The following is a 56,692-nucleotide window of genomic DNA, read 5'->3' as shown; positions in this document are numbered from 1 at the left end:
AGGCTTCGCCGCATCGGCTACGTGTTCCAGGACTACGCCCTTTTTCCCCACCTCACCGTGCGGCAAAACGTCGCCTTTGGCCTCTCACCCCTGACCGGCCGGCTCACGCCCCAGGCCGCCGAGCACGTCCAGAAAACCCTGGCCCTTTTCGGCATCGAGGGGCTGGCCGACCTGCGTCCGGCCCGGATTTCCGGCGGCCAGCGCCAGCGCGTGGCCCTGGCCAGGGCGCTGGTCTGCGAGCCAGGCGCCCTGCTCCTGGACGAACCCTTCTCGGCCCTGGACATTCCCCTGCGCCAGAAGGTGCGGGCCGAGCTGGCCGGCATCCTTTCGCGCCTGGACATTCCGCTGATCATGGTCACCCACGATCCGGCCGATGTGGCCTTTTTCGGCGGCGAGGTGGTGCGCTACGGCGAAGGCCGGGTCATCGACATGCACTCGGCCGAGGACATGCGGCGTTCCATGGTCAAGGTGGCCTAGGGCGGCGAGCCGCCCTGTTGACGCCCTGCCCGCCCGAGCGTAGCCTGGGCCAAAATTGCCCGGCGAAAACGGCCTGTTGCCCCAAGCCGCCGGAAACGGACCGCCATGACCCTGACCGCCGCCAATCTTGACGCCTCCCTGGCTGTTATCACCGAGGCCAGCTACCGAGAAGACGCCTCCCTGATAAGCGCCCTGGAAGGGGCCGGCTACGTCCAGCTCGACCTTGACGGCGACGGCAACGGCACGTCAAAGGCCGGCAGCGCCGCCTTCGACGCCTGGACCACGGTAGCCAACAATCAGACCGTGGCCGTCATCGCCTTTCGCGGCACCGACGACATCGATTATTCCACCGACGGCCTGACGGCTTATCTCGGCAGCGCCGACGCCGCCTACTGGTTCGACACCGTGGGCTACTACGACCAGCTTTCGGCCAAGACGGCCGCTTTTGACGCCGCCGTGGACAGCCTCGGCATCGGCCAGGTCTACGTGACCGGCCACAGCCTCGGCGGCGCGGCCGCCCAGGCCTACATGGCCGCGCATCCCGACGACGCCGACACGCGCTACGCCGCCGTGGTCTTCGGCTCCATGGGCCTGTCCGGCGATGACGCCGGCTATGCCGCCGATGCGCGCATCGTCAATTTCGTCGCGCCGTCGGACTATTCCACGCAGCTCGGCACACAAACCGCCGGCCTGACCGTGAGCTTCAGCGACGCCGCAGGCAGCCTCGACTCGGGCCTTGACCTGTCCACACTGCTGGCCGATCCGGCTTCCTACTTAAGCGTCCACGGCACGGGCCTGTACCTGACCGCCGCCGCCGACTATGACGCGGCCAAAGCCGGCATCCCTTCCACCGAGACGACCACGTTCTTCACCTCCACGGTGACGCTTGGCGGCCTGACCCTGACCGTTTCGCCGCTCGGCTAGCTTCTCCCCCGCCGACCCGGCGCGCCCCCCCTTAAACCTTTCCTATTTGGGGGGTCCGGGGGTCTCAGGCCCCCCGGCCGCCGGAGGCATCTTCTCATCCTTACCCCTTTCCATCACCCCTAGCTGCGCCCCGCTTCGCGGGGCTTGCGGCCGAGGCCGATGGCGTCGACGGGGCAGCTGTCCAGGCAATCGCCGCAGTTGGTGCAGTTGGTTTCCTCGGGCCGGGTCGCCATTTCGCAGACCGTGGCGCATTTGCCGCAGCCGTTGCAGGCCGAGGTTTTGTAGACCTTGAACAGCGACGCGCCCTTGAGGAGCTCCAGCGCCCCGCCGGTGGGGCAGGCGAAGCGGCACCAGGCTCCGGCCAGGGCCAGGCCCAGGACGAAAAACCCCAGCACCGCGCCGGTGCGCCACAGCCACAACGGCATGGCGTGCTCGAAGGTCAGGGCGGCGGCCTGGAAAAAGGCTCCCACCCGGATGGGCACGTCCACCCGGGGCTGGCCCAGGGCGTAGTAGACGTAGAGGCAGCCGGCCAGGGCCAGGTACTTGCCCGTCGCGGTCCACCGGAACAACCGGGACATGCGGCCAACGACGGCCCGGCCGAAGGGGGCGAGCTGGCCGGCCAGGGACACGGCCAGCCCCCCCGGGCAAGCCCAGCCGCAAAAGGCCCGGCCAAAAAGGAGCAGGCTGGCCGGCAGGGCGAGCCAAAAGCCCCAGTACATGGGCAACAGCCGGCCGTGGCAGGTGATGACCGGGCAGTTCTGGCAGCTCACGTAGGGTACGACGAAGGGACAACGCAGGATGCCATAGAGACTCCACTGCCCAAGGACGGCCGCGCCAAGGACCTGGGTCGCCCTACGCCAGACCTTCAGCCGCGTTTTCGGGGCGGCCTTGGCCGCCAGGCTCTCAGACATCCCGCACTCCGTATTTTTCCACCAGTTCGCGGCCCTTGTCCGACACGGCCGGCACGAAGCCCATGCGCTCGAAATGGGCTTGGCCCTCGGGCGAAACGAGATAGCCGGCATAGGCCTCGGCCAGTTCCCGGTTTTTGGCGCTTTGCATGACGCCCACGGTGAAAGTCATGGGCGGCGGGGGGAAGAGCTTCTCGTCGATGGGCACGATGTCCACCCGCCCGGCGAAGGCCGGCAGGCGGGTAAGCCGCAGTTCCACCACCGAGACATCGCCCCGGCCGGCAATGACGTCGTCCATGGTGCGCTGGACGCAACTGCCCATGACAACGGCGTTTTTCTTGGCCGCTTCCAGAACGCCGGCCTTTTCCAGGATTTTAAACGCCGCCGCGCCGCCAGGCGGCGAGGCCTCCGGGGCCAGTACCACCTTGACGCCGGACCGGGCCAGGTCGGCCACGCTGGCGATGCCGGCCGGATTGCCCTTGGGCGTGACCAGCACGTATTGGGTGAAGCACAAGGGCTTGAACCAGGCCATCTTGCCCTCGGCCCGCAATTTCTTGGCCAGATCGAGAACCCGGCCGGCGAAGACGTCGGTGGTGGCCGATCCCAGAAGCGACTTGCCCAGGGCGGCGGCAAAGGCTCCGGTATAGACGACCGTGGCCCCGCGCGCCGCCTCGAAGGCGGCGTTGGCCGGCATCATGGCCTCGGCCAGCCCGCCGCAGGACCAGACCTGCAACACCTCGCCCGGGCCCGAAGCGGCCGCCGGCCGCGCTCCCAGGAGCGCCGTCCCGGCCGAGGCCGCGGCCAATTGCAAAAACCGCCGGCGCGACGCGCCAGTTTCCTTTTCCATGCATCCCTCCCGGCAAAATACACTGCTGTTGTCGTGAACCCTGCTTCCTACCCGCGCCACCGCGCCAAATCCAATACATGCTTCCGATGGCAGGCCGAAAAATCCATCGGAAGGCCCGATTTTGGCTTGCCAAAGGGTGGTCTTTGCGCGCAAACCCGGGAAGCCCCCTTGACATGGCCCCAGGCCGGCACTAGAGACGCTCAAGACTTTGAGGAGATCATCAGACGATGCCCGCCCGCCTGAGCCCGGTCCGTTCGCGCAAACTGTGCGACCTCGTCATCCAGCAGATCCAGGAAAAGATCTCGCTGGGCATTTTCGCGCCGGGCACCAAGATCCCCACCGAACCGACGCTCATGGCCCAACTCGGGGTCGGACGCTCCACCGTGCGCGAAGCCATCCGCGTGCTGGTCAGCGCCGGCCTGCTGGAAGTGCGCCAGGGCGACGGCACCTATGTCCTCAGCGGCGCGTCCGGCCAGGAACCCCTGGAATACCGCCTGCGCCGGGCCACGGCCGTGGAGATCCGCGAGGTGCGCCGCATCATCGAGGTGGAAACCGCCCGCCTGGCCGCCGGCAACCGCACCGAGGCCGATCTGGAAACCATGCGCGATTGCCTGGCCCGCAAGAAAGCCGCCGTGGCCGCCGGCGACACCCATGGCTACGTGGCCGCCGACGTCGCTTTCCACTCCGCCGTGGCCGCCGCCAGCGGCAACAGCCTGCTGGCCGACCTGTACCGCAGCTTCTGCATGGTATTTCAGGATTTTCTCGACCATCTCATCGCTGATGTCGGCGTCAACCGCTACCAGGACCACATCCACAACGGCCTCCTCGACGCCATCACCCGCCAGGACGGCCCGGAAGCGGCCCGGTTCGCCATGGAAGGCCTCGACCACTTCACCAGCGACATCAAGGCCTTGGGAGAATAGCCAGGAGGCTCTTTTTTTTGCTGTTGACAAACATCAGATGATAAGACAGCAGATCAGCTTGTGCGCGGCGGCAGTCGCCTGTCTGGAGTAGCCCGCCGCAAAACAGCAGATGATATGATGGAGCTGTCGCTTCGCCGTCCCGGGACGGCCCTCCTTGGCCGAGAGCGTGACAACATAAACATCAGATGATATGACTTAGTAGCGCCGGCAGTCGCAACGCCGGCCAAATTGGAGCATCCATGCGCCTTTCCCGTTCCGTCGTCGCCGTGACCCTGTCGGCCTGCATCGGCTACTGCGCCGTGCTGGCCGACGCCTCGCCCAGCCGCCACGAGGCCCGTGAATCCAAGATGTCCCTGTCCGGCCTGGGCCAACTTCTGCCCCAGGTGTCGCCGGCCGCCTCGGCCGTGGTGGCCGCTCGCCAAGGCTTCCGCGAACTGCGCGGCATGGTGCAGTCCTCGGCCCTCATGCACGATTCCCGGCCTTCGGACGAAGCCGCTCGGCAGGCCCATGTGGCCCTGTGGGCCGCCCTGGAAGCCGATCTGCGCCCGGCCCCGACCGACCTGGGCCCCGGCCCTTCGGGCTTACTCCCCGGCCAGGACTGAGCCGGCCGGCCCACGCCGATCCCTTCGAGGCGCCCACGGCCGGTCTGGGACCACACCCAGCCGTAACGGGGCCAGGAAGCGGGACTGCCGCTGTCTGACCATATCTCTCGGCTCCAATGCCGCCCCGCCCACGGGGCGGCGGCCGGCGCGCAAGCCGCGGCGCGCCGGCCCCCTTTGGGGGAAGCGCTTTCGCCCGCCCCTTTCCAAACGCAAAATACTCGTGATTCCTGCATGATGCCGGGCATTTTCCGGCCTCTCCCTTGACACCGGACCATTCGGTTGTTACCCGTTTGGCACTCGAAAGCCACGAGTGCCAAACGGGGACACGCCATGCCTCTTGCCGAACGCGAACGGGAAGTTCTGACCACCATCATCGAAGCCTATGTCGCTTCGGCCGCGCCCGTGGGTTCCCGCATCGTGTCCAAGCGCAGTTCGCTGGGCCTTTCCGCCGCCTCCATCCGCAACATCATGGCCGACCTCACCGAGGCCGGCTACCTGGAGCAGCCCCACACCTCGGCCGGCCGCGTGCCCACGGCCAAGGCCTTTCGGCTCTATCTCGACCAGGTCATGCAGGTGGCCCCCCTGGGCGAAGACCAGATGCGCCGCATCCGCGACAACCTCACCTTGGCCGGCCTGGAGATCGACGACGTGCTGCGCCAGACCTCGCGGCTGCTGTCTGGCCTGTCGCTCCAGGTGTCGGTGGTCATCGCCCCCAATCCGGCCGGCGCGCGCTTCAAGCGCATCGACTTTTCCCTGCTCAACCCCGGCCTGGTCATGGTCATCCTGGTGCTCCAGGGCGGTCTTGTGCGCAAGCGCGTCATCGAGACCACCCCGGACGTCACCGGCGACGATCTGGTCGTGTGCGCCAATTACCTGAACCATCTTTTCACCGACCGAACCCTGGCCGAAGTCCGGGCCAGCATCGTGCGCGAGATGGACGAGGCCCGGCGTTCGCTCAACGCCCTGTGTCTGCGCGCCCTGACCATGGCCCGCTCGGCCTTTGAGCAGGAGCGCGCCCCAGCCAGCGAAGTCATCGTCGACGGCACGCCCAACATGCTGGCCCAGCCCGAATTCACCGACGCCGAACACATGCGCGAGCTTATGCGCGTCCTGGAAGAGCGCACGATTCTGCTCGACCTTCTGGACAAAACCGTAAACGAGCTTAAAACGGTCATCATACTCGGCGATGAGTCGGACCAGGCCGCCCTGGCCGATCTTGGCGTCATCACCGCCCCGTATGGGTCGGGATCGCGCGCCCAGGGCGCCATCGGCCTCATCGGCCCCCTGCGCATGGATTACGCCCGGCTCGTTCCGGTGGTGAACTACACCGCCGGGGCGCTCACCCGGTTGCTCGATCGGCACTATTAGCCTCGACTCGTCCGCGACCGCCCGGGCCTGCCTGGGCTTTTCGTCGCGCCCAAACGTTTGTTGTGGAGGAATCATGGTCCCTGAGGAAAAACTGCCAGACGCCGAAACCGCCCCCGAAACCCCGGCCGAGGAAACCCCGGCCACCCCGGAGGACACCATCGAACGCCTGCGCGCCGAAATTGCCGCCGAAGCCGACAAGCGCCTGCGCGCCCTGGCCGAAACGGAAAATCTCAAGAAGCGGCTCATCAAGGAAAAGGAAGATTTCCAGAAATACGCCACCGAAAGCCTGGTCTCGGAACTGATTCCGGTGCTTGACCATCTCGACCTGGCCCTGGCCCACGGACGCGGCAACGAAGCCTGCAAGGACTTTGTCGTCGGCGTGGACATGACCCGCAAGGCCTTCATCGACATCCTGGCCCGCCACGGCGTCACGGAATTCGGCGCGGTCGGCGAAGCCTTCGATCCCGAGACCCACGAGGCCATCGGCGTGGCCAGCGTGGCCGGTCTGGCCGAAGACGCCGTGGCCCAGGTGGTCCAGCGCGGCTATCTGCTGCGCGGCCGACTGCTGCGCCCGGCCAAGGTCATGGTCAACAAGGCGCAATAAATCGTTTTTTCGCGGCTGCCCCTTTACTCGCCGAAAACGGGGCTTATATAGCTCTCGTTCGAGAAATACCGCGCCGCAAGGCACAAGCACATACAGGCAATGATAAGGAGGAAAGGCTGATATGGGTAAAATCATCGGGATCGACCTCGGGACCACCAACTCCTGCGTTTATGTCATGGAGGGCAAGGACCCGAAGTGCGTCACCAACCCCGAAGGCGGACGCACCACCCCGTCCATCGTGGCCTTTACCAAGGAGCGGCTGGTCGGCGAGATCGCCAAACGCCAGGCCGTGACCAATCCCGAGCGCACCATCTTCGCCATCAAGCGCCTCATGGGTCGCCGTTACGACGCCCCCGAGGTCAAGCATTGGCTGGAGCACTGCCCCTACAAGATCGTCGAGGGCCAGGGCGGCGACGCCTATGTCGAGGTCGAGGGCAAGAAGTACAGCCCGGCCGAGATCTCGGCCATCATCCTCGGCAAGCTCAAAAAGGACGCCGAGGCCTATCTCGGCGAGCCCGTCACCGAAGCCGTCATCACCGTGCCGGCCTACTTCAACGACGCCCAGCGCCAGGCCACCAAAGACGCCGGCCGCATCGCCGGCCTTGAGGTCAAGCGCATCATCAACGAGCCCACGGCCGCGTCCCTGGCCTACGGTTTCGACAAAAAGGCCAACGAGAAGATCGCGGTCTTCGACCTTGGCGGCGGCACGTTTGACATCTCCATCCTCGAAGTCGGCGACAACGTCGTCGAAGTGCGCGCCACCAACGGCGACACCTTCCTGGGTGGCGAGGACTTCGACCATCGCGTCATCAGCTATCTGGTCGACGAGTTCAAGAAAGAGAACGGCATCGACCTGTCCCAGGACCGCATGGCCCTGCAGCGTCTCAAGGAAGCCGGCGAAAAAGCCAAGAAAGAACTGTCCACGGCCATGGAGACCGAGGTCAACCTGCCATTCATCACGGCCGACGCCTCCGGTCCCAAGCACATGATGGTGAAAATCACCCGGGGCAAGCTCGAATCCCTGGTCGATGACCTGGTCAAGCGCACCGTCGAGCCCTGCCGCAAGGCCCTGGCCGACGCCGGCCTCAAGGCCTCGGACATCGATGAAGTCGTGCTGGTCGGCGGCATGACCCGCATGCCCCTGGTCTCCAAGACCGTGCAGGAGTTCTTCGGCAAGGAGCCCAACCGCTCGGTCAACCCCGACGAGGTCGTGGCCATGGGCGCGGCCATCCAGGGCGGCATCCTGGCCGGCGACGTGAAAGACGTGCTGCTCCTCGACGTCACCCCGCTGTCGCTTGGCATCGAGACCCTGGGCGGCGTTTTTACCAAGCTCATCGAGCGCAACACCACCATCCCGACCCGCAAGAGCCAGGTGTTCACCACGGCGGCCGACAACCAGCCCTCGGTGTCCATCCACGTGCTCCAGGGCGAGCGGCCCATGGCAAATGACAACATGACCCTCGGACGCTTCGAGCTCACCGGCCTGCCGCCGGCGGCTCGCGGCATCCCCCAGATCGAGGTCACCTTCGACATCGACGCCAACGGCATCGTCAATGTCTCGGCCAAGGACACCGGCACCGGCAAGGAACAGTCCATCCGCATCACGGCCTCCTCGGGCCTGTCGGAAGCCGACATCCAAAAGCTCATCAAGGACGCCGAGTCCCACGCCGAGGACGACAAGAAGAAGCAGGCGCTCATTGAGATCCGCAACCAGGCCGACACCCTGGTCTACACCACCGAGAAGTCCCTGGCGGAACTCGGCGAGAAGATCGACGGCGTGACCCGGGGCGAGATCGAGGCCAAGCTCAACAACGTCAAGGAAACCCTCAAGGGCGAGGACGCCGACGCCATCAAGCGCGCCACCGACGACCTGTCCCAGGCCTCGCACAAGCTGGCGGAAAAGCTCTACCAGCAAAAGGCCGAAGAGGGCGGACAGCCCGGCGGTCCCCAGGCCGGCGCGGCCGGCGGACAGCCGGGAGCCAAGGCCGGCGGCGACGACGACGTGGTCGACGCCGACTACACCGAAGTGAAATAACGACCGGCCCCGCGCGGGCTTGCCTTCGCCAGCCATTGCGCGTATCGAAAAGCCTGACCCGTCCCCGGACGGGTCGGGCTTTTTTTGTGCCCTCACGCCACGGCGGCCCGGCCGCCAAACCCCGGTTCGCCCAATGAACGTCACGACCACGCATCGCTTCTTCGCCCCGCGCCTGGTGGCCGGGCTTGTCGCCTGTTTCCTCGCCGCATCGCTCGCCGGTTGCGCCGGGAGCTTTTTCGGTTCCTCCCAGCCGGCTCCCGCGCCGACGCCGACGCCGCCACCGGTTCCGGTGGTCCAGCCCGAGCCGACGCCGCCGCCCAAGCCGGCCTTCGCCAATTCCATCGCCATGCTGCTGCCCCTTGGCGGCCCGTTTCGGGAATTTGGCGGTCGGGTGCAAAAGGGCGTCAAGGCCGCCCAGGAGCAGCTGGAAAAAGCCGGCACGCCCCTGGATGTCCACGTCATCGACGCCACCCAGCCGGGCTGGCTCGACGCCGTGCGCAACCTGCCCCCCGAGGTCACCGTGGTCGGCGGCCCCATGCACCGGCTGACGCTCAAGGAACTCGAAACTGCCGGCATGTTGCCGACCCGCGTTTTCGTGGCCTTCATGCCCTCCCTCAATGAAGCCCGGGAAGGCGTGGACGCCTGGCGCTTTTTCCCCAGCGCCGAGGACGAGATCGACGCCCTGCTGCGACTGGCAAACGGCGACTACGGCATCAACCAGTTTGCCGTGTTGCGTCCCGGCGACCGCTACGGCCAGACCATGGGCGACGCCTTTGCCCTGGCCGCTTCCAAGATCGGCGCGCAGCTCACCGCCACTGGCGTCTACAACCCCCAGGACCCGGCCAGCTGGGAAACCGCCGTGGCCGACATGCTGCACACCAGCGGCAGCCGTCCGGGCTTTGGCGCGGTGTTTTTGCCCGACGAATGGGCCAGGGCCGACAAGGTGCTGCCGTCCTTTTTCAAGAACCGCGTCGAGGACCTGCTGATCCTCGGGCCGCAGTTGTGGACCGAAGCCCTGTATCGGGCCGCCGCCACCAAGGCCCAGATCAATATCCAAAACTACCGTCTGGCCGTGTGCCCCGGAGCCTGGTGGCCGGAAAACCAGGGCCAGGCCACCCAGCAGCTCGTGGCCGCCATGCGCGCCCAGGGCGTGGAGCATCCCGACATGTGGGAGGCCGTGGGCTTCGACTTCGCCCGCATGGCCGCGCGCCTGGGCCGCCTGCCCCAGGGCTTGCCGCCCCAGGACGTCAGCGCCCGGCTTGCCCAGGCCGTCACCGGCCTGGACTTCAGCATGGCCCCGCTGTCCTACGGCCCCGACGGCAAGGCCCATGTAGCCATGTATCTCTTTAGACCCTCGGTCACCGGCCCGGTGCTGCTCGATCCCGAAGGCTTCCGCCAGCGCTTAAACGCCATCCGGCAAAAGGCTCTGGAGAATCCGGCCCCGGAAAACGAGCAGTCCTATTCGCCGGTCCAGCCAGCCCCGGCCGCGCCCGGTCAGCCCGGCGTTCCGGCCCAGCCGAGCCAGCCCGTCCCGGCCCAGCCCGCGCCGGCCACGCCGGCCGCGCCGGTTCCGGCCCATCGCCAGGCGATTTCGATTTCCCAACCCCAAGGATAACGACGTCATGCCCATCTCTTCCGAAGACGCGGCCAAGGTGGCCAAGCTGGCGCGGCTGCGCCTGGACGACGACAAACTCGAACGTTTCGCCGGCCAGATGGACGGCATCCTGGCCTACATGGAAACGCTGGGGTCGGTGGACACGGCCGGCGTGGAGCCGCTGTACAGCCCGGTGACCCACGAAACGCCCATGCGGGCCGACGTGGCGGCCAAGGCCTGTTCCCGCGACCAGATCCTGGCCAACGCCCCGGCCACCGACGGCCAGTTCTTCATCGTCCCCAAGATCGTGTAGGCGCGGGGCGACCGCTGTAGCCTCTGCTTTTACCTCGGACAAGGGATAGTCGTGTTTCCAAAATCAAAAATTTTTATCGCAAGCAACGACGCGAGTGATCTCATCCCTGTTGATGAGACTGAATACTCTGCTGAGATTGTTTTGCAAACTATCTTAGCAAGAAATCCAGACCTAATACCGGGTGATCAAATCAATCCCGAAGATCCTCGCCGATGGTTGCTTGTATGTAATGAAGCAGGCATACCTTCAGAAGAAAATGGCTCAAATTACTGGAGGATAGATCATATCTTTATTGACCACGAGGGAATACCAACTTTAATCGAATGCAAGCGCTCATCTGATCCACGTTTACGACGTGAAGTTGTCGCTCAGCTATTGGAATACGCAGCAAACGCAACGGAATATTGGCCAAATGGCACACTAAAAAACCTTTTCAAGCAAGCACACGCAAACAATTCAGAAATTTATTTAAAAAATTTTTTAGAACATCGACCAAAACCAGAGGACGGAACATACGGTATTGAACTTATAAATGACTTCTGGACTACAGTCGACACCAACATTGCGAATTGCAAAATACGTCTTCTATTCGTAGCGGACCGCATTACAAAAGAACTTCGCCGGCTAGTTGAATTCTTGAACACCCAAATGGCCACCATTGAAGTACTTGCAGTCGAAATAAAACAATATACAAACAAAAGCAACAAGCTCAAGACATATGTCTCAAGAATAATTGGACAAACAGAAAATACCCAGCAAAGAAAAACAACGCCAAAGAAAAAATTCGCCTCCATAGACATGCAGCTCGAAACATTCCCCCAAAACGCTATCTTTAAAGACCTCGTAAAAATCTCCAAAGAAAACAAACACACAACACAAACTGGAATTACAAACTTTTCCATAAGAAAGACGATCGGCAACAAAGCCGTAGTCTATGCGATAGCGAAACCAGACGCTCCATCATTGCACATTACAACTGAGTACATGAATGACTATCCAGAGTTAATAACGCAAATTGAAAATCTCCTAGAGAGCAGAGGACTATTTCGCACAGGAAAACGTACAACAATATTACCGATTAACAACAACAAAGACGAAGTATGCGATCATCTTCGCGCAATCATCGACTTAATTAATAGCTACGCAGCGCGTTTTGATTCCCAATAAAGGAAGCATCATGTCCGACATCACCACCCTGTCCCTGACTGCCCTGCGCGACAAACTCGCCCGCAAGGAACTTTCCGCCGTCGAGGCCGCCAGCGCCTGCCTCGCCCGCATTGAGGCCACCGAGCCGAAAATACACGCGCTGCTCCACTGCGACGCCGAGGCGGCTCTCGCCGCCGCCAAAGCCCTGGACGCCGCCGGCCCCAATCCCGACCAACGCCTGTGGGGCGTGCCGGTCCTTGTCAAGGACGCCATCTGCGTCAAGGACGCGCCCACCACCTGCGGCTCCAAGATCCTCGAGAATTTCACGCCCTTCTACGACGCCTCCTGCATCGAGAAAATGCGCGCCGCCGGAGCCGTTATCCTTGGCAAGGCCAACATGGATGAATTCGCCATGGGCTCGTCCACGGAAAATTCCGCCTACAAGGTCACGGCCAACCCCTGGGACCTGGGCAAGGTGCCCGGCGGTTCCAGTGGCGGGTCCGCCGCCGCCGTGGCCGCCGGCCAGTGCTTCGCCGCCCTGGGCACCGACACCGGCGGCTCCATCCGCCAGCCCGCCGCCTTTTGCGGTACCGTCGGCATAAAGCCCACCTACGGCCGCGTTTCCCGCTACGGACTGGTGGCCTACGGCTCCAGCCTCGACCAGATCGGCCCCCTGACCCGCACCGCCGACGACGCCGCCGCCGTGCTCGGTGTCATCGCCGGCCCCGATCCCAAGGACTCCACCTGCGCCCCCCGCGACGTGCCCGACTTCGAGGCTGCCCTGGCCGGCGCGGCCGACCTGGCCGGCCTGACCATCGGCCTTCCCGACGAATACTGGGGCGAAGGCGTGGACGCCGAAGTGCGCGACGCCTGCCGGGCCGCCGTGGACACGGCCAAATCCCTGGGGGCCAACGTCGTGCCCGTGTCGCTGCCCCACACCCCCTACGCCGTGGCCACCTACTACATCGTGGCCATGGCCGAAGCATCCTCCAACCTGGCCCGCTTCGACGGCGTGCGCTACGGCTACCGCGCCCCCGAGGCCCAGTCCCTGGAGGAACTCTACGAACTCTCGCGCTCCAAGGGCTTCGGCCCCGAAGTCCAGCGCCGCATCGTGATTGGCGCCTACGTCCTCTCGGCCGGCTACTACGACGCCTACTACCGCAAGGCCGCCCAGGTCCGACGCCTCATCCGCCAGGATTTCCTTAACGCCTTCGAAAAATGCGACGTCATCTGCGGCCCCACCTCGCCCTTCGCCGCCTTCACCATCGGCCAGATGAGCGATGATCCGCTGCAGATGTATTTAAGCGACATCTTCACGATTTCCCTGAACCTCGCCGGTCTGCCCGGCCTGTCCATGCCCGTGGGCCTGGGCACGACCTCGGCCATGCCCATCGGGATGCAGCTCTTTGGCCGCGCCTTCGACGAAGCCACCATCCTGCGCACGGCCAAGGTCCTCGGCAACGCGCTGCCGCCGCTGCCCCAGCCGGCGGCAGTCTAAGGAAGAAGGGGAGAAGAGTGCCTCCGGCGGCCAAAGGGGCTGAGCCCCTTTGGAAACCCCAACTGGGGGGCCAGGGGCTACAGTGTCGGTAGACGTTGGCATGAAAGATGGGATTCCAAAGGGCGGCAGCCCTTTGGCCGCCGGAGGCTTCTCCCCTGAATACCATGCGCATAGCCGTCGCCGTTTCCGGCGGGTCGGACAGCCTGCTGGCCCTGGGTCTCCTGCGCGCCGCCGGCCACGACGTCACCGCCCTGCACGCCCATTTCCTGCCGCCGGGCGACAAGGCCTTGGCCCTGGCCGAGGCCATCGACGCCCAGTGCCGCGCCCTTGGCGTGCCCTTTGCCGCCGTCGATCTGTCGCAGGAGTTTCGCGCCCGGGTCATCGCCCCCTTTGCCGCCGCCTACGCCGCCGGGCGCACACCCAACCCCTGCGCCGCCTGCAATCGCGACATGAAGTTCGGCCTGCTCCTTGACGCCGCCCTGGCGCGCGGGGCCGAGGCCATCGCCACCGGCCACTTCGCCCGCGTCCAACAGACGCCGACCGGGCCGGCCCTTTTTCGCGGCGCGGACGACAGCCGCGACCAGAGCTATTTTTTAAGCCTCGTGCCGGGGAAATCCCTGGCCCGGGCCGTCTTTCCCCTGGCTGGCAGGCGCAAGGCCGAGCACCCGGCCGCCCTGGCCGAGCTGTTGCTGACCCCGCCGTTGCCCAGCGAATCGCGCGAAATCTGCTTCGTGCCCGGTGACGACTACCGGGCGTTTCTGCAGGGCGAGGGCTTCCCCCTGTCAGGCCCCGGCCCCATCGTCCTGGCCGACAGCACGCGCCTGGGCACGCACCAGGGGCTATGGCGGCACACCATCGGCCAACGCAAGGGCCTGGGCATCGCCTACAGCGAACCGCTTTACGTCATCGACAAGGACCCGGCCGCAAACGCCCTTATTGTCGGCGTCAAGGCCGAGCTGGCCGCGACCCTTTGCCGCACTGGACCGGCCAACTGCCTCGTACAGCCGGAGCACTGGCCCGAAGCCGTCCTGGCCCAGACCTGCTACCGCATGAAGCCCCGGCCGGCCACAGCCCGGCTGACGGCCGAGGGCGGTCTCGACATCACTTTCGCCGACCCCGTCGCCCGCCCGACCCCGGGACAGGTGGCCGTCCTTTACGACGCCGACGGCCGGGTGCTGGCCGGCGGCGAGATCATCGCCGCCCCCGGCCTTGTCATCCCGGAAAACCTTAGCTAAATGGCCTTGACCCCGCATCCCGGGGTCCGGGAACCATTCTCCATGCCGACTACCGACAACCGCCGCCTGTATTGGCTCCCTCTGGCCGCCCTGCTGGTCGCAGCCCTTTGCCTGCGCCTGCCCCATCTGGGCGATCCTTCCCTGTGGTGGGACGAGTTCATCACCCTCGGCACGGCCCTGCTGCCGGTCAGGCGGATGCTCCATACTCTTTCCGTCATCGGGCCGTCGGATTTCGGCGGCGAGTTCTTTCCGCCGCTCTACCACCTGATCACCCGGGCCGTGCTGAACGTCACCCACGACGACGCGGCCTTGCGCGGCATCAGCGTCGTGGCCGGCACAGCCACCGTGGCCGTGATGTACGGCTTTGTCGGCGAACTCTTCACCCGACGGGCTGGCCTTTTCGCCGCCGCGCTGACGACCTTTTGCGTCTACCACATCCACTATTCCCGGGAGCTGCGCCCCTACAGCCTGTTCGCCCTCCTGGGACTTCTGTCGCTGTGGACGCTCTATCGCGCACTTGCCAGGGGAGGCATCGCCAATTACGTCGCTTACGCCGCCGCCACCACGGCCATGTGCTACAGTTCCTCCATGGGCACCACCAACATCGGGGCGCAGGGGCTTTTCACCGCCTATTTTCTCCTGCGCGGCCTCTTTTCCCGCGAACTGACCCCGCGCCAGGCCATCCGCAAAGGGCTGGCCCTGGCCGCCTGCGTGGGCGTGGTCGGGCTGTGCTTTCTGCCCTGGCTGCCGGCCTACCGCAACATTTTCGCCTTGCTGCGCCAGGAAAAATCCCCGGGCATCCCGGAGGGGTTTGTCATCAGCGTGCTGACCGAATTTTTCGCCTATGCCGCGCCCAAGCGGGGCTTGCCCTGGCTGCCTCTGGCGCTCGCCAGCCTTGGCGGGCTGGGCGTCGCCGTCGCCAAACCCCGCCTGCGGCCGGGGTTGGTGTTGCTGGCGCTTTTTTCGCTCATGCCCGTGGCCGCCTTTCTGCTTGCCGGCACCCAGCTCGAAATCAGCTCGCGCTACGTGTTCAACGCCTTTTTCGCCCTGCTCGCCCTGGCCGCGCTTGGCCTGGACGCCGGCCTGAACAGCATCGCCGATTACGTCGGCCTTTCGCCGTCGCGGCGCGCTTTCGCCTTGCCCCTGGCCGGTCTGGGCTGCTGCCTGCTGCTGACCGCTGTGGATCTCTCCACCCTGCCGTCCTATTACCGCCGCGAGACGTCATACAACAAGGAACTGGCCGACTATCTGGCCTGGAACAAGAACAACGTCGAGTACCTCTTCCTGCAAAGCAACCGCAATCCCAAGCTCATCACCAACTGGTACCTGCCAGGCGTCTACAAGACCCTGGCCCAGTATCAGCCCAAGGGCTACAAGCGGGCCTACCACGTCATCCAAAGCGATCTGACCCCGGCCACGAAGCCCTTTCCCATGCACAAGGTCGCCCGGTTCATGGATTCCGCCGTCTACCGCCTGGGGCTTGTGAGCGCCGCCCCGGTGGTCCTTTTCCCGGACGCGGTCGGAAACGCCGTCTATGCCGACAAATTCGACGACTACCGCTTCTACGCCGACTGTGAGGAAGCCGACAACATCGCCCCGGAAAGCCGCTACCACACGCTCACCCACTACGATTACGAGCGCCCTGGCCATGTCCTCTACCGCTTCGTGGCCGCTCCGGACACGGCCTACGCCGCCGGCCGGCTGTCCCTCGACTTCTCGGCCAGCTTCCTTGAGGGCATCCCGTCCGATTCCCGGGTGACCATCGCCATGGCCGTCGGCGACGGCCCCTTGGTCGCCCTGGAGACCCTGACCGGCGAGGCTTTCCTCGGGCCTGACGGCAAGCTCGTTGCCCCCAACTACGAAAAGCGCCGTTTCATCCATCGCGACTATCCCCTGCCCCAGGCCATTGCCGGCGCGACAACCCTGCGTCTTCGCATCGACTACGGCCCGGTGGCCAATCCCGGCGTCATTGAGGTCAACGGCCTGGAACTGACCGCCACCCTCACCGGCCGCCCGACAAACGTCGATCCGGCCCAAAGCGCCTTGGAGCGCGTGGCCGCCAACAACGCCCTGGCCGCCTGGACGCCCGGCCAGACCCGTCTGGACGCTGCGCTTTACGCCTTCCCGACCCGGCCCGACATCCCCCAGGGACCGGCCAATCCGGCCGAAGATCTGCCCGGATTTCTGGCCAAACACCCAGGCCTCGAACCGGTTTTCGCCATCCCCGGCCCGGACGGCAAGCCTGCTTACGTCCTCTACGACCCGGCCCTGGCCCAGCCCTTCACGCCCCTGGCCGCGGATCGACCGGCCCGGCTCCTGGAAAACGACGCCACGCCCACGGAATTCGCCTCCCTCAAGCTCACGGGCGCGCTCAACCGGCCAAAGCTCGCCGTGGCCGGGCGCGGCCTGGACATCGGCGTCCTGGCTCCGTCGCCATCGACGCTCCTCTTGACGCGCTCGGGCGTCGGCGTGCTGCGCTTCGAGCCGAGCTTTGCCCGGGAAGCCGAAGCCCTGGCCGCCTTTCCCCTGGCCTACAACATCCGCAAAAACGACGACGAGGACTGCCTGGCCTGCCGCGACGCCGCGCCCTGTTCGCTGACCGTGCCGCTGAGCTCGGCCTATCCCGTCAAGGAACTGCGCATCCTGTCCTATCCGCGCATCTTCGCCGACAAGGCCGGCAAAAACCGCCTGACCGTGTCGTTTTCCGAGGACGGCACGAAATTTACAACCCTCGACGCCCTGGCCAACAACCGTTCCGGCCACTGGGAAGGGCTCATGGTGCGCCGGGTGTCCGTGCTGCGCTTCGCCAAACCCCTCCACAATGGTTTTGTGCGCTTCGATTTCTCCGGCCCGGGCGTCCAGCTGTGGTCGCGCGACGACACGCCCATGCGCATTGAAGCGGTCCTGGACACCTCGTCCTACACCGGTCTGCCGGCCCCGGCCGGCCCCTTTACCGTCGAACTGCTCCAAAACGGCGGACAGCCGCTTTCCCTTTTCCTCACGCCCGAAATCCTGCCCTACCGGCCGGATCTCCAGGACAGTTACTAATGCCGCTCGGCGCCTGTCAGTCCCGCCAGGAGAAAAACGCGTGAGCCGCGCCCTGGCCAAGGCGCTTAGTAGCCAGTGGGCGGCCACCCTCTACGCCGCCGCCGTGTCCGTGGGCCTGACCTTCCTGCTTGGCCGGGCGCTTGGGCCGGCCGTGTTTGGCGAATATTCCTACCTCCTTACCCTGGGGTCACTTTTCGCCATCCTGCAGGACGGCGGCTTTTCCACCCTGGTCTTTCGCGAAACAGCCAAGGCCGGGCTGGCCCATCTTCCGGACCGGCCGCCGCTGTTGTCCCTGGCCCTGGGCCATCTGCTGGCCGTGACGCTGCTCGGGTTCTGCATGGTGCCGCTTTTTCCCCTGGGCGAGCGCCTGTCCCTGGGCGCGGCCGTGATCTACTACGCCCTTTTTTGCGCTTCTTCCCTCGTCTCATCCGAACTCAAGGGCCACAACAACTTCGCGGCCGAAGCCTTATGGCGGGCCGTGGTACGCACGGCCACGGCCCTGGCCGCCGGAGCGGCTCTCCTTTTCCCGTCGCCCGGCCCCCTGGCCGTCTTCGCCGGTTTGGCCGTGGGCCAGCTGTTGGCTCTGGCCACGCCCTACGCCCGGCCGCTGCGCACGCGCCCGAAGCTGGGCCTCTACCGCGACGTCTACGCCCCCTGCGCCGCGTTTTTGTGCATCTCGGCCGCCACCACCATCTACTTCCGCTGCGACATCGTGCTGCTGAAGTTCCTTACCGGCGACGACGCGACCGTGGGCAACTACGCCGCCGCCTACCGCCTCATCGAGGGCGTCATCATGCTGGCCACGCCCCTGGCCCACGTGTTTTTCCGCAAACTGCGCGTGAACCTCGACGATCAGGGGGCCTTTGGCCGCTCCTTTCGCCTCATGCTCGGCGTCATGATCGCCCTGGCCGTGTGCGCGACTCTTGGCGGCCTTATCCTTGGTCCCTCCATCCTGCGCCTGGCCTTTGGCGACAAATACGCCGCCGCCGAACCGCTCCTGGCCTGGCTTTTGGCCTCGCTCCCCTTTATCCTGCCCAACTACGTCCTGACCCAGGGGCTCGTGGCCCTGGGCCGCGAGCGCTACTACGCCGTCGTCACCATCATCGCCGCCGGGGTCAACATCGGGCTCAATTTCCTGTTGATTCCCCTGCTAGCCGCCAAAGGCTCGGCCCTGGCCACCGTGGCCACCGAAGCCGCCCTATGCGCCGGCCTCGGCTGGGCCTTCGTGAAGTGGGGATTCACGAAGAGATAAGAGCGGGGCTCCGCCCCGCGCCCCGCCGGGGGGATGATCCCCCGGCCCCCTCGACAGGTTTATCCCTTGCAGCCTCCGCCGCCTGCGCCTATTCTTTATAAGCGACGTGCCGCCAATCACGTCCACAACCCCTTTCCCCCCTTCTCCCAAGTGGGGGGTCTGGGGGCCTCAGGCCCCCAGCCGCCGGAGGCCTCTTCCCCATGCGTAAAGGAACCGAAAAAAAACCAGCCATCACCATACGGCCGGAGGCGTTGGAGCGTTTCCTCGCCCAGGCTTTCGGGCCTGACGCGCGCCTGGCCGGAGCCTGCGAGATGGGCGTGGACGACCAGGGCATGAAGGAATTTGGCTACGGCAAGCCGGTGTGCCTGGAATTTGAAGCCGGCGGCGAGCCGCGCCGGGGCGTGCTGTCCATCATGCGCGGCGACAAGTACGGCCACCAGTTCTACTGGGACCGGGCCGCCATCCTCATGTTCCAGCACGCCACCTCCGGGGAGATGGAAAAGCATGTGCGCCCCATGGCCCTGGGCTATTTCGACGAGGACGACAACCTCGTGCCCGTGTCCCGGCCCCGGGAATTTTTCATCGTCACCGAGAAGGCCCCGGGCTACGATTATTATCTGGATTTGGCCCGCATCCAAAAGACCGGCCTGGAGGCCAAGGATCTGGCCATGGCCCGGGAGTTCGCCCGCTGGCTGGCCCGGGTGCACAGCGCCAAGAAGGACGACGCCGACCTCTATCTGCGCCGCGTCCGCAATTTGATCGGCGCATCGGAATGCATCTTCGGCCTCGTGGACGCCTATCCCTATCCCTACGAGTTGTTCCCGCCCGAGCGTTTTTGCGCCCTGGAAAAACGCGTCATTGACTGGCGCTGGAAGCTTCGGGACTTCACCCACCGCTTAAGCGACGTCCACGGCGACTTCCACCCCTGGAACGTGCTCATTCAGGAGGGGGGCGAGACGCGTGATTTCGCCGTGCTGGACCGCAGCCGGGGCCAATGGGGCGAGCCGGCCGACGACGTAGCCACCATGAGCCTCAATTTCGTGCTTTTTGGCCTCTACGGCGGCGCTCGCCTGGGCGGCGACTTCGAGCGCCTCTACCGGACCTTCTGGGAGACCTATCTGGAACGCACAAACGATGCGGAGATGCTCGCCGTCATCGCGCCGTTCTACGTTTTCCGGGGGCTGGTGGTGGCCTCGCCCCAGTGGTATCCCGGCCATCCCGAAGCCGTGCGCCAGGGGCTGTTGCGGTTTCTCGAAAACGTGTTGGAAGACGACCGCTTCGACTGGGCCAACTTCAACCGCTATATGGACTGATCCCCATGCCTGCCGCCATCTGGTTCACCGGACTGCCCGGCTCGGGCAAAAGCGCCCTGGCCCGGGCCGTGTGCCACTATCTGACCCTGGCCGGGGGCGATGTGGCCCTGCTCGAACTCGACGACCGGCGCAAGGCCTATTTCCCCAAGCCCAGCTACAGCGAGGGCGAGCGCGAAAAAGCCTACAAGCTTTTTGCCGAGGAAGCGGCCGGCCTGTACCGGCAAAAGACCGGCCTCGTGGTCCTGGACGCCTCGGCCCCGCGCCGGGCCATGCGCGACTACGCCCGGTCGCTTATGCCGCACTTCGCCGAAATCCACGTCCGCTGTTCCCTGGCCACGGCCATGGCCCGGGAGGCGGCCCGTCCCGAAGGCAAGGTCATGGCCGGCCTCTATGCCAAGGCCATGATGCGCAAAGCCACCGGCCGTGACTTCCCGGGCTTGGGACAAGTCATCGGCGTGGACGTGCCCTTCGAGGAAGACCCGGCCGCCGAATGCGTGGTGGACGCCGAACGGCTGTCCATCGAGGAAGGCCGCGACCTCGTCTTGGCTTTTTTGCGCGCCTGGCCGCCGGTCTGGGAGCAATAAGGCGCGGTCGGCTGTCAGCCCGGCCGAATACCCGGCCGCCACGGTTCCATGACGCCTGCGCAATGTCCCTCCCGGCTGTAACCATCCCGCCCGCACCGGGCACTTGTCTTGCATAATTTCCGGCCAAGGAGTCACCGATGTCCGACGCCCTTGTTCGTACCTGCCCCGGCTGCGGCCAGGCGCTGCGGTTTCCGCCCGATGTCGGCGGTGTGCTCATGGCCTGCCCGGAGTGCGGCCACCGCTTCGCCTCGCCCTTCCGCCTGGCCGGCAACGCCAAAAAATCGACGCCTCAGGTTCTCCCGGCCGCGCCGCCGCTGCAGCCGTCGCCGCCGCCAGCCACCTTGCCCCCCGTCAAAAACACCACCCCCGCCGCCCGCGCCGCCGCCAAATACGCGGCCAATAGTTAGAAGAGAGGGAGATGCCTCCGGCGGTCGGGGGGGATAATCCCCCCCGGACCCCCTTGATGGAAACCACCATTGTTGCGGGCTGGCTTGGCGGACAGGTTTGGGCTAGCTTGTCGCTATGGACGCCGCCCTTGTTGCCGGCCTGCGCGCCGCAGAACCCGTGTGTTTCGTCAATCCCGGCCGCCGGCCCATGGCCGAAGTCCGGGACACCTTGCCCGTTACCCTGGCCGGCATCGAAGCGGCGCGGGACCGTTTCGACCGGTTCGCGCCGCTTTTGGCGCGTCTTTTTCCTGAGCTTGGGCCGGCCGAGGGCGTGGTCGAATCGCCGCTTCTGTCCGTGCCGGGCCTAGCCCGCCGACTCCATGAGGCCGGGCTGCCCGAAACCGACCGGGTCTATCTGGCCGCCGACCATGCCCTGCCCGTGGTCGGCTCGGTCAAGGCGCGCGGCGGCCTCCATGCGGTGCTGTGCGTGGCCGAGCGCCTGGCCCTGGCCGAGGGCCTGCTCGCCGGCCCTGGCGACGACTGCCGCCGGCTGGCCGAGCCTGCCGCCAAGGCCTTCTTCGCCGGCCAGACCCTCTCCGTCGGTTCCACCGGCAACCTGGGCCTGTCCATCGGCGTTTTCGGCCGGGGGCTGGGGTTTGCCGTCGTGGTCCACATGTCGGCCGAAGCCAAGGCCTGGAAAAAAGACCGCCTGCGCGCCGCCGGGGCCGTAGTGGTCGAACACGCCGGCGACTACGCCGCCGCCTGCGCCGTGGCCCGGGCCGAAGCGGCCGGCAACGACCGTCTGCATTTCATCGACGACGAAAATTCCGTTGATCTCTTCACCGGTTACGGTGTGGCCGGCCTGCGGCTGCCAGCCAAATTGGCTGCTGCCGGCCTGAGCGTCTCGCCGGAAACGCCGCTGTGTCTGTATCTGCCCTGCGGCGTGGGCGGCGCGCCGGGCGGCATCGCCCTGGGCGGACGTCTGGCCCTTGGCGAGGCCGCCTTGTGCTTTACCGTCGAACCAACCACGGCCCCGGCCGTGCTCCTGGGATTGGCCACCGGCCGCCATGCCGGCATCGACGCCCGGGAATTGGGCCTGACCGGGCCGACCGTGGCCGACGGCCTGGCTGTGACGCGCCCCTCGGCTCTGGCCTGCGCCTGTCTGGAACATGTTTTAGACGGCGCGCTCACCGTCACCGACGCCCGGATGCTGCGTCTGGTCGGCGAAGCCCACGCCGCCGACGGCCTGCGTCTGGAACCCTCGGCCGCTGCCGCCCTGGCCGGCCCCCTGGCCGTGCGCCGGGCCGGCTTCCCGGCCCGGCTCGGCCGTCCGGCTGTCCACCTCCTCTGGGCCACCGGCGGCAGTCTGCTCCCTGACGCCGTATTCGCCGAACTGCTCACCCAGGCCGGAGCCTGCGCGTGCTCATAAGCGCCAGCCGGCGCACGGACATCCCGGCCTTCTACAGCCGCTGGTTCATGAACCGGATCAGGGCCGGCTTTTGCGAAGTGGCCAACCCCTTCAACGCCGCCCAGGTCAGCCGCGTGTCACTGGCTCCCGAGGATGTCGCCGCCATCGTTTTCTGGACCCGCGACCCGCGCCCCATGCTGTCGCATCTGCCCGAACTCGCCACCATGGGCCACGAGGCCTTCTTCCTCGTCACGCTCCTGGACAACCCCCGGCCCCTGGACCCCAAATGCCCCGGCCCGGACGTTTCCATCCCTGCTTTCCGCGACCTCGCCGCCGCCCTGCCCGGCCGGGTGGTTTGGCGCTACGACCCCATCGCCTTGACCGCCGCCACGCCGCCCGACTGGCATCGCCGCACCTTTGCCCGGCTGGCCGCCGCCCTGGCCGGACATACCGACCGCGTCATCGTCAGCTTCGTCGAACCCTACCGCAAAATCGCCAAACGCCTGGCCGCCGCCGCTGCGCAAGGCTATGCCCCCCTCGACGTTCCCGAGGCCGAACGCCTGCGCCTGCTGCTCGACCTGCGCGATATGGCCGCCGCCCATTCCCTGACGCTTACGACCTGCTGCCAGCCGGCCGACTACGCCGCCGCCGGCATCGACGCCTCGCGCTGCATCGACGGCGACTGGATCGCCGCCCGTACCGGACGCGCCGTGACCGTCGACCGCGACCCCGGCCAGCGCCCGGGCTGTGGCTGCGCCAAAAGCCGCGACATCGGGGCCTACGACCGCTGCCTGTTCGGCTGCGCCTACTGCTACGCCACCACAAGTTTCGACCGCGCCCGCACGGCCTACGCCCGTCACGATCCCGACGACGTCAGGTTGTGAAGGGGAAGGGGAATGAGGGAATAAGGGAAGAGGAAGAGCGGGCTCTGCCCGCGCCCGCCGGGGGGATGATCCCCCCGGACCCCTGCAATGGACAAAGGGAAAGGGCTGCCGTTGGCGAGGAGTTCCCCGCCAACGGCAGGACTACTCCCGCGCCACGTACGGCCCGGTCATGCGTGACGGGACCACCACCCGGTCGAACTCCTCGGCCGTGACGTAGCCAAGGTCCAGGGCCGCTTCCTTCAGTGTCAGGTCATGCTGCTCAGCATGATGGGCGATCTCCGCCGCCTTGTCGTAGCCGATGACCGGGGCCAACGCCGTGACCAGCATAAGCGAACGGCCCACAAGCTCGCCGATGCGCCGCCGGTCCGGCTCCAGCCCGGCCACGGCGAAACGGCGGAAATTGTTCATGGCGTCGGCCAGCAGCCGGATCGATTGCATGACGTTGTGGATAATAAGCGGCTTGTAGACGTTCATCTCCAAAATGCCGCCCGCCCCGCCCAGGGTCACGGCCAGATCGTTGGCCATGACCTGGACGGCGGCCATGGTCAGGGCCTCGCACTGGGTGGGATTGACCTTGCCCGGCATGATGGAGGAGCCGGGTTCGTTGGCCGGCAGGCGCAATTCGGCCAGCCCGGCCCGGGGGCCGCAGGCCAGGAGGCGAATGTCGCTGGCGATCTTGAAAAGCGCCGCCGCCAGGGTCTTGAGCGCCCCGGACAGGTGGATGAGCGCGTCGTGGCTGCCCTGGACCGTGAACTTGTTGGCGGCCGGCGTAAACGGCAGGCCGGTCAGCGTGGCGATGGCGGCGATGGCCGCCTCGGCAAAGCCCGGCGCGGCGTTGACGCCGGTGCCCACGGCCGTGCCGCCAAGGGGCAGGGCGTAAACGTCGCCAAGCGCCGCCTTGATGCGGCGAACGGCGTCGCTGAGCAGTCCCACGTAGCCGGAGAATTCCTGCCCCAGGGTCAACGGCGTGGCATCCTGGAGATGGGTGCGGCCGATTTTCACGATGTCCTTCCAGACTTCGGCCTTGGCGGCCAGCACGTCGCGCAGCTTGATGGCCGAGGGCAAAAGCCGCTCCACCGTGCCCATGGCGGCGGCCATGTACATGGCCGAGGGGAAATTGTCGTTGGTGGATTGGGCCATGTTCACGTGGTCGTTGGGGTGCACGGGCTGTTTGGACCCCAGCGGCGTGCCGGCGAGCTGGCAGCAGCGGTTGGACACAACCTCGTTGACGTTCATGTTGAACTGGGTGCCGCTGCCCGAGACCCACACCCGCAGGGGAAACATGGCGTCGTGGGCATGGGCCACGATTTCGTCGCAGGCGGTCACGATCATCTCGGCCAGTTCGGCCGGCAGCCGGCCCTGGTCGCGGTTGACCGTGGCGGCGGCCTTTTTGAGGATGCCGTAGGCCCGGATGAGTTCCCGGGGCATCCGTTCCTCGCCGATGGTGAAATATTCGATGGCGCGCTGGGTCTGGGCGCCCCAGAGTTTGTCCGCCGGGACGGCGATGTCGCCCATGCTGTCGGATTCGATGCGGTGTTCCATGTTTCGCCTCGCGGTTTGCCGGACGTCCTGAGGTTGGCCGCCACTGCGGCGGGAGTGAGAGAACCAGGGTTCTTATCGTCGTGGCACACGGGGCAGAAATCGGCAAGCCTGTTGCGACCGGACGCGGGTCGTCGCGAACGACGGCCGCGCCTCGCCCCCTTTACCGCCGGCCCGGCGTGCATTATGGCTCTTGCGCCATGAAATTCCACGTCACCACCATGGGCTGCCAGATGAACGTCGGCGACGGCGACTGGCTTGCCCGTTCCCTTATTGCGGCAGGCTTCACCCAGGCTCCCGAAGCGGAGGCCGAGTGTTTTATCCTTTTCACCTGCTCGGTGCGCGACAAGCCGGAACAGAAAGTCGTCAGCGAAATCGGCCGCATCGCCGACCGCAACCGGCATAATCCCAACGCCTTCATCGCCGTTGGCGGCTGCACCGCCCAGCAACTCGGCACGACCTTGTGGCGGCGCTTTCCCATGGTGCGGCTTGTTTTCGGCACCGACGGCATCGCCGCCGCCCCCCGCGCCCTGGCCCGGCTGGCCGAGGAACCGCAGCTGCGGCTGTCGCTGCTGGATTTCTCCGAAGCCTATCCCGAGCGCGATCAGTCCTGGCCCGACGACAAACTGCCGCCCAAGGCCTTTGTCTCCATCATGCAGGGCTGCGACAATTATTGTGCCTACTGCATCGTGCCCTTTGTGCGCGGCCGGCAGAAATCGCGTCCCCTGCCCTCGGTCATCGCCGAATGCCAAAGCCTCGCTTCCCGCGGCGTGCGCGAGGTGACGCTGCTTGGCCAAAACGTCAACAGCTACGGCCTGGACGACGCCGGCGACGGCGCGAGCTTCGCCAAGCTCCTCGACGCCGTGGCCGCCGTGCCCGGCATTGAGCGCATCCGCTTCACCACTTCGCATCCCAAGGACCTAAGCGACGAGGTCATCGAACGCTTCGCCGCCCTGCCCCAGCTGTGCCCGGCGCTGCATCTGCCGGTGCAGTCGGGCAGCGACGACATTCTGCGCCGCATGGGCCGGCGCTACGACACCGCCGCGTATCTCACCCTGGTCGAGAAGCTGCGCCGGGCCTGCCCGGACATCGCCCTGACCTCGGACTTCATCGTGGGCTTTCCGGGCGAAACCCGGGCCGACTTCGAGGCCACCCTCGAATTGGTGCGCAAGGTAGGATTTGATAGCGGCTTCTCCTTCATGTACTCTGACAGGCCAGGGACGGCTTCCGAGAAGCTTGCGCCCAAGATCCTGCCGGAGGAGAAATCGGCCCGTCTGGCCGAACTCCAGGCCCTTTTGGACGAACGGCTGGCCGCCTCCCTGGCCGCCCGGCTGGGACGGCGGGAAGTCGTGCTCATCGAGGGGGAAAGCCGGCGCGAAGGCACGCTGGGAGCGACTTGGCGCGGCCGCGACCCCGGCGGCCGAGTGGTCAACGTGCCGCTGCCCGCGGGGGCGGACTACGCCGGCAGGTTTGTCGCCGTACGCATCGTCCAAGCCAAAAAGCACTCCCTGGTCGGGGAGGCGGAGGCCGATCATGATTGAAATGAAAGTCTTCGGGCTGGCCCTGGACGAGGAGTCCCAAGTCCCGGTGCTCATCCTCAAGGACTTGGACGAAAAAAACGCCGTGCCCATCTGGATCGGGGCCATGGAAGCCATGGCCATCTCCCTGGCGCTTAATGACGTGGAACTGCCGCGTCCCATGACCCACGATCTGCTGCTCAACATGATCCATGCCCTGGACGCCCACGTTGTCTGCGTCAACCTGACCGAGCTTACCGAAGGCACGTATTACGCCAACGTCGAAGTGGAAGTGGAGGGCGGCATCCGCCGCATCGACAGCCGCCCGTCCGACGCCGTGGCCCTGGCCCTGCGGGCCAAGGCCCCGATCCTGGTCAACGAGGCCGTCATCGATCAGGTGGCCAAGGAGTCCAAGGAGGCCTCGGTGGTCGAGTTCGCCTCGGACGACTCGGAGAAATGGACGGAATTGCTCGAAAAGTACGACCCCAACGACACCAAGTACAAGATGTAACCATGATCGACCTGCACACCCACACCACGTTTTCCGATGGCGTGCTCATTCCGGCCGAGCTGGTGCGCCGCGCCGTCAAGGCCGGCTACAAGGCCGTGGCGCTCACCGACCACGCCGACCATTCCAACCTCGACCTGATCCTGGCCAACATCGGCCGGTTCGTGGCCGAGACCGGCGCTTTTCTGGGGCTGACGGCCCTTTACGGCGTGGAGATCACCCATGTGCCGCCGCCGCTCATTCCCCAGCTTGTGGAGCGCGCCCGGGCAGCCGGAGCCCAGCTCGTGGTGGTGCACGGCGAGACCATCGTGGAGCCGGTGGAAACGGGCACGAACCTGGCCGCCATCGAGGGCGGCTGCGACATCCTGGCCCATCCCGGCATGATCACGCCCGAAGAGGCGGAGCTGGCCGCCGAGCGCGGCGTGGCCCTGGAAATCACCACCCGCAAGGGCCACAGCCTGACCAACGGCCACGTGGCGGCCATGGCCCGACGCTTCGGGGCCAAGCTCGTCATCGACAACGACGCCCATGCCCCGGAAGACTTCGTCAGCCAGGACCGCCGCAAGAAGGTGGCCCTGGGCGCGGGCCTGTCCCTGGACGAATATCTGCAGGCCGAAGCCAATTCCCGGGACATCGTGGCCCGGATTCTTGGCCGGGGCCGGGCCGACTAAGCCTTCGGTCCGCGCCGGCCGGCGACTCCGTCTCCTGACCGCCGCCCAGCCTTGCCCCTTTCCCGGGGCATCTGGAGTTGGGCCTCGGGCCGCTTTCCGGCGCGGGGCCTCTCGCTTCTTTTTTACCAACAACACCGCTTTCATGCCGACTCGTTCCATGGTCTCGCGCGCGGCGTGAACCTGCCGAACCGTCTCCGGCCGCCGACGCCTTGCCTGCACCGCCCGAGCGGGGTATAGACGAACTATTGCCATCCCTTTTCTTGATTCCAAAGGAGCACCCAATGAATAGACTGCTTGCCGCCCTGGCCCTTGTCGTCGCCCTTTTCGGGCTCACCGGCTGCGGCTACAACGAAATGCAGACCAACGACGAGGCGGTCAAAGCCGCCTGGGGCAACGTGGAAGCCACCTTGCAGCGTCGCCTGGACCTCATCCCCAACCTCGTGGAAACGGTCAAGGGCTACGCCAGCCACGAAAAGGACACCCTGACCGCCGTCACCGAAGCCCGGGCCAAGGCCACCCAAATCAAGCTCACCCCCGAAACCCTGGCCGACCCCAAGGCCATGGCCGCCTTCCAGCAGGCCCAGGGCCAGATGCAGTCCGCCCTGTCGCGCCTTCTGGCCGTGGCCGAAAACTATCCCCAGCTCAAGGCCGACCAGAATTTCCGCGATCTCCAGCACCAGCTCGAAGGCACGGAAAACCGCATCAACGTAGCCCGCCAGCGCTACAACGAGGCCGTGCAGATCTACAACAGCTCCATCCGCACCTTCCCCAACTCCATGACCAACTCCATGCTGCTCCATCTCGCGCCCAAGGAATACTACAAGGCCGACGACGCGGCCCAGCAGGCCCCCAAGGTGAAGTTCTAGCCGACGGAGGTTATCGCGGATGCTTTCCTTACGCCTGCCTTACCATGCTCCCCTGGCCGCCGTACTGCTCGCTTTTGCCCTGTGCGCCGGCCAGGCCCTGGCCCTGGACGTGCCGCGCCTGACGGGCCGAGTCAACGACACGGCCGGGATGCTCTCCAAGGACGCGGTCAGCCGCCTGGACGCCGCCCTGGCCGATTTCCAGCGCACGGATTCCACCCAGCTTGTGGTGCTGACCATCCCGTCGCTGCAGGGCGAACCCCTGGAAGACTACGCCATCAAGGTGGCCCAGGCCTGGGGCATCGGCCAAAAGGGCAAGGACAACGGCGTGCTGCTCTTGGTCAGCAAGGGCGACCGCAAGGTGCGCATCGAGGTCGGCTACGGCCTTGAAGGCCGGCTCACTGACGCGCTGACCGGGCGCATCATCGACCACGCCATCGTGCCGGCCTTCAAGGCCGGCCGGTTCGACGCCGGCATCGAAGCCGGCGTGGCCGCCATCATCGAGGGCGCGCGCGGCGAGTACCAGGCCGCGCCAGGCGGCGGCAACGCCTCGGGCCACGACGACAACGCCTTTTTCGGGCTTTTCATCCTGGCCATGATCCTGTCGGCCCTGCTGTCCGGTCTGCCGGCCCCGGCCAGGGCCGGGCTGCTCGGCCTGGCCCTGCCCCTGGGCGGGGCCCTCTTCGGCCTGACTCTGGCCATGCTGGCCCTGCTGTGCCTGGGCGGCGCGGTGCTCGGGCTGGTGGGCCCGTATCTGTTCCGGGGCGGCAGCGGCCGCCGGGGCGGCGGCTTTTATGTCGGCGGCGGAGGCGGCTCGTCGGGCGGCGGCGGATTTTCCGGCGGCGGCGGTTCTTTTGGCGGCGGCGGCTCGTCGGGAAGCTGGTAGGAGGGAGTCATGAGCAAGTATGTCAACGCGTTTTTCTCCCCGGCCGACCGGGAAGCCATCGTGGCCGCCGTGACCGGGGCCGAAGCCCGGACCTCGGCCGAAATCGTGCCCATGGTGGTGGAGGCCAGCGACGACTATCCCAAGGCCGAGCTGGCCTGCGCCGTGGTCGTGGGGCTGTGCGCCGGGCTGGTGCTGTGCCTGGCTTTCGGCACGCGCAACTTGTGGCTGTTCCTGCTGTTTGGCGGCGTCTTTGCCCTGGCCGGCTTCGAGGCGGCCAAACGTTGCCCGGACGTCAAACGCCTGTTCGTGTCCAAGGCCCGGCGGCTGGCCGAAACGAAGCAGGCCGCCCAGGCCGCGTTTTTCACCCATGGCCTGACCGAAACCAAGCAGCGCAACGCCGTGCTGGTCTACATCTCGGTCTTCGAGCGGCTGGTCTTCATCCAGCCCGACAAGGGCCTTGTCGGCCGCCTCGACGCCGCCGCCCTGGACGCGGCCACGGCGGCGCTCACCCGGGGCATCGCCGCCGGCCGGCAAAAGGAGGCGCTCATCGCCTGCCTGGACACCCTGGCCGGCCTGCTCGCGCCGCATTTTCCGCCTGACGAAGCGGATAGCGACGAGATCAAAAACCTCATTCTCATCTGACCCCTCTTGGGCCGGCGCGAACCGTGGGACTTCCGGGTTTCCCGGCGCGCCGGCCTTCCCTGCCGCTTCGGCCTGATTTCCCCCTCCCAGCCCTACCCGGCACAGAATCGGCCCGGTCCCAAGCGGACCGCCCTTGGCGCATGGCGGCCTCATGTCGGCAGACACGGATGCGCCCCGCCCGACGCCTGAACGCCACGCGATTCTCCAGCCTGCGCCGTTGCATTCCCGCCGGCCTGTGGCATACTGGCCCCAATCTCGCGCGCCCGTCCACGTCCGACAGGACGCGCCAAGGAGGAAGCATGGACCAGTATCATGAACCCGTTGCCGAGCTTTCGCCCCTGGACCGGGATTTCGTCCGGGCGCTGACCAGCCTCAAGGAAGAGATCGAGGCCATCAACTGGTACCACCAGCGGGTGGTCGCCGCCACCGATCCGCAGATCAAGGCCATCATGGCCCACAACCGCGACGAGGAGATGGAGCACGCCATCATGGGCCTGGAATGGCTGCGCCGCACCATGCCGGGCTGGGACGCGGTCATGCGCACCTACCTGTTCACCACCGGCGACATCACCGCCCTGGAAGACGCCGCCGAAGGCGGGGCGAACGCCCCCCAAAGCCCGGCCGGCTCCGGCTCGCTTGGCATCGGCAGCCTCAAGGGCAACCGCTAACCCACGGGAGACGCCATGGATATTCTCAAACGCGATCTCGCCCCCGTAACCGCCGCCGCCTGGCAGGCCGTGGACAGCCGCGCCCGCCAGACGCTGACCACCATGCTCTCGGGCCGCCGCGTCGTGGACGTGGCCGGGCCGCTTGGCTGGGAATACGCCGCCGTGCCCCTGGGGCGCATCGAATACGCCAAGACCCAGTCGGTCTCGGGCATCACCTACGGCCTGCATCAGGTCAAACCGCTGGTCGAAGTGAAAGTGCCCTTTACCCTGGACATCGCCGAGATCGACAACGCCGCCCGGGGCGGCAAGGACATCGATCTGGCCGCCCTGGACGAGGCGGCCGAAAAACTGGCCCGGTTCGAGGAAGAGGCCCTCTACCACGGCTTTGCTCCGGCCGGCATCAAGGGCCTGTCGGAAGTCTCCAGCCAGACAAGGCTGCAGGTCTCCTCCAACCCCGAGGACATCGCCGAAAAAGTCTCCAAGGCGCTGACCGCCCTACGCAAAACCTCAGTGGAAGGCCCCTACGCCCTGGTGGTCGGCCCGGAGCTGTGGGTGGCCCTGTCGGGCCATGTGCGGGGCTATCCCCTGTCGCAGTACCTGGAAACCATGCTTGGCGGCCAGGTCATCGTCAGCCCGTTCATTGAGGAAGCTTACCTGCTCTCCACCCGGGGCGGCGACCTGGAGATGACCCTTGGCGGCGACATCGCCATCGGCTACGCCTCCCACGACACCGAAAAGGTCGCGCTGTTCTTCCTGGAATCCTTCACCTTCCAGGTGCTCGACCCGACGGTGGTGGTGCGGCTGGACTTCGCCGCCAAGTAAATCAATGGGCGTGCGCCCCAAGCAGGGGCGCACGCCCGGTCCTGCACCGCCCGGTCCTGCACCGCCCGGTCCTGCACCGCCCGGTCCTGCACCGCCCGGTCCTGCACCGCCCGGTCCTGCACCGCTGTCCCAAACCGCCTGTCCCGCCACCACTGCCCAGGGACAGGGCGGCCAAGGCGAAATGTCCCATCCCCGCGCCTGCATCGCATCTGATGTTCTCGTAACATTTTCCGGCGAGAATTTTACAATTTTTGCAGTAACTATCTAAAATAATGGAGTTAAGCGAAAATCATATCTTTCAAATCAAGAATCTCGCAAAATTCATTAGCGTGACTCAACTAATGCTAAAATACTGTAATTTAATGTGTTAATAATAACATAACTAACACGAAAAAATTAATTTGCGTGTGAGTAAATCCCGTATTATCTCTTGCCTCACGGAACGCAACGGCGAGGCCTTCCCGACCCCGCCTCAAGACGGCCCCGAGGCCAGGAGTACCATCATGAAAGTCAGCGCCCGCAATCTCATCCCCGGCACCGTGAAGAAAGTCACCATCGGCATGGTCAACGCCGAAGTCGTCATCGAAGCCGCCCCCGGCGTCGAAATCGTTTCGGTCATCACCAAGGAATCCGCCGAGAACATGGGACTTAAGGCTGGCGCCAAGGTCAAGGCCATGGTCAAGGCCTCCAGCGTCATGATCGTCGCCGACTAGTTTTTCCGCTGCAAATGGCGAAAGCCCGGCCGCGACGTCTGTCGCGGCCGGGCTTTCGAATTATAACCACTTGGCTTAATAGTAGGTTTTTCCCCAGGCACTCGTGGTCGGCGAATAATCCACGCCGTGCTGGGTGGCGGCATAACGGTGGGTGGAATAGCGGCCAAACCGCATGTCGCCGTCCTCGCCCTGTTTCCAGCGGCGGCTTTCTTCCTGATAGGCGTCGATGCCGATAAACGACTTGGAACCGGACTTTTCGGCGCAGCCGGCCAGCGCGCACAAGGCCAGCGCCACAAGCAACAATCGCATCATCCCTCCCCGGGAACCCGCGTTCCCGGCGTGTACGCGCGATTGTCGCGTTTCGCCGGCCCAATCAGGTTCGTTTCTGAGTTTGCTGCAACCACTATAGTGGCGAAGCGCAGTCGCGTCCACGGAAAACGCCTATGGCTTTTCGCAGGCAACAGACTGAAATTATAAATTTCTCTTGAAAAATACTCTCGTATTTTTCAAGAGACGCGAAGCTAAATCCCCGCACCGTCGCGGATGATCACCCCGCCCGAGCCTTGCTGGGCGATGCGCGCCCCGGCCGGCACGTCGTCAACGACCCAGACGTTGCCGCCGACGACCGCCCCCTTGCCGATGGTGATGCGCCCCAGCACCGTGGCCCCGGAATACACCACCACGTCGTCTTCCACGATGGGATGGCGAGCGATGCCCTTGACCAGCATCCCTTCCTCGTCCTTGGGGAAGCTTTTGGCCCCCAGGGTCACGCCCTGATACAGCCGCACGTTGTCGCCGATGATGCAGGTCTCGCCGATGACCGTGCCGGTGCCGTGGTCAATAAAAAACCGCCGCCCGATGGTGGCCCCGGGGTGGATGTCGATGCCGGTGCGGGAATGGGCCATCTCGGAGATGATGCGCGGAATGAGGTCCACGCCGAGCTTGTGCAGCTCGTGGGCCACCCGGTGATGCGTGAGCGCCGTCAGGCTCGGATAGCAGAAGATGGTCTCGCCGGGCGAACGCGAGGCCGGGTCGCCCTCAAAGGCGGCCTGGGCGTCCTCGGCCAGGGCCTCGCGGATGTCGGGCAGACGCATGAGGAAATCGCCGACCAACTTTTCGGCCCGCTCCTGGCAGTCCTGGCAGGTGCCTGCCCGGTCTATCTCGCAAAAAAAACAATGCCCCCGGCGCACCTGATCGACCAGGAGCCGATGCACCGCGTCGAGGCTGGCGCCGATGTGAAAGCGCATGTTCTCCGGCGAGACGTCGGAATGGCCGAAATAGCCCGGAAACAGGATGCCGCGCAGGCGTTCCATGACCTCTTCCAGCACCGGCACCGAGGGCATGGGTTCGTCATGGAGCGGGCGATGGTACACCTTCTCGTAGGAAGCTTCCTCGCACAACATTTCGGTCACCCACTCCACCGGCGTGCGTCGGCGCGGCCGTGGCAACGGGAATTTGGCGTCGGACATCAGACTCCCTCGCTGAAAAGCGGCGTGGAGAGATAGCGCTCACCCGTGTCGCAGACAATAAAAACTATCACCTTGCCGGCGTTTTCCGGCCGGCGGGCGAGTTCCAAGGCGGCATAGGCATTGGCCCCGGAAGAAATGCCGCACAAAATGCCTTCCTCGCGCAAAAGACGTCGGGCCGTGGCCAGGGCGTCCTCATTAGACACGGTCACCACCTCGTCCACCACGCCGCGGTCCAGCACCTCAGGCACGAAACCCGCGCCAATGCCCTGGATGGCGTGGGGGCCGGCCTTGCCGCCGGACAGCACCGGACTGGCCGCCGGCTCCACGGCGATGGCCTTAAGCCCCGGCTTTCTGGCCTTGAGCGACCGCCCGACGCCGGTCACCGTGCCGCCCGTACCGACCCCGGCCACGAAAATATCCACCAGCCCGTCGGTGTCGTCCCAGATCTCCGGCCCGGTGGTCAGGGCGTGGACCTCCGGGTTGGCCGGATTGGCGAACTGCATGGGCATGAACGCCCCAGGCATCTCGGCCACCAGCTCCCTGGCCCGCTCCACCGCCCCGGACATGCCCTTGGCCGCCGGGGTCAGCACCAGCCGCGCCCCAAAGCCTTTCAGCAGCGTGCGCCGCTCCAGGCTCATGGACTCCGGCATGGTCAAAATGAGCGTATAGCCGCGCACGGCGCACATAAAGGCCAGGCCGATGCCGGTGTTGCCCGAGGTCGGCTCCACGATGACCGCTCCCGGACCGATCTTGCCTTCCCGCTCGGCCGCCTCGATCATGGCCACGCCGATGCGGTCCTTGACCGACGAACAGGGATTAAACGACTCCAGCTTGGCCGCCACCCGGGCCGAACAGCCTTCGGCCATCCGGGTCAACCACACCATGGGCGTTTTGCCCACCAACTCCAGCATATTGTTTGCAATTCGCATGGCCACTCCCGTTAACCGGGCTCTGCCCGGACCCGCCGGGGGGGATAATCCCCCCCGGACCCCCTTGCCTGGGTGGCGCGATGGCGACGCGGGAAGCCCGCGCCGCCATCGCGCCACCCAATCAAAGGGATACGAGACGATAATCACGCCGACAACGTTTTTTAAAAACTCTTTCTCCACCAATTCGGCCCCGCCTCGGGGCCGAGGGCCGGTTGGGGTCGGGATTTTGGCCGGGAATAACGGCGCTCCCGCGCCGAGATTCCCGGCCAAAATCCCGACCCCATCTTCGCGCGACGCCGCCGTCCATCCTCCCACCCGCCTACCCCACCCATGCCGGGGGTCCGGGGGACTGAGTCCCCCGGCGGGTCCAGGGCAGCGTCCCAGCAAGCGCCCTATCAGCAGGTGCACGCCGGCTTGGCGGCTTCTTCCTCGCTGAACGGCGACATGCGCCGCAGGGTTTCGATGATGCCGGGCAGCTTGTCGAGGACGAGATCGATGTCGGCGTCGGTGGTATACCGCGACAGGCTGAACCGGATGGAGCCGTGGGCGTAGGTGAACGGCACGCCCATGGCCCGCAGCACGTGGGAGGGTTCGAGGCTGCCCGAGGTGCAGGCCGAGCCGGAGCTGGCGCTGATGCCGTACTGGTCGAGCATGAGGAGAATGGCTTCGCCTTCGACGAACTTGAACGCGATGCTCGTGGTGTTGGGCAGCCGGTGGGCCGTGTCGCCGTTTATCTGGCTGTGGGGCACGGCGGCCAGGATGCCGGCTTCGAGGCGGTCGCGCAGCGCTTTCACCCGGGTATTTTCCTCGGCCATGTGCGCCTTGGCCAGGGTCATGGCCGCGGCCAGGGCGATGATACCGGCGGTGTTTTCGGTGCCGGCCCGGCGGCCGCGCTCCTGGTGGCCGCCGATGAGAAACGGCCGAAACGGGGTTCCCTTGCGCACGTACAGCACGCCCACGCCCTTGGGCGCATGGAGCTTGTGGCCGGACAACGACAGCATGTCCACGGGCAGCTTGGACAGATCGATGTCGATCTTGCCCACGGCCTGGACCGCGTCGGTATGGAACAGCACACCCTTGGCCTTGCACAGGGCGGCGATCTCCGGGATGGGGAAAATGACGCCGGTTTCGTTGTTGGCGTACATGACGGACACGATGGCCGTGTCCTTGCGGACGGCGCCGGCCAACTCGTCCAGATCCAGGTTGCCCTTGTCGTCAACGCCGAGATAGGTGACCTCGTAGCCCTTTTCTTCCAGATGCTTGGCCAGGCTCAAGATGGCCGGATGCTCCACCCGGGTGGTGACGAGGTGCTTTTTCTCGGGCTGGGCGGCCAGGGCGCTTAAGATGGCGGTGTTGTCCGACTCCGAACCGCAGGAGGTGAAAATCAGCTCCAGGGGGTCGCAGCCCAGGACCGAGGCGACGTCGGCCCGAGCCTTTTTGAGCTGCAGGCCGACCTGGCCGCCAAAGGAATGCATGCTGGAGGGGTTGCCGTAGAATTCCGTCAGATAGGGCAGCATGACCTCCGCCACTTCCGGGGCGACCCGGGTGGTGGCGTTGTTGTCGAGATAGACGACCGGGTTCATTACCGCGCCTCCTTGACCGTGATGCCGGGTTCGACCAGTTCCTGGAGCCGCTTTTGCACGAATTCGGTCAAGGTCACGTTGCTGCTCGGGCAGCCCTTGCAGGCCCCGCGCAACGACACGAAGACCGTCTGGCCGTCGATGTCCACCAGTTCGATGTCGCCGCCGTCCTTCTTGAGGTTGGGGCGAATCTCCTCCTCCATGACCTTGGTCACGAGCTTCATGCGCTCAAGGTTGGTCATGGGGCGCTTGACTTCCAGCTCGACCAGCGGCTTCTTGGCGGCCTGCCCAAGCTCGTCGGCCAGGATGGCAGCCAGCTTTTCCAGACAATCGCCGCAGCCGCCGCCGGCCTTGGTGTAGTCCGTGATCTCCTCGACCGTGGTCAGCTTGTTTTCGCGGATGGCCCGGCGCAACTGGCCGTCGTAGACGCCGAAACACTTGCACACGAGTTCCCCTTCGGGCTCGTGCTCCGGGGCCTTCTCGCCCAGATAATTGGCCAGGGCCGCTTCCAGGGCCTCCTGGCCCATGACCGAGCAGTGCATCTTTTCCTTGGGCAGCCCGCCCAGGAACTCGGCGATGTCCTTGTTAGTCAGCGCCTTGGCTTCCTCGATGGTCTTGCCCTTGAGCAGCTCGGTCAAAACCGAACTGGAGGCAATGGCCGAAGCGCAGCCGAAGGTCTGAAAGCTCGCGTCCTCAATGACGCCGGCATCGCTGATCTTGAGAAAAAGCTTGAGCGCGTCGCCGCAGGCAAGCGATCCCACCTCGCCCACCGCGTTGGCGTCGTCGAGGCTGCCGACATTTCTCGGATTGAGAAAATGATCCCTTACTTTATCCGTATATTCCCACATGTTGACCTCCGTTGCATCGGCACGCGGCCGGCGTCGCAACGCCAGTGTATGCCGTAAAAGGCGGTTGGCGAAAAGGGGCGAACCCCGTTTTTTCAAAGACCCGTGACAAATCCATACCATAACGATGGGATTGGTTTCGTCAACCGCGCCCTTTACGCTTTTTGCGCCCAGGCGTAAGAAAAAACACGAAATCACCCGGACGCGCGTACCCCCGCCGCCCGCCCCCGGAGTGGCGACATGCTCGAAAAACTGGGATTTATCGCCCTGGCCGGAGCCGCCGGCACCCTGGCCCGCTACTGGCTCTCGGGACTGGTCTACGACGTCCTGGGCCGGGATTTCCCCTGGGGCACGGCCGTGGTCAATATCCTCGGCTGCTTCCTCTTCGGCCTGGTCTGGGAAGCCGGCGCGGAACGCATGTTGCTGCGCACCGAAGCGCGCGCCGTGCTGCTCACCGGCTTCATGGGCGCGTTCACCACCTTCTCCACCTTCATCTTCGAAAGCGGCGGCCTGCTCGAAGACCACCGCTACCTCGCCCTTCTCGCCAACCTCGGCTTCCAGACCATCCTCGGCTTCGCCGCCCTGTTCGCCGGCCTGGCGCTGGGAAGGCTGATATAGCTGGGACAGGACGGGTGGGATGGGCATGGTAGTGGGAGTGGTAAGAAAGGCGTGGTGGCGGGAGAGCGGACGAGGGAGAGCAAGAGGAAGAGCGGGCTCTGCCCGCACCCGCCGGGGGGCTTAGCCCCCCGGACCCCCAGCCTGGGTTGGCAGGCGGGTGAGGGGGCAGACGGTGGGTGACGGCGCTTCGCGAAGATGGGGTCGGGATTTTGGCCGGGAATCTCGGCGCTGGCGCGCCGTTATTCCCGGCCAAAATCCCGACCCCAACCGGCCCTCGGCCCCGAAGCGGGGCCGAAGTGGTGGAGAAAGAACACGTATTTTAACGTCGTCGGCGTGATCATGGCCTCTGGATTCCGTTGATTGGGTGGGCTGTCGCGACGCGGGCTTCCCGCGTCGCGACAGCCCACCCAGGCAAGGGGGTCCGGGGGGGATTATCCCCCCCCGGCGGGCGCGGGCAGAGCCCGCTTGCTTACCATGGAGCATCTATGTCGGACTGGATGGAAATCGATTTGGTGCGGGTGTACTGCGGCGAGTCGGATCGGGTGGACGGCCGGCCGGCTTATGAGCTGGTGGTGGAGGAAGCCCGGCGGCACGGGGCGGCCGGGGCCACGGTGTTTCGCGGCGTGCTGGGCTTTGGAGCCGGCAGTCTGGTGCATACGGCGAAAATTTTGCGGTTGTCGGAAGATTTGCCCATGGTGGTGGAGATCGCCGACCGGCCCGAGCGCATCGACGCCTTGCTGCCCCGAATCGAAAAGCTTGCCAAGGGCGGCGTGGTGACGCGCCAGCGCATGGCGGCCCTGTTCCGGTGTCCAGTGCGGGTGCGCGACGTCATGGCGGCGGACGTGGCCTCGGTGGGGCCGGACACGGACCTTGGCGAGGTGGTGGACCTGCTGGTGGCCCGCCACGTCAAGGCCGTGCCGGTGGTGGACGCCGGGCGCAAGGTTCTGGGCGTGGTCACGGGCGGCGATCTGCTCACGCGCGGCGGGCTGTCGGCCCGGTTGTCGCTGTTCGGGCTGTTGCCGGCCGACGCCCGGGAAGAGGCGGCGGCGGCCCTGTCCGGGCACACCGTCAAGGAAGTCATGACCGCGCCGGCCGAGACCATCGGCGAGCGCACGAGCCTGCGGGAAGCGTCCGAGCGCATGGTAAAAAAGGGCCTCAAGCGGTTGCCGGTGGTGGACGAGGCTGGGGAGCTGATCGGCATCGTCAGCCGTACGGATATTTTACGGGCAGCGGCCAAGGTGCCGGTCGGGGCGACCGAGGCCATGCCGCGTTTCACGGCCGGGCTCATGCAGCAAGCCCGGGACGTGCTCATCACCGACGTGCCCACGGCCCGGCCCGACGAATCGCTGCTTGACGTGGCGTCCCGATTGGTGGCTTCGCCGCTGCGGCGGGTGGTGGTCCTGGACGCCGCCGGCAAGGTGGCCGGCATCGTCCACGACGGCGATCTGCTGGCCCGTTGCGGCCCGTCCAAGCGTCCGGGCATCCTGCAGGCGCTTTTCGGGAAAAAGGACGACGAGGCCGCCGGCGTTTGTCCGGTGGGCACGGCGGGTGAGGCCATGCAAACCACGGTCTACAGCGTGGCCGAGGACGCGGCGCTGACCGACGTATTGCAAAAAATGATCGTCCACGGCGTGAAGCGCCTGGTGGTCACCGACGACGACGGCAAGCTTCGCGGCATGGTGGACCGGGAAGCCGTGCTGCGCGCCATCGCCGGCCGCGTATAACTCCCCTGCCGCTCTTCATCGATAAATAACCGGGGGGCCGGGCCTCAGCCCATCCTCGTCAAAACCCCTTTAAACCTTTCTCCAGTTGGGGGGTCTGGGGGCCTCAGGCCCCCAGCCGCCGGAGGCATCCCCCTCCCTTCCTGCCTCTCCCCGCTCGCGGCATTTGCCTTGGCGACGGATTCGCGGTAAGGGCCGCACGCCGGGCTTTGTCCCGAAGCTAAAACCATCAAGGAGCACATCCATGGAACGCACGCTTTCCATCATCAAACCCGACGCCGTTGAGCGCAATCTGTCCGGCGCCATCCTCAAAATGATCCAGGACTCCGGGCTTAAGGTCGTGGCCATGAAGATGATCCAGCTGTCCACCGCCGAGGCCGAGGGCTTTTACGCCGTGCATAAGGAACGTCCGTTTTTCCGCAGCCTGGTCGATTTCATGACCTCCGGCCCGGTGGTCGTGTCCATCCTGGAAGGCGACGACGCCATCGCCAAGTACCGCAAGCTCATGGGCGCCACCAACCCGGCCAACGCCGAGGAAGGCACCATCCGCAAATGCTACGCCCTGGACATCGAGAAGAACTCGGTCCACGGCTCCGACGCTCCGGAGACGGCCGCCGTCGAGACCGGCTACTTCTTCAGCGCCCTGGAAATGGTGGGCTAGGGCCATGGCCGCCGTCATCGGATTTCTCGGCGCGGGCAACATGGGCGCGGCCATCATCAAAGGTCTGGCCGCCGTTCCCGACGTCTCGGCCCTGGCCTACGACGTGGACGCCGCCAAGGTGGCGGCCCTGGCCGCCGACAAGCTGGCCAAGCCAGCCGCGACTCCCGAAGATCTGGCGGCCGGCAGCGACTATCTGATCCTGTGCGTCAAGCCGCAGTATCTGGCCGCGGCCATGGCCGAACTGGCCCCGGCCCTTGGTCCGGAAACGGTGCTCGTGTCCATCGTGGCCGGGGTCACTGTGGAGAAGCTGCGTGAACTCTCGGCCGGCAAGTGTCCGGTGGTGCGGGTGATGCCCAACACCCCGGCCCTGGTCGGCGCGGGCCAGTTCGCCCTGTGCCTGGACGATCCGGCCCTGGACGCCGAACGCAAGGCCTTTGTCGAGACGCTTTTCGCCGCCCTGGGACGCACCTATGTGCTGGAAGAGAAGTTCTTCGACGCCTTCACGGGGCTTGCCGGCTCCGGCCCGGCCTACGTGCTCCACTTCATGGAGGCGCTGATCGAGTCCGGCGTGCTCATGGGCTTTCCTCGCGACAAAGCCACCGACATCGTCATCGGCCTTTTCGCCGGCACGTCCAAGCTGGCGGCGGAGACGAACATCCATCCGAGCATCCTGCGCGAAATGGTGACTTCGCCGGCCGGCACCACTATCGAGGCGCTCATGCACCTGGACCGCCAGGCGGTGCGGGCGGCCATCATCGACGCCGCAGTGGCCTCCCGGGACCGTTCCAAGGCTCTGGGCGCGTAACACGCCGCCCCTTTTGGCGCACAAACGTCACAAAGCCCCCGCCGGAGAGGTCCGACGGGGGCTTTGTCTTGTGCAATGGGACAATGCAGCTAGGCGGGACGCACCACGTTAGAGGCTTTGGGGCCACGTTCGCCCTGAAGAATCTCAAACGTTACTTGCTCACCTTCGCGAAGCGTGCGGAAGCCATCCCCTTCAATGGAAGAGTAATGGACAAAGACATCATCTTCGCCTTCGCGCATGATGAATCCATAGCCTTTTTTGTCACTAAACCACTTGACGGTACCTTCAAAAGCCATGAGTCTGCCCTCCTGAAAAAATCGTACTTTATCACCTACCACCAAAAATAGAATCTCGTCAACAAAAAATCATTTTTTTGTGCCGCCATCGATATTACAGACTGGACAAATAAAGATCAGACGACTCATCTCGACGGCAACAATCACACAAAAGACCACACCCCTATGCTACACAAGGCAACTGTTCCCACTGCAACAATACACCCCGCAAACAATACCATGGCGCTCAGCAATTCGTAACGGGCCGCATCCCAAGGACGGTCCGATGGCCCCAGCCGTGGCTTATCGACCAGCACTCCATGGTAGCGCGTCTGGCCGCCCATGCTGCCGCCGCATAGCCAGGCCGCAGCAGCCATGGGCCAGCCGGCGTTGGGGCTGCCGCTTGTGGCCGCGTCCCTGGCGATGTCGCCCAGGCGAACGCTCCTCCCCGCGCCCATGAGCCGCGCCGCCAGCCACAGGGCGGCCACGGTCAGCCGGGCCGGCAGCCAGGCCAGGACGTCGTCGGCCCGGGCCCCGAACCAGCCGAGCCGCTCGTGGCGCGGGGTGCGGTAGCCCCACATGGAGTCGGCCGTGGACACCGCCTTGTAGGCCCACAGTCCGGCCGGACCGGTGATGGCCAGCCAGAAAAAGGGGGCCACAAATCCGTCGTTGGCGTTCTCCGCCACGGACTCGGCCAGAGCTCGCCACAACTCCGGGGCGTCCAGGCCGGCCACGTCGCGGCTGACCAGCCCGCCAACGGCCATGCGGGCAGCTTCCGTATCCCCGGCAATCAAGAAGCGTGCCGCCCGTCGTCCTTCGGCCAAAAGGCTGCCCAGGGCCAAGCCGGCATAGGCGAAATAGACGGCCAACACCGTGCCCACGACGGGCAGCGCGCCAGCCACCGCCACAATCAAGGCGCTGCCGCCGGCCACGGCGACCACAGACAGCGCGCCGAAAAGCCGGCTGCGCTGGCCAAGCCGGTCGGCCAGGGCGTCCAGTCGGGCGTAGCACCAGCCGATGGCCCGTACCGGATGCGGCAGTTGGCGAGGATCGCCGAAAATCAGGTCCAAGCCAGCGGCTACGGCCAAAAGCAAGGCGTGGTGCATGTTTTTTCCAAAGGCTCGGGGTGGAAGGCTCGACAACGAGTCCATTTGTAATTGATTTTTGAGCTTATCGTTCCAGACAAAATGGAACCAGCCGGATCAATGCGGCGCGTCTGCAAGGGGTCTTATAAGCCCTCGCGGCCAGGGGAACAACGGCCGACGACCACGCCGAGCCCGGCAAAAACGCTTGATGACGGAGGAGAAATGTGTCGGCATGTCGTGAAAACAGCGGTGAGCCGAGAAATCCTAGGCGGAGCCGGCGCTCGCCCCGGATGGGCGCAGGAGATCATGGCCATGCCCCGGCGGGAGCCGCCGTGGTACGGCTTAGTGTCGCGTCCAAGTATAGCACATGGATCACGCCACAGACAGCAGACGAAAACCTTTGGTTTTCCTTAAAAATACAGTTGTATTTTTTAAGAGACGCGACATTAACCGTCGATGACCGGCGGACGGCGCAGCTTCTTGGCGTAGCGGTCGAGTTCGCTGAGCACGCAGCCGCAGTACGGCTGGCGATAGACGCCCCAGTCCTTGGACAGGGCCACGCCCTCGTCCCAGTGGGTGCGGTAGTCGGCGTAATGAAAGGCCACGCCGGCCGCCTCGCCGGCTGCCCGCCCCAGGGCGGCGATGGCGGCGTGATCCTGGTAGCGGCTGTACAACAGCGAACTGGTGAAGGCGTCGCAGCCTTGCTCACGGGCAACAACGGCCGCCCGGGCCAGGCGTTCTTCCCAGCAAGGACGACAGCGCCCGGCCGGATCAGCCAGGGAGCGGCGCATGTGAGGCAGGGGATCGTAGGCGTCAACGCGCAGGCCAACGCCGAACCGGGCCGCGACCTGGGCCGCGCCGTCGCGGCGGCGCAGCCATTCGGCAGCCGGCTGGATGTTGTCGTTGGCGAAAAGCCCGACAACCTCCAGGCCGGCCTCGGTCAGACGCGCTAGCGGCGCGATGGCGCACGGGCCGCAACAGATATGGAGCAGGACCCGGCCGGCCATGGCGTCACAGGGCGTTTATGACGATCTTTTTCTTGAACTCCTCTTCCATGGCCGAGAGTCGGGCGCGCTTATGGTTGAGGAGATAGCGGGACAGTTCCTCGGAGACCTTGGCCGTCACCGTCTCCTGGCTCGAATCCTTGCGCAGCTGGCGGTAGATGTCTTTCAGCACCGTCAGCGCCTGCCACTCGTGGTTGCGCCGCTGGCCCGAGCCGTTGCAGCACGGGCAGGGCTCGGAAGTGATGGACAGGGCTGAGGATCCCAGGCGCTGGCGCACGATTTCGAGCAGGCCAAAGCGCGAAATGCGGCCGACGTCGGTACGGGCGCGGTCGTTTTTAAAGGCGGCGCGCAGGGTCTTTTCCACCTCGGCCACGTGCTTTCGGTCCTTCATCTCAATGAAATCGATGACCACCTGGCCGCCGATGTCGCGCAGCCGCAACTGACGCGCCACTTCCTCGGAGGCCTCGATGTTGGTCTTGAGCGCCATCTCGCGGAAATTCGATTCGCCGCCGATCTTGCCGGAGTTGATGTCCACGGCGGTGAGCGCCTCGGCGTGGTCAAAGACCAGCACGCCGCCGCTGGGCAAGGTGACCTCGCGGCCATAGAGCTGCTCGATCTGCTTGCGCAGGTTGAAGCGGTCCCACAAGGGCACGTCCACGTCGGGATGCTGTTTGACGATGCCCGGACGGCGCGGATAGACCAGGGTGGCCATTTCCGACACGCGCTTGGCCGTCTCGGGTTCGTCCACCCAGATTTCGCCCACGTCGTCGGTCAGGTAATCGCGCACGGCCCGGGAGGACAGGTCGAGTTCCTGATAAATGAGGCTTGGCGTCTCGGCCGTGGTGCCGCGTTGGCGCACTTCCTTCCACAGGCGCTTGAGATACGAAAGATCGCGCTCCAGCGACGTCTTGGACTGGGACAAGGCGGCGGTGCGGACAATAAGGCCCAGGCCCTCGTCGAGCTTGAGGCCGGAAATGACTTCCTTGAGGCGCTTGCGTTCGGCCTCGTCCTCGATCTTGCGCGACACGCCCCGCTGCTCCCGGCCCGGGGTCAGCACGAAATAGCGGCCCGGCAGGGACAGATAGGTGGTGAGAAACGCCCCCTTGTGGCCCGTGGGTTCCTTGACGACCTGGACAAGGAGCTCCTGATTTTTTTTCAGCGCCTTCTGGATGGGCGGATACTTGGGACGGCGGTCGCCGCCGGCCTGCACGATCTGGTAGTACTCGGGGTGTACCTCGTCGATCTGCAAAAAGCCGTTGCGCTCGGCCCCGTAATTGATGAACGCGGCCTGCAAGGCGGGATCGATGTTGTGGATCTTGCCTTTGTAGATGTGGCCCCGCGTTTTGGCCTGATGGACCATCTCGACGTAATATTCCAGCAGCTGACCGTCCTCGGCCACGGCCACCTCGACCTGTTCGCCGGGCAGCACGCTGATGAACATTTTCTGCTTGCGTTTCTTCCCTCTGCTCATTTCCATGAAACTCCCTGCCTGGGCAGGCTTGCCCAGGCAAAATTTTGTTTATCCGGCCAGGCCGGAATAAAAAACCGCGTCGCCTTCGCGCCGCTCGCGCACGGCCTTGGCCCGGACAAGGGCGGCCAGGGCCAGCCGGACATGGGCGGCGGGCACGTCAAGACCCGCGGCCAGACCGGCCTCGGTCTGGGGGCGTCTGGCCACCGAGGCGGCGATGCGCCCGGCCAGGGCTTCGAGCTGCGGCCCGGCCAGGGCGGCGGGGCCATGGCCCTCGGCCCGACGCGGCGCGGCGGCATCCTGGGCGAAGCCGCCCAGGGCGGCCCTAAACCGGGCCAGGGCCTCGGCCGAAGCGGCCTGGCAGCCCGGATGGGCTCCGGGGCGCGACAGGGTGACCACATCCACCCGGTCCGGCGCGAGTTCCCGGCAAAAGCCCTGCAAAAGCTCGCTGTTTTCAACCGAATCGTTTATCCCGGCCAAAAGCAGCACTTCGAGAAAGATCTTGCCGTCGTAGGCGGCTCGAAAATCGAGCAGGCCCTGACGGATGGCCGTAAGGCCCACGGCGGCGTGGGGACGGTTCAGGCGATGGTACTCGGCCGGGACCAGCGTGTCCATGGACGGCAGCACGATATCGGCCTGGGCGAGTTCAAGACGCACGTCTGGATCGGCCATCAGGCTCGAATTGGTCAGCACGGCCACGGGCAAGTCCGGAAACAATTCCTTGGCCCCGGCAATGACGGCCCCGAGTTCGCTGTTCAGACACGGTTCGCCAAGCCCGCCCAGGGTCACGACATCGGGCGGGGCATGGCCGGCCGCCTTCCAGGCGGCCAGTTCGTCCAGCAGGCGGCGGGCCGGAACATAGGGCTTGCGCGCGGTGGTCAGGGCCTCGGTGACGCCGGCCTCGCAGTAGAGGCAATCAAACGAGCAAATGCGCGCGCCAAGCAGATCCAGGCCCAGCGAAACGCCGAGCCTCCCTGAGCCGACCGGGCCAAAAACATGCCGTAAAGGTTCCGTGGCGCGCTCCTTTTTGCCGTCTCGCACACTTGACAGGCGCGCCCCGCCATGGTCAAGGGCCTCGACCCAACAAACAACCCGGGGTGACAGCGTGAAACAGGGCGATTTGATACTTCTGGTCTCTCCCAAGGGCAAGCGATATCTGCGGCGTTTCGACCAGGACACGGTGCTGCACACCCAGGAAGGCATGATCCGGTTCAGCGAAGTGGCCCGGGCCGGCAGCGGCGGCGCGGTGGCCACCCACATCGGCCACGTCTTTCGCATCCTGCGGCCCACCACCCACGATCTCATCAAGGGCGTCAAGCGCTCCACCCAGATCATGTATCCCAAAGAAATCGGCTACGTGATCTTAAAGCTCGGCATCGGTCCGGGCATCCGCGTGGTGGAGTCAGGCAGCGGCTCGGGCGGCCTCACCACGGCCCTGGCCTGGCACGTGGGCGATACGGGCCGGGTCTACACCTTTGAAAAACGACCCGAATTCTATGCCCTCTCCGGCGAAAACCTCGACGCCGTGGGCCTGTCCCACCGCGTGTCACGCCATAACCACGACATCGCCGAGGGCTTCTACCCCGACTCCGTGGTCAAGGGCGACCCGGCCAGCGACCCCACCGACGCCGACGCGCTGTTTCTCGACGTGCGCACGCCCTGGGACTACCTGCCCCAGGCAGCGGCGGTAGTGCGGCCGGGCGCGCCGGTGGGGTTTCTCCTGCCCACCACCAACCAGATCAGCGAACTGCTCTGGGCTTTGGAAGACTCGCCCTTCGAGGACGTGGAGGTGCTTGAGATCCTGGTGCGGCGCTACAAGCCCGTGCCCGAGCGTCTTCGGCCAGAGGACCGCATGGTGGCCCACACCGGTTTTCTGGTCTTTGCCCGCCACGGCGGCCGCGACGTCTGCCCGCCCCCGCCGCCGGCCGACTTCCCCGAATCCATGGACGCCGGCCCATCCGGCTTTCCTGACGAGAGCGGCCAGGGAGACGACAATCCCGACGCGGCCGATTGACCGGCCCGGAGGAAGCGGCTAAGACTTCTAGCATGGTAAAAGATGTGCCAAGCGCCGAAGCGCCCCGTTCGCTCAAGCGGCTGCTTGATCCCTTAACCGGGCTTCTGGGCGTTCCGGTTGCCGTCAACACCAATCCCGGGATGCCTGTATGGCCCGACCCCGGGGCCGAAGCCCATGCCATTTTGCACCGGGAATTCCCCGAGCGCGGACCATGTCCCTGGCTGGCCCCGGACCTGCCCCTGGACGAGGCCCATACGCGAAAATCCGTCTGCCCCCTGGGACTGGCCGTGGAGCGCTTTCCCCTGGTCCTGCGCGACGGTCGGCCGGGGGAACTGATCGTGGGTCCCTATTTCACCAACCCGGCCGACCGTCAGGCGCTTTTCGGCCGCAGCCGGGCCGCCGACGCCGCCTTGCACGTCCTGCCCTGCCTGCTGCCCCAGCGCCGCGGCCTCATTGAGCATTTCTACCGCGAGTTCGCCGCCTTCGCCGGCTCGGCCGCCCGGGCCGGCGCGGCCAAGGAACAGTTCCTGGCCAACATGAGCCATGAACTGCGCACGCCCCTAAACGGCATCATGGGCATGTTGAGCCTGCTTCTCCAAAGCGAGGGAGACGGCCGTCGTCGCCAGTTCCTCGAACTGGCCATGAACGCCTCCAACCAGCTCCTGGGCGTCATTAACGCCCTGCTCGACTTAAACGGCATCGCCTCGGGCCGGCTGGTGCTGGCCGAGGAACTCTTTGAGCCGCGCCGGATGTTGTCCGAGCTTTTCGCCATGTGCGCCGAGGACGCGGCCTCGCGGGGGCTGGCCTTTCAGGCCGCCGTGGCCGACGACGTGCCGGTCCAGCTCGTGGGCGACCCCCAGCGGCTGCGCCAGGTGCTGCTCAATCTCATCCACAACGCGCTCAAATATACCGAACACGGCGGCCTGGACGTGGCCGTGACCATGGCCCCGACCCAAAGTGCCCGTTCCGACGCCGCCAAACTGCTTTTTACCGTGCGCGACACCGGCATCGGCATCGCCCCGGACCGCCAGGAAGCCATCTTCGACCATTTCGCCATCGGCGAGCCGTTTCTGGGCAAACGCTACGCCCAGGCCGGCCTGGGCCTGGGCATAGCCCGGGACATCGTGGAAAAAATGGGCGGCCGGCTGCGGGTGGAAAGCGAGCTCGGCCAGGGCAGCACGTTCACCTTCACCGCCGAATTGCGACGGCCCTGCGTCGAATGCCCAACCCCGACCACGAACGAGACCGCTCACCCCACCGGCGGCGGCGGCGCGGTCATTGTCCACGCCGAGGACGACCCCGTGGCCCAGCTTCTGGTGCGCCGCATCCTGGAAGACCGGGGCTACGTGCCCATTTCCGTGGATTCCTGCGAGGGCCTGTTCGACATTCTGGGCAGCCGGCCCGTGGATATGGTGCTGATGGACGTCACCATGCCGGGCCTGTGCGGCCTGGAATCCACTCGCCGCATCCGCCGGGGCGAGTCCGGCGCCGCCGCCGACATCCCCGTCGTGGGCTTGTCCGGCTCGGCCACGCCCGAAGACCGCCGCCAGGGACTTTTGGCCGGTATGACCGACTACATCGCCAAGCCCGTCACCCGGTTTGAGCTGCTGGCCGTGGTCCAGCGGGCCCTGGCCGGAAGGCCCTTCCGGGCGGCTTGATTTTTCCAAAAGATCGGTCTAAAGAAATTCTCTTTTTCCCATCACGGGATTTCGCGCCAAAGGAGACCCGGCATGACGCGCAAGGATCGCACAGAAGGCATCTATTCCCGCCGGGAAGTGCTCGACGAATCGGAACGCCGCCAATACTACCAGATCCAGATCAAGGATCTGCTTTCCTATGCTTACCGCTACTCCGAAGACGTCAAGAAGCGCTTCGACCGAGCCCAGTTCCAGGCTTCGAAGTTCAAGACCCTCACCGACCTCAAGCACATCCCCATCCTGAAGAAGAAGGAACTCATCTTCCTGCAGTCCATGGGGCCGAGGCTCGGCGGGCTTTTGACCAAGGACATGGGCGAACTGCGGCGTATTTTTCTGTCCCCCGGACCGATCTTCGATCCCGAGGACCGCGAGGACGATTACTGGGGCTGGACCGAGGGCTTTTACGCCTGCGGCTTCCGCTCCGGCGATCTGGTCCAGGTGACCTTCAATTACCATCTCACCCCGGCCGGTCTCATGTTTGAGGAGCCGCTTAAAAACCTCGGCTGCGCCGTGGTTCCCGCCGGCCCGGGCAACTCCGCCACCCAGTTGGAGATCATGCAGAAGCTGCGGGCCACCGGCTACGTCGGCACCCCGAGCTACCTCATGCACCTGGCCCAGAAGGGCGAGGAGATGGGGCTTAACCTGCGCAAGGACCTCTACATGGAGGTGGCCTTCGTCACCGGCGAAAAATTCTCCGAAAAGCTGCGCGCCAATCTGGAGAAGAAATTCGACATCATCATGCGCCAGGGCTACGGCACCGCCGACGTGGGCTGCATCGGCTACGAATGCTTCCACAAAACCGGCCTGCACATTGCCAACCGCGCCTTTGTCGAGATCTGCCATCCCGACACCGGCATCCCGCTCAAGGACGGTGAAGTCGGCGAAATCGTGGTCACGGCCTTTAACAAGACCTATCCGCTGATCCGCCTGGCCACCGGCGACCTGTCCTACATCGAGCGCGCGCCCTGTCCCTGCGGGCGCACCTCGCCGCGCCTGGGCTCCATCGTCGGCCGCGTGGACACCACCGCCCGCATCAAGGGCATGTTCGTCTACCCGCACCAGGTCGAGCAGGTCATCACCCGCTTCGAGGAGATCAAGCGCTGGCAGATCGAGGTCACCAACCCCGGCGGCATCGACGAGATGACCCTGGTCATCGAAGCCTCCAACTTCAAGCGCGAGGAAGATCTGCTCCACAAGTTCCGGGAGAAGATCAAGCTGCGCCCGGCGCTCACCGTGGTCGCCCCCGGCACCCTGCCGCCCCAGATCCGGCCCATCGAAGACAAGCGCAAGTGGGACTAGGCGCGTCCATGCGTCGCCCGGCATAACCATGCCAGTCCACTTTCCGTTCGAGCCTACGGCCCCCAGGGGCGCGGGAACCTCCCGCGCCCTGGGGGCTTTTCTCCTGGCCGGCCTGCTTGGTCTGGCCGTTATCGGCGCGGGCTGCGTGAAACGCGCCCCGGGCATGCCCCCGGTCGCCCCCGAGAGTCTGGTCGACGCCACGGGCGCGGCCCTGGCCCCGGCCGCCTTTGCCGCCGAACTGGCCGGAGCCGACTATCTGTTGCTGGGCGAGGAACACCCCAACCCCTGCGACCATCAGGCCCAGGCCGCCGTCATCCGCCGGCTGGCCGCCGCCGGCGTTTTCCCGGCCATCGGCCTGGAAATGGTCCCGGCCGATTATCAAGGCGTCCTCGACGCCTTCAATGCCGGCACGCTCCCCCTGGCCGAACTGCCGGCCAGGCTCGACTGGAAAACCACCTGGGGCTTTGATTTCGAACTCTACGCCCCCATCTTTCAGGCTGCCCGGGAGTACAAGCTCCCGGTCTACGCCCTAAACGCCCCCAAGGGCCTGGCCCGCAAGGTCGGCCGCCAGGGCCTGGACGCCCTGACCCCGGCCGAACGCGCCAGCCTCCCCGGAACCATCCTGCCCCCGGCCCAGGCCCAGGTGGAAGAACTGCGCGAACTGTTCGCCCAGCACGGGGCCATGCGCAAGGCCGCGCCCCAGGAAACCGCCAAGCCTGAGCAGGCGAACGCCAAGCCGGCCGCCAAACCCGAAAGCCTGCCCAAGACCGCGACGGCTGCCCAGGCCAAGGCCGCATCGGGCGACGCCGCCGCGCCGCCGACCGCCAAGAGCGCCGCCACGTCCAGCGCCAAGGCCAAAGCCTCCGCCAAGCCGGCCCCCCGGGACGCCGCGCCGGTCCGCGATCCCTTTGAAAATTTCGTTACCGTGCAGTCCCTGTGGGACACCCAGATGGCCGCCCGGGCGCTCTATGCCCGAGCCGTGTCCGGCCGGCCCGTGGCCGTGGTCGCCGGAGCCGGGCATGTGGCCAACGGCTGGGGCATCGCCCGCCGCCTGGCCGTGCTTGATCCCTCGGCCAAGGTCGTTCTGGTCATGCCCTGGCGCGGCGGCGAGGCCCCGGACGCCGAAGCCGCGCCCTACTTCTTCGCCTGCCCGGCCGCCCAGAAAAGCCGGCTCGGCATGACCCTGACCCAGGACCAGCCCGCCCCCGGCAACCCCGCCACCCTGCCGCTGGTCACCGCCGTGGCCCCCGGTTCCCCGGCCGCCAAGGCGGGACTCCTGCCCGGCGACGCCGTCGTCGCCGCCGGCGGCCACCCGGCCGACAACCTATCCGTGCTCCACAAGGCCGCCATCGAGGCCGTCAAGGACGGCAAAACGCTGTCGCTTACCGTCTTCCGGGCCGGGGAAACCCTGACCATCGACATCCCCATCGCCCTGCCCGCCGCCAAGTAGCGCCATGCCGCCGTCGTACCGCCGCAACACCACCGGGCCTGCCTCTCCGGCAAACCGTCCGTCGCGCCGCCCGGCCGGCGGCCTGAACCGCCCGTAGGCGCATCCGCCATGCCCGAACTTCCCGAAGTCGAAACCATCGCACGAGCCCTGGCTCCGGGCCTTGTCGGCCGCGTCATCGTCGGCGTCGACGTCCCGGACGCCAAGGTGCTGGCCGGCCCCAAACGCCGGGCCGATTTCGCCGCCATGGCCGTAGGCCGGACCATCCAATCCGTCGGCCGCCGGGCCAAGCTGCTGCTGCTCACCCTCGGCCCGCGCCCCCAGGTCCCGGGCGACGGCCCGGCCGTCCTGGCCTTTCATCTCAAGATGACCGGCCGTTTCCACATCGCGCCGCCGGGCGCTCCCGATCCCGACCGCGCCCGGTTGCTCGTCCGGCTCTCCGACGGCAACACCCTGGTCTTTGCCGACCTGCGCCGCTTCGGCACGGCCCGGGTGCTCACCCCCGAGGCCCTGAGCGCCTGGGATTTCCACGCGTCCCTTGGCCCCGAACCCTGGGACATGACGCCGCAAGCCTTCGAGGAGGCCCTTGGCCGCAAGTCCACCCGCATCAAGGCGGCGCTGCTCGATCAGACCGTCATCGCCGGCATCGGCAACATCTACGCCGACGAATCGCTCTTCGCCGCCCGCATCCGGCCCGACACGCCGGCCAAGGACCTGACCCCGGCCCAACGGCAACGCCTCCTCAAAGCCGTCCAAAACGTCATCGCGGCGGCCATCGCCGCCGGCGGCAGCACCATCCGCGACTACCGCACCCCGGACGGCGTGGAAGGCGGCTTCCAGAACCATTTCCAGGTCTACGGCAAATCCGGCGACCCCTGCCCGGCCTGCGCCGCGCCGCTGACCCACGCCAAAATCGCCGGCCGCACGTCCACCTATTGCAGGAAGTGTCAAAAGTAATACTTTCCCGGGGGGGATCATCCCCCCCGGACCCCCTGATTATGGGGGCGTTTTTCGCGGCCGGCAGGGAAGACCCTGCCGGCCGCGAAAAACGCCCCCACAGCCAGGAAGTCCAAGAGAGAAGCCACACACGGTGAAACCCCACCGTTAAAAGTTTTTGGGGAAGGAGGGGCGTGGGGAGGAAACCCCTTTTTTCAAAAAGGGGTTTCCTCCCCACAAAATAGTATGTCGCAACACGTCAGACAGATTGCCAAGGATGCCTCTATTGTCGGGGGCGCGACCTTGTTGTCGAGGATACTCGGGTTTTTCCGGGATATGATCCTGGCCTACGTGCTGGGGGCCGGCATTGCCGCCGACGCCTTTTACGTAGCCTATCGCCTGCCCAACATGATGCGCCGGCTTTTCGCCGAAGGTTCCATGACCATGGCCTTTGTGCCGGTCTTTCAAAAGCTGCGCGAGGAGGTGGGCGACGAAAAGGCCTTTTCCATGCCGCGTTCGGCCATGGTCTGGCTGCTCATCATCCTCGGCGTCCTGACCACGTTGGCAATTGTCTTCGCCCGGCCGCTCACCAAACTCATCACCCCGGGCTTTGCCGACGATCCGGCGCTGTTTGATCTGACCGTGGATCTCACGCGCATCGTCTTCCCCTACATCATCGAGATTTCCGCCGTGGCCTTGTGCATGGGCGTGCTCAATTCCTTCGGCCATTTCCTGGCTCCGGCCCTGGCCACATCCGAACTCAACACCATCATCATCCTCGGCGCGGGCGTGGCCTGGCTGTTCGGCTTCGATCCGGCCTACACCCTGGCCTGGAGCGTGGTCATCGGCGGTATCGGGCAGGTCTACATGCAGCTGCCGCAACTGCGGAAGTTCGGCTTTACCTGGCGCGGTCCATGGTCCCTTCGCGACAAGGGCGTGCTGCGCATGGGCCTGCTCATGCTGCCCACGGCCTTTGGCGCGGCGGTCTACCAGCTCAACATCGTGCTGGGGACGCTTCTCGCCTCCTACCTGCCCACCGGCTCCATCTCGTACCTCTACTACGCCGACCGGCTGGTGCAATTTCCCCTGGGCGTCTTCGGCGTGGCCGTGGGCACGGTGGCCCTGCCCGGGCTGGCCAAGCTCGCCTCGGCCGGCAAGACCGGGGAATTCGTCGATACCCTAAACGCCTCGCTGCGCCTGACCCTTTTCATCTGCCTGCCGGCCGCCGCCGGGCTCATTGCCCTGGCCGATCCCATGGTGCGGGTGCTTTTCGGACGCGGAGCCTTTGGCGAGGCAGCCATCGCCGCCACCGCCGGGGCGCTGGTGGCCTACGGCGTGGGCCTGCCCGCCTTTGCCTGCGTGCGGCCGCTGTATTCCGCCTATTTCGCCCTGTCCGACACCCGCACCCCGGCCATCGTGGCCGCCGTGTGCCTGGTGGTCTACGTCATCGCCGGCCTGGCCCTCATGGGACCTACCGGCCATGTCGGATTGGCCCTGGCCACCTCCATCTCGTCCTGGGTCAACATCGCCGCCCTGGGCCTGGTCCTGCGCAAAAAGCTCGGCCCCGGCTGGCTGCGCCTGGGCCGCACCACCTTCATCGGCACAATCTTAAGCATCGGCGTCGGCTTCGGCGCCCACGCCACGGCCGACCGCCCCTACCTCTCGCTCATCCTCATCATCCTGTGGGCCATAGCCTACATGAGCGTGGCCTCGCTGCTACGCGTCGAGGAAGCCCGGATGCTTACCGATTTTGTTCGTAGGAAGATGATAAGACGAAGAAAATAAAGAGGAAGATGCCTCCGGCGGCTGGGGGCCTGAGGCCCCCGGACCCCCCGAATGGGGAAAGGGGGTGGCTTCGCCGGGGGAGAGCTCGTGTCGCGCCCCTTAAAAAATACGAGAGTATTTTTTAAGAAAATAAGTGGTTTTCGTCTGTTGTCTGCGGAATGTCCGAGGCGCTTTTCGAGGACGCGACGCTAGGGCGTTTGGGGCAGGGCGCGCACGGTTTCCAGCAGCATGGCGGCGAAGCGGCGGCGGCCGTCGTCGGTCATGTGGTAGCCGTCGAACCGCTCGGCTACGGCCATGTCCGTGTCCGGGCCGGCGAAGACGCCGCGCGAGGCGTCGGCCGCCCCGGCCTGGGCCTGGCGGATGTCCGGACAGATGCGCGAACAAGCCCCGGGATCGGCGTCCGGGCAGTCCAACGCCTTGAAGCGGCTGACTTGCGAGACCACCACCGGCGCGGCAACGCCCATGCGCCGCAAATCACCGATGATATTGTCCAGGGCCTCGGCATAAAGCCTCCCTTCCATCCCCACCAGACAATCGGCCTCGCCCTGATGGTAGAGGACAAGATTGGGCTTGATCCCCAGCCCGTTCAGGCGGCGCAGGGCGCTTTCGAGCATGGGCCGCAAGTCGCCGTGCCGCGCCCAGTTCCACACCGACGAACCCTGCACCGCCAGCGGCACGACAAGCGCGCTGTCGTAGAGTCCCGCATCCAGGGCCGCGTCGGCTAAATCAAGCACCGCCGCCGCCCGCTCGCCCGACGTGCCGAGAAGCGGATTGGCCGCGATATAGCACGATCCCTCGAAATAGTTTCCGAGGCGGTGGCTGGGGGTGAACTGCCCCAGAGCCGAATTGGCGATGTTGGATTGGCCGATGGTCAGGACGACCAGGGGCTTGCGGCCAAGAAACGCCGCGCACAGGGCCTTGTCGCGGCCGGCGGCGTCAGTAAACGCCGTGCGCGAGGCCGCGTCGGGAAAATGCGGCACACGCCGGGCCGCCTGTTCCTGAAGGCGGGTGAGCCGAAGATCAACGGCCACCTCACGACCGGCCCAGCCCAGGGCCAACACCGTGGCGGCAATCAGCGCCACGTTAGCCGCCCGGTCGAAAAACGAACGGGAAGCCGGCATCAGCTCGTCCCACCGCACGGCGTCACGAAAACCGCATCATCTAGGACATACGGCGCAAGATTGTCGGACATCACGCCTTCCCGCCGCCCAGCGTCACGAGAACCGCAGCCCAGAGGCCATCCGAAACGAAGTAATGCGGCATCTGACCTTCCCGCCGGAGAGCATCAGGCGAATTTCCGCTTGAAATAGCCGTGCACGGCGGCGTCGAGCCGGCCCAGGCCATAGCCCACGACGAGAATCAGGCCCACGGCAAGAAACGCCGCCCGGTTGTCGAGCTGCCAGCCGTACCGGTAGACCAGCCAGGAGAAAAAGACCCCAACCACCAGGGCGTGGGTCAGGTAGACGGCGTAGGCGTAGTCGCCCCACTGGCCGATGGCCTTCACCCAGGGGGCCTGGAAATGGTTTTCAAGCTTGACCAGGGAAACCAGCGTCACGGCGGTGCACAGGCTCCAGGTGGCCAACTGTTTCATGTTGTAGGGTTCAAGCTTCCAGGCGTCCGAAGTGGCCACGGTGACGGCGGCGCTGGCCAGGATGGCCAGGACATAGGCCGGCCACCAGTCGAACCGCAGGCGCTTGGCGGCGTGGTAGGCCAGGGCCCCGGTGATGAAGTAGATGTTGACATAGGAGACGAACAGCCGCTTCCAGGGCGGCAGCACGTAAAAGGCCGTGATGCCCGAAGCGTAGTAGGCGATGCAAATGACGCCGAGCCAGACAAAGAGAAACGGCACGAAGTAGCGTCGCGTCTTGGGGAAAGCAAAGGGCGTGATGATGAGATAATAGCAGACTTCGTAAATCAGCGTCCATTCGATCTTGAGGGGATAATCCACGAAGCCTACGGGCAAAAGCGTCATGGCCAGGAACATGTCCTTGCCCGGCAGCTGGTCAAAAAGCAGATAGCGCAAGGCGATGGCCAGGCCGCAGGCGATGAGGAAGGTCGGATAGACGCGCAGGATGCGCCGCACCAGAAAGTTGCGGTAGCCGATGTCGATGAGAAAGGCCATGATAAAGCCGGAGATGCTGAAAAAGATGAAGGCCTTGCACATGTACGCGTCGGGGATGACGTGAAAGAGGGAATCGCCGACGTTGTTCACCAGCGTCATGTAGACGCCGACATGGATATAGACGATCATCAACATGCCGATGATCCGCAAAATCTGAATGGAATACATCATAGAGGGGTCACCTGAACGTGTGGGCGTCGGTTTGCGGGCGCGGACCGCCATATCGCGCGGAGAAACGCACCAGGCGGCAAGGCCTGGCGGGCGCGCCGTCGCGGCTAGTGTCGCGTCCGCGAAAAGCGCATATGGTGTTTTGTAGTCAACAAGCTAAAACCATTTATTTTTCTTAAAAAATACTCTCATATTTTTTAAGGGACGCGACACTAGACGCGCGCTCGAAAAGCCTACCGGTTCATTTGTCGGCAACGGCCAAAATTCCAAGACATTTTCTTGAAAATACGGCTGCATTTTCAAGTGGAGCGCTTCAAATCGCCCGCCTGTTGGGGCGTCTGGCGGCGCGCATCGCCATGGGCGTTGTGTCCGTCTTTGCCGCCGCCGTCAACTCGCCGCCGGGCGCCTCCCCCTTGCCGCGTCGCCGCCGACTGCTTACCTTTGCCGCGGGCGGTCGACTGACGCGCCGGGATGCCGCACGTCCCGGGGAACTTTTGCGCGCGCAGCGGAGGTTTATTTACTGTGGGCAAGTACGTGATCCATCCCATTGTCCTTGGCTCCAAGGAATTCGACAAGGGCATGATGA

At 65.6% G+C, this 56,692-nt stretch carries 54 protein-coding genes (2 of these 54 cut by a window edge); 39 read left to right on the top strand and 15 right to left on the bottom strand.

The window, feature by feature from the left end:
• Both DMR_RS08180 and DMR_RS08175 read left to right on the top strand, forming a co-directional pair.
• On the top strand, nt 1–477 hold the 3' portion of the coding sequence (locus DMR_RS08180; protein WP_015860435.1) for an ATP-binding cassette domain-containing protein. Its footprint begins 231 nt before the window's first position; only the last 477 of its 708 coding nucleotides appear in the window; its start codon lies beyond the left edge, outside the window; its stop codon occupies nt 475–477.
• Nucleotides 478–582: 105 nt separating this feature from the next.
• On the top strand, nt 583–1,401 hold the full coding sequence (locus DMR_RS08175; RefSeq protein WP_015860434.1) for an Mbeg1-like protein: 819 nt from the start codon (nt 583–585) through the stop codon (nt 1,399–1,401).
• A gap of 119 nt (nt 1,402–1,520) precedes the next feature.
• Here the strand turns inward: DMR_RS08175 and DMR_RS08170 are convergent, their stop codons facing one another.
• Both DMR_RS08170 and DMR_RS08165 read right to left on the bottom strand, forming a co-directional pair.
• Nucleotides 1,521–2,312 (bottom strand): 4Fe-4S binding protein, encoded by a 792-nt coding sequence (locus DMR_RS08170; protein ID WP_015860433.1) that lies wholly within the window; start codon nt 2,310–2,312, stop codon nt 1,521–1,523.
• On the bottom strand, nt 2,305–3,156 hold the full coding sequence (locus DMR_RS08165; protein WP_015860432.1) for a substrate-binding domain-containing protein: 852 nt from the start codon (nt 3,154–3,156) through the stop codon (nt 2,305–2,307). Before DMR_RS08165 ends, DMR_RS08170 begins: the two co-directional genes overlap by 8 nt.
• A gap of 227 nt (nt 3,157–3,383) precedes the next feature.
• On the opposite strand from DMR_RS08165, the gene DMR_RS08160 reads away from it, so the two are divergent.
• From DMR_RS08160 to DMR_RS08085, 17 genes are all read left to right on the top strand, one after another.
• Nucleotides 3,384–4,079: a FadR/GntR family transcriptional regulator gene (locus DMR_RS08160; RefSeq protein ID WP_015860431.1), complete on the top strand. Its 696-nt coding sequence runs from the start codon at nt 3,384–3,386 to the stop codon at nt 4,077–4,079.
• Nucleotides 4,080–4,318: 239 nt separating this feature from the next.
• Nucleotides 4,319–4,681 (top strand): hypothetical protein, encoded by a 363-nt coding sequence (locus tag DMR_RS08155; protein ID WP_015860430.1) that lies wholly within the window; start codon nt 4,319–4,321, stop codon nt 4,679–4,681.
• Nucleotides 4,682–5,011: 330 nt separating this feature from the next.
• Entirely contained in the window at nt 5,012–6,049 is a 1,038-nt protein-coding gene (gene hrcA, locus DMR_RS08150) for a heat-inducible transcriptional repressor HrcA (protein ID WP_015860429.1), read from the top strand.
• 73 nt (nt 6,050–6,122) lie between these two features.
• Entirely contained in the window at nt 6,123–6,653 is a 531-nt protein-coding gene (locus DMR_RS08145; RefSeq protein WP_015860428.1) for a nucleotide exchange factor GrpE, read from the top strand.
• 121 nt (nt 6,654–6,774) lie between these two features.
• Complete coding sequence (dnaK, locus tag DMR_RS08140; protein ID WP_015860427.1) at nt 6,775–8,688, top strand: molecular chaperone DnaK; 1,914 nt, start codon at nt 6,775–6,777, stop codon at nt 8,686–8,688.
• Between the two features lie 133 nt (nt 8,689–8,821).
• On the top strand, nt 8,822–10,303 hold the full coding sequence (locus DMR_RS08135; protein WP_043600318.1) for a penicillin-binding protein activator: 1,482 nt from the start codon (nt 8,822–8,824) through the stop codon (nt 10,301–10,303).
• A 7-nt stretch (nt 10,304–10,310) separates the two neighbouring features.
• Nucleotides 10,311–10,595, top strand: a complete 285-nt coding sequence (gene gatC, locus DMR_RS08130; RefSeq protein ID WP_015860425.1) for an Asp-tRNA(Asn)/Glu-tRNA(Gln) amidotransferase subunit GatC — start codon at nt 10,311–10,313, stop codon at nt 10,593–10,595.
• A gap of 51 nt (nt 10,596–10,646) precedes the next feature.
• Nucleotides 10,647–11,762 carry a hypothetical protein gene (locus DMR_RS24420; RefSeq protein ID WP_015860424.1) on the top strand — a complete coding sequence of 372 codons (1,116 nt, stop codon included), beginning with the start codon at nt 10,647–10,649 and terminating at the stop codon, nt 11,760–11,762.
• Nucleotides 11,763–11,772: 10 nt separating this feature from the next.
• On the top strand, nt 11,773–13,239 hold the full coding sequence (gatA, locus tag DMR_RS08125; protein ID WP_015860423.1) for an Asp-tRNA(Asn)/Glu-tRNA(Gln) amidotransferase subunit GatA: 1,467 nt from the start codon (nt 11,773–11,775) through the stop codon (nt 13,237–13,239).
• A 164-nt stretch (nt 13,240–13,403) separates the two neighbouring features.
• On the top strand, nt 13,404–14,474 hold the full coding sequence (gene mnmA, locus DMR_RS08120; protein WP_015860422.1) for a tRNA 2-thiouridine(34) synthase MnmA: 1,071 nt from the start codon (nt 13,404–13,406) through the stop codon (nt 14,472–14,474).
• Between the two features lie 42 nt (nt 14,475–14,516).
• The gene (locus tag DMR_RS08115; RefSeq protein ID WP_043601601.1) at nt 14,517–17,522 is read left to right on the top strand and encodes a glycosyltransferase family 39 protein; all 3,006 of its coding nucleotides are present in this window, start codon (nt 14,517–14,519) and stop codon (nt 17,520–17,522) included.
• Nucleotides 17,523–17,562: 40 nt separating this feature from the next.
• The gene (locus tag DMR_RS08110; RefSeq protein ID WP_015860420.1) at nt 17,563–18,774 is read left to right on the top strand and encodes an oligosaccharide flippase family protein; all 1,212 of its coding nucleotides are present in this window, start codon (nt 17,563–17,565) and stop codon (nt 18,772–18,774) included.
• Nucleotides 18,775–18,974: 200 nt separating this feature from the next.
• Entirely contained in the window at nt 18,975–20,087 is a 1,113-nt protein-coding gene (locus tag DMR_RS08105) for a phosphotransferase family protein (RefSeq protein ID WP_015860419.1), read from the top strand.
• A gap of 5 nt (nt 20,088–20,092) precedes the next feature.
• Nucleotides 20,093–20,671, top strand: a complete 579-nt coding sequence (locus tag DMR_RS08100) for an adenylyl-sulfate kinase (protein ID WP_015860418.1) — start codon at nt 20,093–20,095, stop codon at nt 20,669–20,671.
• Nucleotides 20,672–20,808: 137 nt separating this feature from the next.
• Nucleotides 20,809–21,078: a hypothetical protein gene (locus DMR_RS08095; protein ID WP_015860417.1), complete on the top strand. Its 270-nt coding sequence runs from the start codon at nt 20,809–20,811 to the stop codon at nt 21,076–21,078.
• A gap of 115 nt (nt 21,079–21,193) precedes the next feature.
• Nucleotides 21,194–22,486: a D-serine ammonia-lyase gene (locus DMR_RS08090; RefSeq protein WP_015860416.1), complete on the top strand. Its 1,293-nt coding sequence runs from the start codon at nt 21,194–21,196 to the stop codon at nt 22,484–22,486.
• Entirely contained in the window at nt 22,477–23,349 is an 873-nt protein-coding gene (locus tag DMR_RS08085) for a DUF1848 domain-containing protein (protein WP_015860415.1), read from the top strand. Before DMR_RS08090 ends, DMR_RS08085 begins: the two co-directional genes overlap by 10 nt.
• Before the next feature lie 141 nt (nt 23,350–23,490).
• Here DMR_RS08085 and fumC read toward each other — a convergent pair whose 3' ends face one another.
• Nucleotides 23,491–24,891, bottom strand: a complete 1,401-nt coding sequence (fumC, locus tag DMR_RS08080; RefSeq protein WP_015860414.1) for a class II fumarate hydratase — start codon at nt 24,889–24,891, stop codon at nt 23,491–23,493.
• Between the two features lie 197 nt (nt 24,892–25,088).
• On the opposite strand from fumC, the gene miaB reads away from it, so the two are divergent.
• The 9 genes from miaB to DMR_RS08035 all read left to right on the top strand — a co-directional run bounded on the left by miaB (nt 25,089) and on the right by DMR_RS08035 (nt 32,178).
• Nucleotides 25,089–26,429 carry a tRNA (N6-isopentenyl adenosine(37)-C2)-methylthiotransferase MiaB gene (gene miaB / locus DMR_RS08075; RefSeq protein ID WP_015860413.1) on the top strand — a complete coding sequence of 447 codons (1,341 nt, stop codon included), beginning with the start codon at nt 25,089–25,091 and terminating at the stop codon, nt 26,427–26,429.
• Nucleotides 26,422–26,916, top strand: coding sequence for a bifunctional nuclease family protein (locus DMR_RS08070; protein WP_015860412.1), 495 nt, complete (start codon nt 26,422–26,424; stop codon nt 26,914–26,916). The genes miaB and DMR_RS08070 overlap by 8 nt, the downstream gene beginning before the upstream one ends.
• Nucleotides 26,917–26,918: 2 nt before the next feature.
• The gene (locus DMR_RS08065) at nt 26,919–27,584 is read left to right on the top strand and encodes a histidinol phosphate phosphatase domain-containing protein (protein ID WP_015860411.1); all 666 of its coding nucleotides are present in this window, start codon (nt 26,919–26,921) and stop codon (nt 27,582–27,584) included.
• A 281-nt stretch (nt 27,585–27,865) separates the two neighbouring features.
• A complete protein-coding gene (locus tag DMR_RS08060; RefSeq protein WP_015860410.1) occupies nt 27,866–28,450 on the top strand; it encodes a LemA family protein in 585 nt (194 codons plus the stop codon).
• Between the two features lie 19 nt (nt 28,451–28,469).
• Nucleotides 28,470–29,333 (top strand): TPM domain-containing protein, encoded by an 864-nt coding sequence (locus tag DMR_RS08055; RefSeq protein ID WP_015860409.1) that lies wholly within the window; start codon nt 28,470–28,472, stop codon nt 29,331–29,333.
• 9 nt (nt 29,334–29,342) lie between these two features.
• Nucleotides 29,343–29,975, top strand: a complete 633-nt coding sequence (locus DMR_RS08050) for a TPM domain-containing protein (RefSeq protein ID WP_015860408.1) — start codon at nt 29,343–29,345, stop codon at nt 29,973–29,975.
• A gap of 299 nt (nt 29,976–30,274) precedes the next feature.
• Nucleotides 30,275–30,643 (top strand): encapsulin-associated ferritin-like protein, encoded by a 369-nt coding sequence (locus DMR_RS08045; RefSeq protein WP_015860407.1) that lies wholly within the window; start codon nt 30,275–30,277, stop codon nt 30,641–30,643.
• A gap of 15 nt (nt 30,644–30,658) precedes the next feature.
• Nucleotides 30,659–31,465 carry a family 1 encapsulin nanocompartment shell protein gene (locus DMR_RS08040; RefSeq protein ID WP_015860406.1) on the top strand — a complete coding sequence of 269 codons (807 nt, stop codon included), beginning with the start codon at nt 30,659–30,661 and terminating at the stop codon, nt 31,463–31,465.
• Nucleotides 31,466–31,968: 503 nt separating this feature from the next.
• On the top strand, nt 31,969–32,178 hold the full coding sequence (locus tag DMR_RS08035) for a TOBE domain-containing protein (RefSeq protein WP_015860405.1): 210 nt from the start codon (nt 31,969–31,971) through the stop codon (nt 32,176–32,178).
• Between the two features lie 75 nt (nt 32,179–32,253).
• Here DMR_RS08035 and DMR_RS08030 read toward each other — a convergent pair whose 3' ends face one another.
• The 5 genes from DMR_RS08030 to nifU all read right to left on the bottom strand — a co-directional run bounded on the left by DMR_RS08030 (nt 32,254) and on the right by nifU (nt 37,004).
• Nucleotides 32,254–32,487, bottom strand: a complete 234-nt coding sequence (locus DMR_RS08030) for a hypothetical protein (protein ID WP_015860404.1) — start codon at nt 32,485–32,487, stop codon at nt 32,254–32,256.
• A gap of 212 nt (nt 32,488–32,699) precedes the next feature.
• A complete protein-coding gene (gene epsC / locus DMR_RS08025) occupies nt 32,700–33,647 on the bottom strand; it encodes a serine O-acetyltransferase EpsC (RefSeq protein ID WP_015860403.1) in 948 nt (315 codons plus the stop codon).
• Complete coding sequence (cysK, locus tag DMR_RS08020; protein ID WP_015860402.1) at nt 33,647–34,576, bottom strand: cysteine synthase A; 930 nt, start codon at nt 34,574–34,576, stop codon at nt 33,647–33,649. The genes epsC and cysK overlap by 1 nt, the downstream gene beginning before the upstream one ends.
• 395 nt (nt 34,577–34,971) lie before the next feature.
• Nucleotides 34,972–36,159 carry a cysteine desulfurase NifS gene (gene nifS / locus DMR_RS08015; RefSeq protein WP_015860401.1) on the bottom strand — a complete coding sequence of 396 codons (1,188 nt, stop codon included), beginning with the start codon at nt 36,157–36,159 and terminating at the stop codon, nt 34,972–34,974.
• A complete protein-coding gene (gene nifU, locus DMR_RS08010; protein ID WP_015860400.1) occupies nt 36,159–37,004 on the bottom strand; it encodes a Fe-S cluster assembly protein NifU in 846 nt (281 codons plus the stop codon). The genes nifS and nifU overlap by 1 nt, the downstream gene beginning before the upstream one ends.
• Nucleotides 37,005–37,241: 237 nt before the next feature.
• Here nifU and DMR_RS08005 point away from each other — a divergent pair, with 237 nt between their 5' ends.
• The 4 genes from DMR_RS08005 to proC all read left to right on the top strand — a co-directional run bounded on the left by DMR_RS08005 (nt 37,242) and on the right by proC (nt 40,806).
• Nucleotides 37,242–37,619 (top strand): fluoride efflux transporter FluC, encoded by a 378-nt coding sequence (locus DMR_RS08005; RefSeq protein WP_015860399.1) that lies wholly within the window; start codon nt 37,242–37,244, stop codon nt 37,617–37,619.
• Between the two features lie 485 nt (nt 37,620–38,104).
• Nucleotides 38,105–39,343 carry a DUF190 domain-containing protein gene (locus DMR_RS08000; RefSeq protein ID WP_015860398.1) on the top strand — a complete coding sequence of 413 codons (1,239 nt, stop codon included), beginning with the start codon at nt 38,105–38,107 and terminating at the stop codon, nt 39,341–39,343.
• A gap of 241 nt (nt 39,344–39,584) precedes the next feature.
• The gene (gene ndk, locus DMR_RS07995; protein ID WP_006921020.1) at nt 39,585–40,001 is read left to right on the top strand and encodes a nucleoside-diphosphate kinase; all 417 of its coding nucleotides are present in this window, start codon (nt 39,585–39,587) and stop codon (nt 39,999–40,001) included.
• A gap of 4 nt (nt 40,002–40,005) precedes the next feature.
• Nucleotides 40,006–40,806 (top strand): pyrroline-5-carboxylate reductase, encoded by an 801-nt coding sequence (gene proC, locus DMR_RS07990; protein WP_015860397.1) that lies wholly within the window; start codon nt 40,006–40,008, stop codon nt 40,804–40,806.
• 89 nt (nt 40,807–40,895) lie between these two features.
• On the opposite strand, the gene DMR_RS23275 is transcribed toward proC, so the two are convergent.
• From DMR_RS23275 to DMR_RS07965, 5 genes are all read right to left on the bottom strand, one after another.
• Nucleotides 40,896–41,102 (bottom strand): cold shock domain-containing protein, encoded by a 207-nt coding sequence (locus DMR_RS23275; protein ID WP_043600316.1) that lies wholly within the window; start codon nt 41,100–41,102, stop codon nt 40,896–40,898.
• 143 nt (nt 41,103–41,245) lie between these two features.
• On the bottom strand, nt 41,246–42,187 hold the full coding sequence (gene cbiB, locus DMR_RS07980) for an adenosylcobinamide-phosphate synthase CbiB (protein ID WP_015860396.1): 942 nt from the start codon (nt 42,185–42,187) through the stop codon (nt 41,246–41,248).
• Nucleotides 42,188–42,612: 425 nt separating this feature from the next.
• Complete coding sequence (locus DMR_RS07975; protein WP_015860395.1) at nt 42,613–43,173, bottom strand: epoxyqueuosine reductase QueH; 561 nt, start codon at nt 43,171–43,173, stop codon at nt 42,613–42,615.
• A gap of 4 nt (nt 43,174–43,177) precedes the next feature.
• Complete coding sequence (locus DMR_RS07970; protein ID WP_015860394.1) at nt 43,178–44,641, bottom strand: Rne/Rng family ribonuclease; 1,464 nt, start codon at nt 44,639–44,641, stop codon at nt 43,178–43,180.
• A 48-nt stretch (nt 44,642–44,689) separates the two neighbouring features.
• Nucleotides 44,690–45,679, bottom strand: coding sequence for a radical SAM protein (locus tag DMR_RS07965; RefSeq protein ID WP_015860393.1), 990 nt, complete (start codon nt 45,677–45,679; stop codon nt 44,690–44,692).
• Between the two features lie 64 nt (nt 45,680–45,743).
• On the opposite strand from DMR_RS07965, the gene DMR_RS07960 reads away from it, so the two are divergent.
• The 6 genes from DMR_RS07960 (at nt 45,744) to murJ (ending at nt 53,816) form a co-directional block, all read left to right on the top strand.
• Entirely contained in the window at nt 45,744–46,652 is a 909-nt protein-coding gene (locus DMR_RS07960) for a tRNA (adenine-N1)-methyltransferase (RefSeq protein WP_015860392.1), read from the top strand.
• Nucleotides 46,653–46,684: 32 nt separating this feature from the next.
• Entirely contained in the window at nt 46,685–48,310 is a 1,626-nt protein-coding gene (locus tag DMR_RS07955; RefSeq protein WP_015860391.1) for an ATP-binding protein, read from the top strand.
• A 72-nt stretch (nt 48,311–48,382) separates the two neighbouring features.
• The gene (locus DMR_RS07950; RefSeq protein ID WP_006921029.1) at nt 48,383–49,648 is read left to right on the top strand and encodes a phenylacetate--CoA ligase family protein; all 1,266 of its coding nucleotides are present in this window, start codon (nt 48,383–48,385) and stop codon (nt 49,646–49,648) included.
• 28 nt (nt 49,649–49,676) lie between these two features.
• Complete coding sequence (locus DMR_RS07945) at nt 49,677–51,098, top strand: ChaN family lipoprotein (protein WP_015860390.1); 1,422 nt, start codon at nt 49,677–49,679, stop codon at nt 51,096–51,098.
• Between the two features lie 108 nt (nt 51,099–51,206).
• A complete protein-coding gene (gene mutM / locus DMR_RS07940; protein WP_015860389.1) occupies nt 51,207–52,052 on the top strand; it encodes a bifunctional DNA-formamidopyrimidine glycosylase/DNA-(apurinic or apyrimidinic site) lyase in 846 nt (281 codons plus the stop codon).
• A gap of 225 nt (nt 52,053–52,277) precedes the next feature.
• On the top strand, nt 52,278–53,816 hold the full coding sequence (gene murJ, locus DMR_RS07935) for a murein biosynthesis integral membrane protein MurJ (protein WP_015860387.1): 1,539 nt from the start codon (nt 52,278–52,280) through the stop codon (nt 53,814–53,816).
• Between the two features lie 188 nt (nt 53,817–54,004).
• On the opposite strand, the gene DMR_RS07930 is transcribed toward murJ, so the two are convergent.
• Together DMR_RS07930 and DMR_RS07925 are read right to left on the bottom strand one after the other, a co-directional pair.
• Nucleotides 54,005–54,937, bottom strand: a complete 933-nt coding sequence (locus tag DMR_RS07930; RefSeq protein WP_015860386.1) for a sialate O-acetylesterase — start codon at nt 54,935–54,937, stop codon at nt 54,005–54,007.
• A 164-nt stretch (nt 54,938–55,101) separates the two neighbouring features.
• A complete protein-coding gene (locus tag DMR_RS07925) occupies nt 55,102–56,109 on the bottom strand; it encodes an acyltransferase family protein (RefSeq protein ID WP_043600315.1) in 1,008 nt (335 codons plus the stop codon).
• A gap of 519 nt (nt 56,110–56,628) precedes the next feature.
• On the opposite strand from DMR_RS07925, the gene DMR_RS07920 reads away from it, so the two are divergent.
• Nucleotides 56,629–56,692, top strand: the start of a protein-coding gene (locus tag DMR_RS07920; protein WP_015860384.1) for an N-acyl homoserine lactonase family protein. The gene runs 689 nt beyond the window's last position; 64 of the gene's 753 nt are visible here — the first part of the coding sequence; it begins with the start codon at nt 56,629–56,631; its stop codon lies off the right edge, out of view.

It is taken from the genome of Solidesulfovibrio magneticus RS-1 (assembly GCF_000010665.1).
GTDB classification, from domain to species: domain Bacteria; phylum Desulfobacterota; class Desulfovibrionia; order Desulfovibrionales; family Desulfovibrionaceae; genus Solidesulfovibrio; species Solidesulfovibrio magneticus.
This window is presented reverse-complemented; position numbering and strand designations above follow the sequence as displayed.

Coding starts and splice junctions, on each gene's coding strand:
- DMR_RS08035 (WP_015860405.1), top strand. CDS start 31,969: ATGAAAGTCAGCGCCCGCAATCTCATCCCCGGCACCGTGAAGAAAGTC.
- fumC (WP_015860414.1), bottom strand. CDS start 24,891: ATGGAACACCGCATCGAATCCGACAGCATGGGCGACATCGCCGTCCCG.
- DMR_RS08055 (WP_015860409.1), top strand. CDS start 28,470: ATGCTTTCCTTACGCCTGCCTTACCATGCTCCCCTGGCCGCCGTACTG.
- DMR_RS07970 (WP_015860394.1), bottom strand. CDS start 44,641: ATGAGCAGAGGGAAGAAACGCAAGCAGAAAATGTTCATCAGCGTGCTG.
- DMR_RS08005 (WP_015860399.1), top strand. CDS start 37,242: ATGCTCGAAAAACTGGGATTTATCGCCCTGGCCGGAGCCGCCGGCACC.
- DMR_RS07955 (WP_015860391.1), top strand. CDS start 46,685: ATGGTAAAAGATGTGCCAAGCGCCGAAGCGCCCCGTTCGCTCAAGCGG.
- DMR_RS07950 (WP_006921029.1), top strand. CDS start 48,383: ATGACGCGCAAGGATCGCACAGAAGGCATCTATTCCCGCCGGGAAGTG.
- DMR_RS07925 (WP_043600315.1), bottom strand. CDS start 56,109: ATGATGTATTCCATTCAGATTTTGCGGATCATCGGCATGTTGATGATC.
- DMR_RS08105 (WP_015860419.1), top strand. CDS start 18,975: ATGCGTAAAGGAACCGAAAAAAAACCAGCCATCACCATACGGCCGGAG.
- DMR_RS08160 (WP_015860431.1), top strand. CDS start 3,384: ATGCCCGCCCGCCTGAGCCCGGTCCGTTCGCGCAAACTGTGCGACCTC.
- proC (WP_015860397.1), top strand. CDS start 40,006: ATGGCCGCCGTCATCGGATTTCTCGGCGCGGGCAACATGGGCGCGGCC.
- DMR_RS08170 (WP_015860433.1), bottom strand. CDS start 2,312: ATGTCTGAGAGCCTGGCGGCCAAGGCCGCCCCGAAAACGCGGCTGAAG.
- nifS (WP_015860401.1), bottom strand. CDS start 36,159: ATGAACCCGGTCGTCTATCTCGACAACAACGCCACCACCCGGGTCGCC.
- ndk (WP_006921020.1), top strand. CDS start 39,585: ATGGAACGCACGCTTTCCATCATCAAACCCGACGCCGTTGAGCGCAAT.
- DMR_RS08070 (WP_015860412.1), top strand. CDS start 26,422: ATGATTGAAATGAAAGTCTTCGGGCTGGCCCTGGACGAGGAGTCCCAA.
- hrcA (WP_015860429.1), top strand. CDS start 5,012: ATGCCTCTTGCCGAACGCGAACGGGAAGTTCTGACCACCATCATCGAA.
- DMR_RS08050 (WP_015860408.1), top strand. CDS start 29,343: ATGAGCAAGTATGTCAACGCGTTTTTCTCCCCGGCCGACCGGGAAGCC.
- cbiB (WP_015860396.1), bottom strand. CDS start 42,187: ATGCACCACGCCTTGCTTTTGGCCGTAGCCGCTGGCTTGGACCTGATT.
- DMR_RS08175 (WP_015860434.1), top strand. CDS start 583: ATGACCCTGACCGCCGCCAATCTTGACGCCTCCCTGGCTGTTATCACC.
- DMR_RS08100 (WP_015860418.1), top strand. CDS start 20,093: ATGCCTGCCGCCATCTGGTTCACCGGACTGCCCGGCTCGGGCAAAAGC.
- DMR_RS23275 (WP_043600316.1), bottom strand. CDS start 41,102: ATGGCTTTTGAAGGTACCGTCAAGTGGTTTAGTGACAAAAAAGGCTAT.
- dnaK (WP_015860427.1), top strand. CDS start 6,775: ATGGGTAAAATCATCGGGATCGACCTCGGGACCACCAACTCCTGCGTT.
- DMR_RS08065 (WP_015860411.1), top strand. CDS start 26,919: ATGATCGACCTGCACACCCACACCACGTTTTCCGATGGCGTGCTCATT.
- nifU (WP_015860400.1), bottom strand. CDS start 37,004: ATGTGGGAATATACGGATAAAGTAAGGGATCATTTTCTCAATCCGAGA.
- gatC (WP_015860425.1), top strand. CDS start 10,311: ATGCCCATCTCTTCCGAAGACGCGGCCAAGGTGGCCAAGCTGGCGCGG.
- mnmA (WP_015860422.1), top strand. CDS start 13,404: ATGCGCATAGCCGTCGCCGTTTCCGGCGGGTCGGACAGCCTGCTGGCC.
- DMR_RS08090 (WP_015860416.1), top strand. CDS start 21,194: ATGGACGCCGCCCTTGTTGCCGGCCTGCGCGCCGCAGAACCCGTGTGT.
- epsC (WP_015860403.1), bottom strand. CDS start 33,647: ATGTCCGACGCCAAATTCCCGTTGCCACGGCCGCGCCGACGCACGCCG.
- mutM (WP_015860389.1), top strand. CDS start 51,207: ATGCCCGAACTTCCCGAAGTCGAAACCATCGCACGAGCCCTGGCTCCG.
- DMR_RS08115 (WP_043601601.1), top strand. CDS start 14,517: ATGCCGACTACCGACAACCGCCGCCTGTATTGGCTCCCTCTGGCCGCC.
- DMR_RS08095 (WP_015860417.1), top strand. CDS start 20,809: ATGTCCGACGCCCTTGTTCGTACCTGCCCCGGCTGCGGCCAGGCGCTG.
- DMR_RS08135 (WP_043600318.1), top strand. CDS start 8,822: ATGAACGTCACGACCACGCATCGCTTCTTCGCCCCGCGCCTGGTGGCC.
- DMR_RS07975 (WP_015860395.1), bottom strand. CDS start 43,173: ATGGCCGGCCGGGTCCTGCTCCATATCTGTTGCGGCCCGTGCGCCATC.
- gatA (WP_015860423.1), top strand. CDS start 11,773: ATGTCCGACATCACCACCCTGTCCCTGACTGCCCTGCGCGACAAACTC.
- DMR_RS08000 (WP_015860398.1), top strand. CDS start 38,105: ATGTCGGACTGGATGGAAATCGATTTGGTGCGGGTGTACTGCGGCGAG.
- DMR_RS08030 (WP_015860404.1), bottom strand. CDS start 32,487: ATGCGATTGTTGCTTGTGGCGCTGGCCTTGTGCGCGCTGGCCGGCTGC.
- DMR_RS08145 (WP_015860428.1), top strand. CDS start 6,123: ATGGTCCCTGAGGAAAAACTGCCAGACGCCGAAACCGCCCCCGAAACC.
- DMR_RS08060 (WP_015860410.1), top strand. CDS start 27,866: ATGAATAGACTGCTTGCCGCCCTGGCCCTTGTCGTCGCCCTTTTCGGG.
- cysK (WP_015860402.1), bottom strand. CDS start 34,576: ATGCGAATTGCAAACAATATGCTGGAGTTGGTGGGCAAAACGCCCATG.
- DMR_RS08040 (WP_015860406.1), top strand. CDS start 30,659: ATGGATATTCTCAAACGCGATCTCGCCCCCGTAACCGCCGCCGCCTGG.
- DMR_RS07945 (WP_015860390.1), top strand. CDS start 49,677: ATGCCAGTCCACTTTCCGTTCGAGCCTACGGCCCCCAGGGGCGCGGGA.
- murJ (WP_015860387.1), top strand. CDS start 52,278: ATGTCGCAACACGTCAGACAGATTGCCAAGGATGCCTCTATTGTCGGG.
- DMR_RS08155 (WP_015860430.1), top strand. CDS start 4,319: ATGCGCCTTTCCCGTTCCGTCGTCGCCGTGACCCTGTCGGCCTGCATC.
- DMR_RS08045 (WP_015860407.1), top strand. CDS start 30,275: ATGGACCAGTATCATGAACCCGTTGCCGAGCTTTCGCCCCTGGACCGG.
- DMR_RS08165 (WP_015860432.1), bottom strand. CDS start 3,156: ATGGAAAAGGAAACTGGCGCGTCGCGCCGGCGGTTTTTGCAATTGGCC.
- miaB (WP_015860413.1), top strand. CDS start 25,089: ATGAAATTCCACGTCACCACCATGGGCTGCCAGATGAACGTCGGCGAC.
- DMR_RS07930 (WP_015860386.1), bottom strand. CDS start 54,937: ATGCCGGCTTCCCGTTCGTTTTTCGACCGGGCGGCTAACGTGGCGCTG.